Source organism: Myxococcus sp. AB036A, from assembly GCF_006547355.1.
In the GTDB taxonomy this organism is placed as follows: domain Bacteria; phylum Myxococcota; class Myxococcia; order Myxococcales; family Myxococcaceae; genus Myxococcus; species Myxococcus virescens.
This window is the reverse complement of sequence record NZ_VHLC01000004.1, coordinates 1-55,231: the sequence shown is the minus strand read 5'-3', so window position 1 is coordinate 55,231 and position 55,231 is coordinate 1. Positions and strand designations below refer to the sequence as shown.

Genomic DNA, 55,231 nt, shown 5'->3' with positions numbered 1-55,231 from the left:
CCGTCAGCCAGTGGCTGCCGTCGACAGGGACGAAGCGCGAGTCACGTTCGAGCACGCGGTTGTAGAACCCGATGTTCCGAGTCACCTCGCGCACGATGGACCGGACATAGAACTCCTTCACCGTCTGGTAATGCTCGCGCAGCAGCTCCGAGGTCGCGGCTTTCCCTGGGGTGTGGTCCTGGTGATACGCCTCGATGAAGTGCGCGTTTTCGACGAAGTCCTTGGCGCCCACGACGTATTGCGCGTTGCGGAACAGCAAGTGATTGCCGCAGTGGTCGTAGTGGAGGTGCGTGGCGACGACCACGTCCACGTCATCCGGTGTCAGGCCGCGTTCCTTGAGTGCGAGCACCAGGCGTCCCGCGTCGTCGCACAGACCGCTGTCCACCAGAATGTTTCGCTGTTGGGATTGCACGAGGGTGACAGTGGAGCGCAGCCGTGGAAAGCCGCTCCCCTGGAGCAGCACTTTCAAGAACATGGTGATGTGTTTCCTTGGGGCTAGGCGCCCAGCATCAATTCGCCGTCGGCGACCAGCTCTTCACCCACGCGTGCTTCGACCTTCACATGGTGGATGGTGCCGAGGCTCTTGAGGTGCGTGGCCCGGACACGGAGCTGGTCTCCCGGAACGACAGGGCGGCGGAAGCGCATCCGGTGGATGTTGGCCATCACGCCCGGCCGCGCTGGCTTCTGTGTCGCCGGCTCCACGGGCGCGAGGTCCGGGCGGCTCCTCGTGCGGAGCATGACGCCCGCCACCTGGGCCATGGATTCGACGATCAGCACGCCGGGCATGATGGGGTGCTCGGGAAAGTGCCCCTGGAAGAAGGGCTCGTTCGCCGTGACGCACTTGATTCCCTCGGCGAACACGCCGGGTTCCAAGCTGTCAATCCGGTCGACCATGAGCATCGGATAGCGATGCGGCAGGAGCCGGAGGAGCTCCTGGATGCCGAGCCCGGCGGGCGTTGCTGCCTGTTGGCTAGGCACAGGCGGCCTTCTTCCCGCCTTCCGCGATGAGCCGGTTGACCAGCGCGGCGAGCGTGTCGATGGAGTGGAACTCCTTGGCGACGCTGTCATCCGCGATGACGACGCCCCACTTCTCCTCGATGCCGACCACGATCTCCAACGCCTCGACGCTGTCGAGTCCCAGTCCTCCCGCCTCACCTTCCTGCGAGTCACCACCGAACAGCGGTGCCCCGTCCGGAATGCTCGCGGGGTCGATGTCCAGCCGCAGGCGGTCGACGATCATGGCCTTGAGGCCGCTCTTCACTTCCGTGTTGTCGGGGTGCATCCGCTTCTCCTGATGTTGAGAAGTCAACGTATCGGAGCCCTCTGACATCGCCGGATAGGTTGGAAACATGGGCTGACGTGTTTGGTTTCTCAGGAGTCAGGATTGGCTCGGCGGCTGCGTGGTGGGCCCGCTGAGTCCTTTGCTTCGCGGTTCAAACGCGAGACGTCGTGCTAGTCACGCCTCCCGACATGACCCCATTCACCGAGCCGTCCCGTCTCTTCAAGCCGGCTTGTTCGCTGGCGCTGCTGCTCCTGCTCACCGCTTGTGGTGAGGATGAGCCGATCTGGAACCTCACCATGCGCGCACGTCATGGCGAAGCATGGAAGGAGTTCACGGAGTCCCCCGGCTCGCATTTCATCACTGAAGATGGGGCGGGGAGCTCGGGGCTCAGAGAGATGTCCGTGTGCGGCTTCCATGGTGTGACGGATGTCGACGCCGACGGCACCCATCAATCCTGCATGGAGCTGCGATTCGACTCCACGGCCCTGGGCGCCGACCGCTCGGCGCTGACCATCGCGGGCACCGCCATTCCCCTGGCCTACGGTTCCGATGGAACCGCTGAGTTCACCGCGCAGGCGGGCCACGCTCCGGCAATTGTCTCGGCGTGGGCATGGACGGTCTGTGACGAGATGCCGCGCTACATCGAGCAGACGCCTCAGCAGTTGCGTGGAGAGCTGGTGCTCGATGATCCGCCGAAACTCAAGGGCCGTCTCTCGCTCCGGGCCGACGTCGCGAGCGAGGGGCCCTGCCAGGGGGACGTCACCGAGCTCGAGCTGGTGTTCGACCTCGGCCGCTGACGGTTGTCATCGGGACGGTGCGCGACGTGAGGAGCTTCGCCGAAGCAGGACTTCTTCCAGCAGTTTCCGCCCACCGGTGTGGAGGTCGTGAGGTGGCACGTCGTCATGGGCTTCAGGCAGGTGGGGACGCCGAAGGTGCCCGCCGCGAAGCTGCGTGATGTGAATGTCGCGCTGGAGCAGCCGGCCTGGGGCGCCTTCCGCACCGAGTTCCATTCGACATGAGACTTGTACCTCTCCGCCGCGGGGCAGCCCCGGATTCACACCGGGTTCTCTTTTGAGCCCGGGCCCGGGCCCAGGCTGTCGGCCTTCTTGGACTGTCAAGGCGCGCGGACGCGCCGCGAGGAAAGGTCGCTGGCGGTGTTGAGCGAGTTAACCTCTCGTGGGGTTGCGTGTTCTTGCCTGGAGACGGGCGCAACTTCGGAGCTCCAGACGCCATGACCGCACCGCTGACTCGCCGCCATCTGCTGCGCGCCCTGGGAGTGACGGGCGTGGGGCTTGTTTGTGCTCCGGGGTTCCTGGGACGGGCGCTCGCTGCGAGTCCAGTGTCAGCCGCTCGCCGCACGCTGGTGACAGTCTTCCTGCGTGGAGGCGTGGACGGACTCTCGTTGGTGCCGCCCATCGAGGATGCGGCGTACCACCGGGCGCGCCCTTCGCTGGCACTGCGGGCAAGCGGGCCGGATGCCGCGCTGAAGCTGTCAGGGCCGTTCGGTTTGCATCCGAGGCTCGATGCGCTGATGCCGCTGTGGCACGACGGCCGACTGGCGGTGCTGCATGGCGTGGGATTGCCGGAGCCGGTCCGCTCCCACTTCGACGCGCAAGACTTCGTGGAGTCTGGAACGCCAGGGCGCAAATCGACGCCGGATGGCTGGCTCAACCGCGCGCTGGACGAAGAGGAGGGCGCCGCGCTGCGCGCCGTGGCGCTGCAGCCCACGCTGCCCCGAGCGTTGTTCGGAGACGCGGGGGCGGTGGCCATGGGGCGGCTGGAGGAGTTCCGGTTGCGAGGCGGACGCCGGGGGGAGGAAGCCACCCGGGGCTTCAGTGCGCTCTATGCGGGCGCCGTGGACGAGGCGCTGCGGACGACAGGGCAGGGCGCATTCGAGGCGATGTCCCTGCTGGACGGGGACCAGCTGGCGAAGCTGCCTTCGCACGCGGCGGTGGCGTATCCGAAGGGGCCGCTCGGGCAGCGGCTGCGGGACATCGCGCGGCTCATCCACGGAGAAGTGGGGCTGGAGGTGGCGGCGACGGAGTCGGGCGGCTGGGACACGCATGCCGCCCAGGGGGCCGCGACGGGCGCGTTCGCCAACCGCTGCCAGGAGTTGGGGAGCGCGCTGTCTGCCTTCGCCGCGGACCTGGGACCTCGGCTGGAGCATGTGACGGTGGTGGTGTTGACGGAGTTCGGCCGTACCGTGCGGGAGAACGGCAGTCGCGGAACGGACCACGGTGTGGGCAGCGCGATGCTGGTGCTGGGCGGCGGCGTGAAGGGCGGCAAGGTGTACGGACGCTTCGATTCACTGGAGCCGGACCACTTGCAGGACGGGCGCGATGTGCCTGCATGGACGGACGTACGCGCGCCGTTGGCGGAAGTCCTGCGTGCCTGTCGGCCCGGTGTGGAGCTGGCGAGGGTGTTCCCTGGCTTCACGCCGCCTCCGTCACTCGGCCTGTTTGGATAGGCACTGCGCTCAGCTTCTCGGTGGGGCAGACCGGGGAGCGGCATTCCTCCGCCGCTCCCCCGAGCGGTCCACGTCCGTATTCACGTCGAGTCGCCACGGTCCTTCCGCGTCAGCTCACGTCCCTCCGCTCAGCGGCAGCAGGCGATGCGCCCGCAGTTCGTATAGAGACAGGTGAGCTCGTTGGGCGTGGGGGTGGCGGGGCAGGTGGCCTCGGCATCGCCGCCGGTGATGAACGCCAGCGTCGCATCCTCCAGCTCCATGACGGACGCGGGGCTGGCCGGAAGCGCGGCGCGCTCCGCGTCGGAGAGGCTGTCGTAGTAGTCGGCGTCACGCCAGGCGCGGAGGATGTGGTTCTTGTCGCTGTGGCTCATGGTGCTGCTCCTCTTGGGTTGTTGGGGGACTGCCAACGGACCGCCAACCCTCGCGGTGCCGGAGTTCGTCGGGAACGAAGCCGCTTCACGAGATGGGAGGGGCCACGGAGAGCACATCCGCCACCCGCTCAGGCGCCGCGAGCCGCAACAGGCCGTGGGCGATGCCCGCGAGCCCCACCATCAGCCCTGGCGTCTCGATGCTGTCGGGCAGGCCATGCAGATAGCCGTGCGACTCGATGCCCTGGAGGATGCCGCCCGCGAGCTGATAGGTGCGCCGCAGCAGCGTGTCATCGTGCAGTGTGCGCGCGGCCTCCAGCAGGAAGAGCACGTTGCCCAGGTCGCCATGACACAGGCCATGGTTGTAGCCGAGGCCTCCCGCGAGCGTTGCGTGGACCGCCGTGGCGATTTCCTCACGCACCCGGTGGTCATCGAGCAGCGGCAGTCCGGAGATGCGCGCCAACCCGATGCCGGGTGCGCCATTGCACCAGCCACACATGAAGGCGGGCCCATCACCGCCGTGCACCCCGGCGTCGGCGCGGAGGTCGGGCCAGTCGCCGGCCTCGGGCGAGAACCGGCCACGCTCATACGCCAGCGCCTCCAGCGCCGTGGTGTGGAAGCGGGACTCTCCCGTGGCCGAGGCCAGCCGCAGCAGCGCCAGCGCGATGCCCGCTCCTCCATGTGCCAGTCCACACAGCGCCTGTCCGCCGGTCGCGGGTGAAAGCCAGCCCATGCCATGGGATTGAGGCGTGGCCGTCTGGAGCAGCTTCTCCCCACAGACGCGCGCGAGCTGTGACGCTCGCTCGGACGGATGTCGCCCCACGAGCGTCAGCAGGCCGAGCAGGGCGCCCGCGCAGCCACTGCCCAGGTCCAGGTGCTCGTCCTGCTCCACGCGGGGAGCCATGGCGTCCACGAAGGATTCGGCGGTCTCGAACAGCGCGCGTTCCCCCCACAGGGCCCCCAGGTGGGTCAGGGCGTAGAGAATGCCGCCCCAGCCATTGAGGAAGCCCACGCCACGGATCTGCGTTGGCGAGGACTCCAGGCGCCAGGTCAGGTGGCGCAATGCGCCTCGGGCTGCCTGCGTGAAGCGTGCTTCGCCCGTCAGGGCTCCGAGCTGCGCCAGCACCAGCGCGATGCCTGAGAGCCCTTGGTAGAAGTCCACTCCCACCTGGACGAGCCGCCACTCCTTCGTGTCGGCCATCTCGAGCGACAGCCAGTGGGAATGGCCCGCGCCGGAGAACGACAGGGCCACCAAGCGCTCTCCCACGCGTCGTGCAGCCGCCAGCAGCGCGTCTGGGTGCGCGGGCTCGGGCGGCTCGCGGAACGGATAGCGGGGGCGCCCGCCAGGGCTTGCCGCCAAGCGGACCCGGTGGAGCGCGCTTCGCAGCAAGCCGAGCTGCCGCTCGTGGTCATCCGGTGACAGCCCCGTCAATCGCCGCCGCGCCCGCTCCAGGCCGGAGTCGTCGAAGAAGTCGGGCAGGTGGCGGCCCGCCCCTGACCACAGGTCCTTCGAGCCGGGCAGGGCGGTGAAGCGGGGGATGTCGCCGCGCTGCAATTCCTCCTGCTCGAAAGGGATGAGGGCCGCCAGGTACGGGCGTTCCTTCACGGCCAGCCAGAGGTGGTCGAAGAAGCGCTGCCGGTCCAGCGCGTCCCCCATCGCATGGGGATGCATGCTCTCGTGCAGCAGGGCGTCGTAACTGGCTGTGCCGCGAAAGAGCACGCGCACGGGCGCGTGCTCGAAAGCCGCGAGCGGCCCTCCAGGGGCGAGCAGCGCATCCCGGTGCTCGGCGAGCAGCCGGTACAGGGTCGAGAACCCCTGCGCGAGCGCGTCCGCCTGCTCCGCCACTGAGATGTCCTGTCCCTCCATGCGAGGACGGTTCGCCGCGCCAGGAATCTCCATCCGGCGCCGCTCGAAGCGGAGCTGGTCCGTGCCGTGCGCCGTCGCCACCAGGTAGCCCAGTGGTGTGAGCTGTCCCTCGCCGGCGCCCAGAGCGCTGAAGTCCACCTCCGTTCCGTCTTTCGCGCGCCAGGCGGGTTGGGGCAACAGCCCGCTCTTGAGCACCGTACCGTTCAGCACCGCGCCGGGTTGCTTCTCCATGTCCCGGATGGAGGCTGCGAGCGTGTGCGGATGGAAGAGCGTCTCCAAGTCCACCAGGACGGGGTGCTCGCCCACCGCGATGAGGTTCTCGTAATGGATGTCGGTGACGTCCAGCGCGTAGAGCAGCGCGACGAGGGCGCCTTGCCGCAGATGGAAGCGCCGCACCTCCTCGGCTGACTGGCAGGGCGCGGCCTCCACGTACTCCATCCACCCGTAGCCGTCCGATGAGAGGACCTCCACCGTGCGCAGCGGAGGCGTGAGGCCGCGCGCGTTCAGCCAGGAGAGGAGTTGCTGGAAGGCAGCCTCCGCCGTGAGCGGGCGCGGCTTGTACACGAGCCGCAGTCCCGAGGCGAAGCGGAGCAGGAAGACGGTGCGTCCACCTCGGTGCGGGTCTGACAGACCGCCTTGGGCCTCCATCAGCAGGCCGGGAGGAACGCCGCCGTGGAAGCGGTGCCACAGCGCGGTGGCGTCCCGGGCCAGCCGCTGCATCAGCTCCACGCCCGTGGCTTCCCACGCGGTGACGTACTCCACGGCTTGCCGCGCAAGCACCGGGTAACGGGCAAGGATGTCGAGCGCCACGTCGCGTCGCCGGAGGTGCTGGGCGAAGTCCAGGAAGCGCGCTTCGGGCGTGTCGCCCTGGAGTCGTCCTTCGAGCTGAGCGATGCGCAGCTCCACCGCGAGCGTCCGTCCCAGCAAGGGCATCAACATTCGCGGGAGCGGCGCGAGCAACATGCGGGCCGTATGCTCGGGCTCGAACGGCACTTCGGGCGTGTCACGCAGGCAGGTGTCCAGGGCGGAGACGAGCCGCGCGTGTGCCGCGTGGACGAGCGGTTCGACCAGGCCGAGCAGGGCCGCGCCCGGTGGCGTGGGCTCCGGCCAGGAGAAGGGCGGCGATATCTCCGACGCGTAAGCCTGCTCGATGACGCGTTGCCACGGCGGAGGCGCGCCCATGCGTGCATGCAGCGCCTCCGCTGGTTCTCCCAGGAGGGTGTGCAGCTCCGCTTCCGTCAGCCCCGAGGCACGCAGGCGCTCGGCCCAGAGTGAGTCCCGCGTGAGTGGTTCTTGTTTGCGCCAGCGCTCCAGCCTGCGCCGCGCGCGGGCCTCATCCACCGCGTCCGGAGTGCCGCGCATCCGGAGCGAAGGCAGCCGTTCTTCCAGGGCATGGCCCAGCACCCAATGAGACGTCACGCCTTCTCCAATCCAGGCAGCGGCCTGGGGTGTCCGAGTCGTCCTGCGGCGTGTCTGTGAGAGGGCTTCCAATCGCTATCGTTGCATTGCCGCTGGTTCGGATGCCAGGGGAGCTGGCTGGACGGGGTGGGAATGACAGGCTCTTCACACCACGGGCGTGACGCCACTCGCCGTCGCACTGCGTTGCGAACTGCGGCACACTGGGCCGATGCTTCGGCTGCGCCGCATGCTCATCCTCACCCTGGCCACCCTCGGATCGCTCTACCTCGTGTTGTGTGTGGCGGTGTTCGCGCTGCAACGCTCCTTGCTCTACCCGGCTCCCAAGGGCACGCAGCCGCTGGCGGAAAGTGACGGCTTCAGCCGCCTCCCGTTGGAGGGCGGCCTGTATGTGGACCTGTTCCACCTGCCGGCACCTCCGGGCGCGCCCACGGTGGTGCACTTCCACGGCAACGGGGAGGAGGTGCTGACGCAGATGGGCCTGGGCAACTTGATGCAAGCGCGGGGGCTGGGCTTCCTCACCGTCGAGTACCCGGGCTATGGCGCGTCACCGGGGCATCCCACGGAGGAAGGCATCTACGCCGCGGCGGAAGCGGCGCTCGCCTGGCTGCGCGCGAAGGGGGTGAGCGCCGAGCAGACAGTGCTCAGTGGCCGCAGCCTGGGGACGGGCGTGGCAGTGGAGATGGCGCGCCGTGGGCACGGTTCACGGGTCATGCTCGTGAGTCCGTACACGTCCATCCCGGACATCGGGGCCACGGCCTTTCCCTTCCTGCCCGTCCGCCTATTGGCCCGGGACTGGTATGACACCGCGTCCAAGGCCGCCGCCGTGAAGCTCCCCGTGCTCATCATCCACGGCGAGGAGGACACCCTCATCCCCGTGGACATGGGGCGCAGGCTGGGCACGCTCTTCCCCCAGGCCGTCGTGGAGACAGTGGCGGGGGCGGGGCACAACGATGTCCTCGAAGACACCGGAAAGGTCTACAGACATCGGATGGCGTCATTCGCGCTGGGAGAACCCTGAGCAGCGGAGTCGGGTGGATTGGATGCTGAAGGGGACCGGGCGCACGGCCCCATGAGCGCTTGGACAGGACCGCGCTCTGGCTTGCTCGAGGCCGCCGCGACTCCTACGCTCCCTGCCGCCGGCGCAGTCCTTGTGCCGGCGTCCACCGGGAGCCCGCCGCATGTCCAACCCCACCTCGCCCGTCATCGGCATCATTGGTGGCAGTGGCCTGTACCAGATGGATGGCCTGACGGACGTCGAATGGAAGAAGGTGACGTCCCCCTTCGGTGAGCCTTCGGACGAGCTGTGCTTCGGCACGCTCGGAGGGCACCGCGTCGTCTTCCTGCCGCGTCACGGGCGAGGCCACCGGCTGGCGCCGACGGACATCAACTTCCGCGCGAACATCGACGCGCTCAAACGCAGCGGGGTGACGGACCTGCTGTCGTTGTCCGCCGTGGGGGGCCTGCGCGAGGAATACCCACCGGGCACCTTCGTCGTCGTGGACCAGTTCATCGACCGGACCTTCGCCCGGGACAAGAGCTTCTTCGGCACGGGGCTGGTGGCGCACGTCTCCATGGCGAAGCCGGTGTGCTCGCGGCTGGGGGACGCGGTGATTTCCGCGTGCGAGGGCCTGGGCGTCGTCGCGCGCCGGGGCGGCACGTACCTGGCCATGGAGGGGCCGCAGTTCTCCTCCGTCGCGGAGAGCCACATGTACCGGAGCTGGGGCTGCGACGTCATCGGCATGACGAACATGCCGGAGGCCAAGCTCGCGAGGGAGGCGGAGCTCTGTTACGCGACGGTGGCCATGGTCACCGACTTCGACTGCTGGCATCCGGACCATGACGCCGTCACGGTGGACCAGGTTGTCTCCGTGCTGCTGGGCAACGCGGGCAAGGCGAAGGGGCTGGTGAAGAACGTGGTGCCGCTGCTCGGGTCGCATACCGGCCCCTGTGCACAGGGCTGCCACAGGGCGCTGGACCACGCCATCATCACCGCGCCCCCGGCCTGGGACGCCGCCATGGTGGAGAAGCTGTCCGCGGTGGCGGGCCGGGTGCTGCGCCGATGAAGGTCCATGGCAAGCCGATGCGCTCCATCTGGCTGGCGCCGGACGCGCAGGCCGCGGAGGCCATTGACCAGACGCGGCTGCCGCATGCGCTCGTCACCGTGCGGCTGACGACGCTGGATGAAGCCGCTCATGCCATCCGGAGCATGCAGGTGCGTGGCGCGCCCCTCATCGGTGCCACCGCGGCCTATGGCGTCTGGCTGGCTTTGCGCGCGGATGCCTCGGACGGCGCGTTGGAGCACGCGCTCGCGGTGCTGCGGGGTACGCGCCCCACCGCCGTGAATCTGCACTGGGCCCTGGATGACATGCGCCAGCTCCTGGCGCCGCTGCCTCCCGCTGAACGGGTGGCTGCCGCGCTTCGCCGCGCGGAGGCCATCAGCGACGAGGACGTGGCCATCAACCGCGCCATCGGTGCGCACGGCCTGAAGCTCCTGGAGGACGCCTGGGCGCGCAAGGGGCGCCAGGGCCGCCTGGAGGTGCTCACGCACTGCAACGCCGGCTGGTTGGCCACGGTGGACTTCGGCACCGCGCTCTCGCCCATCTACCAGGCGCACGACGCGGGCATCCCCGTGCACGTCTGGGTGGACGAGACGCGCCCGCGCAACCAGGGCGCGCAGCTCACGGCCTGGGAGCTGGGGCAGCACGGCGTCCCGCACACCGTCATCGCGGACAACGTGGGGGGCCACCTGATGCAGCACGGGCAGGTGGACCTGTGCATCGTCGGCACGGACCGCACCACGGCCCAGGGCGACGTGGCGAACAAGATTGGCACCTACCTCAAGGCACTGGCGGCGAAGGACAACGGCGTGCCCTTCTACGTGGCGCTGCCCTCGCCCACCATCGACTGGACGCTGCGGGATGGGGTGCGTGAGATTCCGATTGAACAGCGCGACGGCACGGAGCTGAGCGACGTCACCGGACGTTTGGCGTCGGGCGAGGTGGCCACGGTGCGGATTACGCCGGAGGGGAGCCCCGCGGCGAACTACGCCTTCGACGTGACGCCCGCGAGGCTGGTGACGGCGCTCATCACCGAGCGCGGCGTGTGCCCGGCTTCGCATGACGGGCTGCTGTCGCTCTTTCCGGAGCGGCGCGGGAGGGCGGAATGAGCGGTGCGTGCGAGCACCTCGCCCTGCGCGAGTCGATGATTGCCACCGCGCGGCGGATGAATGCGTCCGCGCTCAACCAGGGCACTTCCGGCAACCTGAGCGTGCGGGTGGAGGCCGGCTTCCTGCTGACGCCCACCGGCATGGACTACGACTCGCTGGTGCCGGAGGACCTGGTCCTCATGCGCTTCGACGGCAGCCACGAGGGTCGCCGGAGTCCGTCCTCGGAGTGGCAGCTCCACCGGGACATCCTGGCCGCCAGGCCGGAGGTGGGCGCGGTGCTGCATGCGCACTCCATGTTCTGCACCACGCTGGCGTGCCTGCACCGGGGCATTCCCGCCTTCCACTACATGGTGTCCGCCGCGGGCGGCACGGACGTGCGCTGCGCGCCCTATGCCACGTTCGGCACGCCGGAGCTCGCGGCCCACGTGCTGGCCGCGCTGGAGGGGCGCAAGGCCTGCCTGATGGCGAACCACGGCATGGTGGCGGTGGGCAGGGACCTGCCGGCGGCCTTCAAGCTGGCCGTCGAAGTGGAGACGCTGGCCGCCATGTACTGGCGGGCGCTCCAGGTGGGTGAACCGGTGCTGCTGGACGGCGCGGAGATGGCGCGCGTCCTGGAGAAGTTCAAGACGTACGGCCAGCAGCCGGCGCTCCCGTCGCGCGAAGCGTGAGGACCGTCACCTCTGTCGGTACGCCGATGCGGAAGGGCAGCCAGTGCCCCGTTCCGCCGGACACGTAGAGCTGGTGGTCGCCGTGGCGGTAGCGGCCCAGCATGTACTTGAAGGCGAACCAGAAGGCCGAGACGCCCAGGAAGGCCACCTGTCCGCCGTGGGTGTGGCCGGCCAGCGTCAGCCGGGCGCCGCGCTCGGCCGCGAGCGGGAAGAAGTCCGGATGGTGCGTCAGGCAGAGCACCACCTCTTCGGGTGCCACGTCGCGGAAGCCGGCTTCCGCGGACTGCTGCATGCGCTCCGCCTTCACGCGGTGACTGCGGCCGGACATGGGGTAGTCCACGCCCACCACGCGCACGCGCTGGCCGGCGTGCTCGAAGGCATGGGACGTGTCCACCAGCAGGCGCACGGGGCCGCCGCGCGCCTCCACGTCGGCGTAGGCCTGGAGGATGGCCTCCAGGCCGCGCCAGTGCTCATGGTTGCCCAGGATGGCGAGCATTCCGTGGCGGGCCTTGCACTCCGACAGCGCCGCCATGGTGCCGTCGAGCTGGTCCAGGTCGTCGATGAGGTCGCCCGTCATCACCTGGAGGTCCACCTTGGCGTCGTTCATCGCCCGCACGGCGTCTTGCAGGTACTGGGTGTCGATGAACGTGCCGACGTGGACGTCCGTAATCTGGCCGATGCGGAACCCGTCCATCGCCGGAGGCAGGCCGGAGAGGTGGATGTCGACCTCGCGGACGGAGAACTGCGTGTAGCCGTTGGCGAGCCCCACCGAGCTCGTCCCGGCCGCCAGCAACGGCACCGCGCGGCCGGCGTTCGTCAGCAGGTTGCGGCGCGCCATGTTCACCGGCGGGGCGGGGGTGGCCTCGGGCGCGGTGAGGGGCGGCTCCTGACGGGCGGGCCGGTCCAGCCACCTGCGCAGCAGGAGGAAGGGCGCGCCGGCGAGGACAATCATGATGATGGCGACGGACCAGCCCACGGAGAAGACGCGCAGGGCCGCATCCCCCACGGGAAGCTGCGCGTGCCGTCCGGCCACCGCGGAGTAGAGCCACGCCACCAGGGACAGGAAGGTCCCCAGCGCGAAGGCACCCAGGCGCCACTTCCGGAGCAGGCCGGGCCACAGCGACCGGAGCACGGCCCAGGCGCCGACGTTGAAGACGAGGAGGAACAGCAGCCTGCCCATTGACGGTGCTCCCGTAGCGTGAAGGGGAACAGTCATAGCCGGGGCGGGCGACACGCGCCGCAGGAAGTGGCTGGGGCTTGGACGGAATGTTCCGTCCCCGGCCCCTCAGCCCCGGCTGGGACTGGCCATCCGCAGGTGGGCGTGGAGCGTCTCCGTGCGCAGGTAGAGGAACTGGGCATCGCCAAAGGCCAGGGCGTCGCCGTCGTTGAGCATCCGGTCCTGGTCCGGCCCCAGCGAGGAGGCGTTGACCCAGGTGCCATTCATGGAACCCTGGTCGCGCACCGAGCAGTCACCGGCCTGGGCGTGCCACCGCAGTGTCGCGTGGTGCTTGGACACGGACGGGTCGGGTACCACCAGGGAGCAGCCTTCGATGCGCCCCACGGAGAACTCCTCTCCCTCCGCCTCCGGCCTGAGGAAGTGGACCTCCAGGGCATCGAACCCGCGCAGCATGACGAACAGCCGGTCCACGAGCCGTGTCCGGTGGGCCATGCCCACGGTGCGTGCCTCGCCGAGCCGCATGGCCACCTGTTGGAAGACGGGCTCGGGAGGCTGTTGGACCAGCACGACGCGGCCGGATGCTTCGAGGAAAGCTTCCAGGGTTGCCAGAGCGAACGGGCGCAGTTGCTTGACGGACGGCATGGTGCTCGCACCATAGACCGCGTTGCGCGAAGTTGGCGCTGGAGCGCGTCCATTCCCCATGGAGTGTCCACCGCCGGTCGGGAGCCGCGCCGTCCTTCCGCGCCATGACGCGCGCGACCTTTCTTGAGGGAAATGCGTCCGCTTTCATCGCGCCGGGGCAGCTGAACCCCTTCCGCGAAGCCCTCCAGGAGCGACGACATGATGATGCGGATGAAGCGGTATGGCGCTGGACTGTTGACGGCGTGGTTGCTGGCGGTGGCTCCCGCCTGCGGCGACTCGGATGAAGGCGCGCCACCGGACGCGGGATTGCCCGACGCGGGCGACAGTGGGAGCCCGGATGCGGGAGACAGCGGCACGCCCGATGCGGGTGAGGAGCTGCCTCCGCTGATGGTGCCCGCGGGCTGCAACCCGTTGGCCTCCGAGCATGACTGCCTCCTGCCATACCCCTCCGACTACTTCCTCGAGGAGGATGCGGCGCTGCCGTCCGGCCACCGGGTGCGCCTCTCCGAAGCGGCGAAGCTGAAGGCACCGGACGGCGCCGCGTTCGACTTCACGGACCTCCACCCGGCGGACGGCTACTCCCACGGCACGCAGGTGCTCGCGCTCTTTCCGGACGGTGTGGATGACGCGCGCCTGCCGTCGGTGACGAGCCCCACCGCAGCGACGAATGGGAACACGGTGTTCCTCGACGCGGAGCGCGGCGAGGGCGTGCTCCACTTCGCGGAGCTGGACCCCAGGGCTCCGGACGACGCGCGCCGCGCCTTGCTGCTGCGGCCCGCAGTGCGGCTGCGCAACACGGCCCGCTACATCATCGCGCTGCGCGGGCTGACGGCGAAGGACGGCACGCCCGTGCCGGTGCCCGAGGGCTTCCGGCGCATCCGGGATGGCCAGACGGCGGGAGACCCGCTGCTGGCGCCCCTGGCCGCCAGATACGAAGCGGACATCTTCCCGGCGCTGGAGGCCGCGGGTGTGCCGCGCGCGGAGCTCCAGCTCGCGTGGGACTTCACCACCGAGTCGCAAGAGGGCGTCACGCAGGACATGCTCCAGGTGCGCCGCCTGGCGATGGAGGCGCTGGAGGCCACGCCCCCCGCCGTCACGGTGACGGAGGTGCGAGATGACGTGGACGCCAACGTCGCCCGGCGCATCACCGGCACCTTGCGCGTCCCACTCTTCCTGGAGAGCGACCAGCCTGGTGCGCTGCTCGCCCGTGACGAGGAAGGCCGTGTGCGGCGCAATGGCGACGCGGAGGTGCCTTTCACGCTCCAGATTCCTCGCAGCGTCTGGGGGCAGTCCGTGGCGCCGGTGCGCTTGCTCCAGTACGGCCACGGCTTCTTCGGCCGGCAGGCGGAGGCGGATGGTTCCTTCGTCCGGCCCTTCATCCAGGCCACGAGGATGGTGGTGCTGACGGTGGACTGGTGGGGCATGTCACAGACGGACGCGCCGGGCGTGCTCCAGGCGATGGCGGGCAACCCTGGCCAGACGCTGCGCTTCACCGACCGCGTCCACCAGGGCATGGTGAATCAGCTCGCCGTGACGTACGCGGCCCGGACGACCTTGGGGGCGCTGACCGAGCTGCAGGACGACGGCGTGCGCGTCTTTGACCCGGAGCAGACGTACTTCTACGGCATCAGCCAGGGCCACATCCTGGGCGGCACGTACGTCGCGCTGTCGCCGCACGTCTCACGGGCCGTGTTCAGCGTGGGCGGGGCGGACTTCTCGCTGATGATGTTCCGCGCCCGGCCCTTCGGCATGTTCCTGGATGCGATTGCCCAGACGGTGCCGGACGCGCTCGACCAGCAGAAGTTCGCGGCGCTGACGCAGACGTCCTTCGACCGCATCGACCCGCTCACCTATGCGCCGCACGTGCTCCAGGAGCTGTATCCCGGAGCGCCCGCGTCGCGTCGGGTGCTGGTGCAGTACGGCCTGGGGGATGCGCAGGTTCCCAACGTGGCCACCGAGCTGCATGCCCGCGCCATGGGATTGACGCAGCAACTGCCCGCCACCTGGCGCGTGCCCATGCTGCCCGCGGCAGAGGGAACGGTGGAGGGCTCGGCGCTGGTGCAGTTCGACTTCGGGCTGCCGCCGCCGCTGCCCGGCACCGTGGCGGACCTGCCGGCTGCCGACAATGCCGTTCACGAAGGCGTGCGCCGGGATGACGACGGACGGGAGCAGGTGGACCGGTTCCTGCGGCCAGACGGGCAGGTGGAGGTCACCTGCGACGGCATCTGCCTGGGTGGCAACTAGCGCAGGGCCAGAAGTGACCTCCGCGCGTCAGAGGTGGACGCGTGGAGGTCACTGCCTCATCGCGGTCTACGTCGCCGCGTCCGCCTTCGGATTCTTCAGCAGGTGGTCGCCGTAGTCCTCGCGCAGCTTCGTCTTGAGGAACTTGCCGGTGGACGTCCGCGGCACCTGCGGGACGAAGACATAGTCATCCGGCAGCCACATCTTCGCGAACTGGCCCGCCAGGTGCGCGGTCAGCTCCTCCTTCGTGACCTGCTGTCCCTCCCTCAGTGCCACCGCGGCCAGCGGGCGCTCATCCCACTTCGGATGTTTCCCAGCGAAGACGGCCGCCTCCAGCACCGCCGGGTGCGCCATCAGCGCGTTCTCCAGCGCCACGGAGGAGATCCACTCACCGCCCGACTTGATGACGTCCTTGCTCCGGTCGCAGATGCGCACGTAACCGTGCGAGTCGATGGTCACCACGTCGCCTGTCTTGAACCAGCCGTCCTTCGTGAAGCGGTCCGCGCCCTCGTCGCTGAAGTAGGACGACGCGACCCAGGGCCCCCGGACCTCCAGTTCGCCCATCGTCTCCCCATCCCAGGGCAGCAGCGTGCCGTCGTCGCTGGCGACGCGCGTCTCCACGAACGGCAGCGCGAACCCCTGGGACGCCCGCGCCGAGGACTTCGTCTCTGGCGCCGCCTGCCGCAGCGGCCCCTTGACCTTCGCCATCGTTCCGACGGGGCTCATCTCCGTCATGCCCCACGCGTGAACCACTTCCAGTCCATGCCGCTGCTGGAAGCCCTCAATCAGAGACGGAGGCGCCGCCGAGCCACCAATCAGCATCGACCGCATGCTGCTCAGGTCCCACTTGTTCGGCGATTGGTCCAGCAGCGCGAGGATGCCAATCCAGATGGTGGGCACGCCGCCCGCCAGGGTGACCTTCTCCGCCGCCATCAAGTCCAGCAGGGAGGGCGGGTCCAGGTGCGGCCCGGGGAGCACCAGCTTCGCGCCGGTGAGGACGGCGTCGAAGGCCAGTCCCCACGCGGCGGCGTGGAACATGGGCACCACCGGCATCACCGCGTCCGCCTCGCGCATGCCCGTCACGTCCGTCATGCAACACGCCAGGGCGTGCAGCACGGTGGAGCGGTGGCTGTAGAGCACGCCCTTCGGATTGCCCGTGGTGCCCGACGTGTAGCAGAGCATCGACGCGGAGTTCTCATCGAGCTGGGGAAAGTCGAAGTCCGGGGACTCGGCCGCCAGCAGTGCTTCGTAGTCGAGCGTCCCCTCCGGCGCGGGGCCCGCGTCCGGCACCACGATGACGTGGCGGATGCTGGGCACCGCGTCCTTGAACTTCTCGAACAGCGGCAGCAGCGAGCGGTCCACCACCACCACGGAGTCTTCCGCGTGCCGCGCGATGTAGCCCAGGTCATTGGGGTGCAGGCGCAGGTTGAGCGTGTGCACCACCGCGCCCATGCACGGCACGCCGTAATACACCTCCAGGTGCCGGTAGTGATTCCAGCTCAGCGTGGCCACCCGGTCCCCCGCCTTCACGCCCAGCCGCGTCAGCGCGTTGGCCAGCTGGCACGTGCGCGCGTAGAAGTCCGCGTACGTGTAGCGGTGCAGCGACTTGTCCGGGTTGCGGCTGACGATTTCCGAGCGTGGGTAGAACGTCCGTGCACGCTCCATCAAGTGGCTCAGCGTGAGCGGGAAATCCATCATGCGGCCTGGCAGCATCGGCACCCTTCCTTGTGACGGCGTGAGGAGGTGCCGATGCTAACGGAGCGCGGACCCGTGCTTCATCCGCGCTCCGCGATGCTGCGTCGCGTCAGCCGAAGAAGACCTGGGCGACTTCGAAGAACTCCTGCGGGACGCGCTTGAGCTCGCGGGTGGCGTCCGACAGGTCCACGCTGATGATGTCGTTGCCTCGCAGCGCGGCCATCTTCCCGAACTCGCCGCGAGCCACCATGTCGCAGGCGTGGACGCCGTAGCGGGTGGCGAGCACGCGGTCATGCGCGGTGGGGGCGCCGCCGCGCTGGATGTGGCCCAGCACGGACACGCGCGTCTCGAAGCCGGTGCGCCGCTCGATTTCGTGCGCCAGGATGGTGCCCACGCCACCGAGCCGGGGCCTGCCTGCCTCGTCCAGCGCTCCGCTGGTGACGAGCTGCTCCTGCTGGTCCGCGGACAGCTTGATGCGCGTGCCCTCCGCCACCACGACGATGGAGAAGGTGCGTCCGCCCGCGTGGCGGCGCTGGATGTGCTCGGCCACCTTCGCCAGGTCGGCGGGAATCTCCGGCACCAGGATGACGTCCGCGCCGCCAGCGATGCCCGCGTAGGTGGCAATCCAGCCTACGTGACGGCCCATCACCTCGCAGACGATGACGCGCTTGTGCGACTCCGCGGTGGAGTGCAGCCGGTCAATGGCCTCGGTGGCGATGGCGACGGCCGTGTCGAAGCCGAAGGTGAAGTCCGTGGCGTTGATGTCGTTATCGATGGTCTTCGGCACACCGACGATGCGCAGCCCTTCCTGCGACATGCGCGTGGCGGCCGACAGCGTGCCTTCACCACCAATGGCGATGACGGCGTGGATGCCGTTGCGTTCGATGGCGCGCTTGACGCGCTCCAGCCCGTTTTCGACCTTGAACGGGTTGACGCGCGAGGTGCCGAGGATGGTGCCGCCCCGGTGGAGGATTCCGGACGTGGTTTCACGCGTGAGGCGGAAGTGGTTGTCCTCCAACAACCCCTTCCAGCCATCTCGGAGGCCCATCATCTCGAAGCCGTGGGCGTTGGCGCGGCGGACGACGGCGCGGATGACGGCGTTCAGGCCGGGGCAGTCGCCCCCGCCGGTGAGCACGGCGACTTTCATGGAGAAACGTTCTATCGCGCCCGGCGCCAGACGCGATGTCCAAGTTCGCCCGAGCGCTCACCCGGGGACCTTCCAACCATCTATCCGAACACCGGTGGACGACGCTGGGCCCAGGGGCGGGCAGCCTCCAACTGGGCGGCGAGCCGGAACAGGGTGGCTTCATCTCCAAAGCGCCCCATGAACTGAACGCCCACGGGCAGGCCGTCCGGGCTCCAGTGGAGCGGCAGGCTCATGGCGGGCAGCCCCGTGGTGTTGGCCATCGGGCAGAGGGAGGCGAAGGCGCCCGCGCGGAGCAGCGGGGCCAGGGGCTCGCCCGGTGGCGAGGAGAACGTGCCCAGTGGCGGCGCGAGCTCGTTGAGGGTGGGCATCAGCCAGACGTCCACGTCGTCGAAGTGATGGAGCGCGGCGCGGCTGTGACGCTGCAATTCCGCGCTGGCGCGCAGATAGGCGGACAGGCCCTGGTCCAGGCCATATTGGTAGAGGGCCCAGGTGAAGGGCTCAAAGTGCGAAGCCTCCGGACTGCGTCCCAGGCGCTCGGCCATCGCGTCGATGCTGAAGACGACGCCCGCGGTCCACACGGTGATGAAGTGCTGGCCCACCGCGTCATCACCGGGCACCTCCAGGCTGCCCTCGTCCACGTGGTGGCCCAGGTCCTCCAGCAGCCGGGCCGCGGAGTGGATGGCGGCCAGGCACTCCGGGTGGAGCGCGGCGCCCATGGGGTTTCGTACGGCCACGCGGATGCGCAGGCGGCCCGGGGGCGTGTTGACCTCCTGGGTATAGGGCCGGGCCTTGGCTGGGGCCTGGTACGGCGTCCCCGCGTCCGCGCCGCAGGTGACGTCGAGCAGCGCCGCGCTGTCTCGCACGGAGCGGGTGAGGGCGTGTTCGGTGACGAGCCAGTGGACGGCGTCCGCGATGTCGCCGCCCATGGGGTTGCGGCCCCGGGTGGGCTTGAGGCCGAAGAGGCCACATGCGGCGGCGGGGATGCGGATGGAGCCGCCGCTGTCCGTCGCGTGGGCGAAGGGCACCATGCCGCTGGCCACCGCCGCCGCCGCGCCGCCGCTGGACCCGCCCGGAGAGCGCGAGGTGTCCCAGGGGTTGCGGCAGGGCCCGTGCAGCTCGCCCTCCGTGGTGGGGAGCAGCCCCATCTCCGGCGTGTTCGACTTGCCCAGCACCACCAGGCCGCTGCGCCGGTGGCGCTTCACCAGCTCGCTGTCCTGGTCTGGAACGTAGTCCTTCCCGAAGCGCGAGCCGTGAGTGAGCGGGTGACCCTCCTGGGCCGTGAGCAGGTCCTGGAGCAGGAAGGGGACGCCGGTGAAGGGGCCCGGAGGCAGCGTTCCCCGGGCTCGCTCGCGCGCCTGGTCGAATTGCGTCTGGACGACTGCGTTGAGCGTCGGGTTGAGGCGCTCGATGCGGGCAATGGCCGCATCCACGAGCTCGAGCGGCGTGGCCTCCCGGCGCCGGACGAGCTCCGCCTGTGCCGTCGCGTCGAGACTGACAAAGGGGTCCATGTCCCTGACTCTGTCATGATTCACGCGGCCTGGAAGCGCACCCGGTGCATGCCTATGTTTCGGACCCATGCGCATCCGCGTCTTCGATTCCGAGCGGGAGGCCGCCGCCACGTGCGCCCAGCGAATCGCCCGAGCGGTGACGGCACGCCCCTCCCTGGTGCTGGGGCTCCCCACGGGGCGCACGCCGCTCAATGTGTACCGGGAGCTGGTGGAATTGTTCACACGCGGCGGTTTGGATTGGGCCCAGGTCCGCACCTTCAACCTGGATGAGTTTCTGGGTGTGTCGGCGGACGACGCGGGCAGCTTCCGCGCCTACATGGAGCGGCACCTCTTCCAGCACGTCAACCTGTCGCCCGCGAACATCCAGTTCCTGGATGGTGCGGTGGAGGACGCGGAGGCGGAGTGCGCGCGCTACGAGGCCCGGCTGGCCGAAGCGGGCGGACTGGACCTGGTGCTGCTGGGGCTCGGTTCGAACGGGCACCTGGCCTTCAACGAGCCGGCGGACGGACTGCGCGCGCGGTGTCACCGGACGCGGCTGAGCCGTCAGACGCGCGAGGCCAACCTCATGCTCTTCGGGGATGACCCGTCGCGCGTGCCGATGGAGGCGCTCACGCTGGGCATGGCCAGCATCCTCCAGGCACGGCAGGCGCTGCTGCTGGCTTTCGGCGAGTCCAAGACGGAGGCGGTGCGCGGCATGGTGAAGGGCCCCGTGTCCCCCCGGTGTCCCGCCTCTTTCCTCCAGCTCCACCCGGACGTCGAGGTGTGGCTGGACCCGGCAGCGGCTCGCGCGCTGTAAGGCGCTGCGCCCGCCTCAGCTCCGGCCATTCTCCGCGGGCGCGGCGGGCTTCTTCGGCTCCTTCGCCGCGGACGCCGGTGCCTTTGAGCGTGCCGGAGCCACCGGCTTCGGCTTCGGCTTCGCCACGGGCTTCACCGCGGGCGGCGCCTTCCGCGGCGGAGGCGGGCGTGTCAGCTCCCACGCCGCGAGCACCTTGGGCACGTAGAACTCCGTCTCGCCATTGCGCGGCACACGGCCATTCACGGAGCCTGGGCCCGCGTTGTATGCGGCCACCGCGAGCCGCACGTCACCGAAGCGCCGCAGCTGCTGGGCCAGATAGCGCGCGCTGCCGTCAATCGCCGGCTCCGGGTCGAACGGGTCCTTCACGCCCAGCATGGCCGCGGTGCCGGGCATCAACTGTCCGGGCCCCATGGCTCCCGCCGGGGAGATGCGGTGCACGCGCGTCTCCGACTCCACCTGCACCAGCGCGCGCAGCAGCCCCGGGGGAAGGCGGTGCCGGCGCTCGGCCGCGTCGATGACGGGCTCCAGGGGCGCGTGTCCCTCCACCAGGCACGACGGCCGGTGCGCCAGATACGCGCGCAGCGCGCCCGCCTTGGCCTCCAGGAACGAGAAGGACAGCGGCGACACGAAGCTGTTGCCGAACCAGGCCACCGCGACGTTGAGCAGCACCACCGGCGCGAGCACACACGGCAACCACCACGCCCACCCGGGCACCGTCATCCCCTCACGCCGTGCCGCCCGCTTGCGTCCCACCCCTCCACCCTTAGGGGCGCTTGGGGCCTCCGTCCAACTTCCGGCGCCCAGGGCGGACCTCCGGGGGAAGGCGCAGCCCGTCCAACACCAGCGTGGTGAGCGCGTCCGGCAGCTCCAGCGGATTGCCGATGTCCTCCTCGCTCAGCACCGCCAGCAGCAGCCGCTCCACGGCGCCCACCACCGCCAGTCCGCTCACCGCCGGACGGATGGGGCGCAGCAGCCCGCTGGTGTGCGCCTTCTGCGTGATGTCCACCGCGTGACGCGCCACCTGCCGCGCCAGCTCCGCCACCTTCGTCCGCGCCCCCACGGCGGGCCCCCGGGACTCCTGGAGGTACAGCCGCACCACGCCCGGGTACTGGAGGAGGGCGCCGGCAATCACCGCCGCCACCGCGCGGTACGCGTCGAACATGGCCTCCACGTTGCGCGCCTCCGCCAGGGAGTGGCCGCACGTCTCCAGCCCGGCCAGCAGCTCGCGGCGCACCGGCTCCAGCAGGCTGTCCACCAGCGCCGCCTTGTCGTCGAAGTACCGGTAGAACGTCCCCTTGGCCACCCCGGCCGCCTGGGTGATGTCGTCGATGGTGACGCCATCCAGGCCCCGCGCCAGGAACAGCTTCAGCGCGGCGTCCTCCAGTGACTGCTCTCGCTCTCGGCGGTGGGCCTCGCGTCGGCCCCCGGGCCGTGCGGGCGGCTTGCCCGTCTCCTGGGCGCCATCCGCCCGCGTGCCATCCCGGCTCGCCATTGCCGTGCGCTCCAGTCCATTGCGCGGTAGAAAAAGAGTGACCAAATAGTCATTTATGGGAAGCGAAGCGCCGGCCGGGCGCTTCGCCGGAGGCGACGATGATCGGCATCCCCCTGGGCTGGGTTTACTCCAATTTCGGTGAATGGGTCCTTCACAGGTCCGTCCTGCACGGCCTGGGGAAGAACCGGAAGAGCTTCTGGAGCTTCCACTGGCACGAGCACCACCAGAAGTCGCGGCGCCACGACATGGTGGATGACCAGTACATGCGCTCGCTGTGGAGCTGGTCGGCGCAGACCAAGGAGCTGATGGGGCTGGCGGTGCTGGCGCTGGCCCACGCGCCGCTGTTGCCGGTGGCGCCCTTCTTCGTGGGGACGGTGTGGGCCTGCGCGGCGAACTACTACTTCGTCCACCGGCGCGCGCACCTGGACCCGAAGTGGGCGCGTGAGCACCTGCCGTGGCACTACGACCACCACATGGGCAAGGACCAGAACGCGAACTGGTGCGTGACGCACCCGTTCTTCGACCTGGTCATGGGCACGCGGCGCGAGTTCCTCAACGTGCAACCTCCCGCATCCAAGCAGCCCGCGCCCGTCGAACAGCCCGTGCCCGCGCCCGTGGAGGCCCGGAAGCGCGCGGCGGCGGCTTCCGGGCTCCGGTAGCGGCGGGCGGCCTAGAACACCAGGTCGAAGTAGTTGGCGTGCGCCTTCACGCCCGCGCAGGCGCGCAGCGAGGCGGTCCAGTCCTCGGAAGGCAGCGTGCCCCGGGCGTCGAAGATGAACTCGAGCTCGGGCTGCCGGGCCAGGTCCATCAGGTCCACCGGGCCGGTGCTGGTGAGCTGGAGGGTGCGCGTGGGCGCGGTGCTGGTGCGCGTGTACTCACCGATGACGTGGGTGTCGTTGGAGCCCGGCAGGCGCACGGAGACGTTGGCGCGCTCCACGCCGCTCAGGTCCGTGTCGGCCGTCACCTCGAAGAGGCGCAGCCGGAGCTCGGTTTCGATGTCCGTGTCCTCGGGCAGCGGGTCGGAGATGTCACCCAGCGGGAAGGTGATGCTCCGCTCCACGTTGACGGTGAGCGGCAGCGCCGCGGGGAAGGACAGGTCGCGCTCCGTCTTGCAGATCTCCTCGGCCTCGGCCTCGATGAAGAAGAGGGATTCACAGCCGGTGGCGAGCATCGCGATGCTGGAGAGGAGCAGGATGCGGAAGGAAGTCGTTCGCATGGTTGAAAAGCTCCTGGCTCAGAAGAAGTAGAGGATGAAGCCCAGCTTCACGGAGGGCATGGTGGCGCGCACGGAGAGGTTCCTCGCGGTGACGTCCGGGTCATCCGTGGCGTCCTGGAGCAGGGCGCTCGCGTCGTCCACGCCCAGGTCCACGTAGCTGAGGCCCAGGTGCAGGAAGAAGTTGAAGCGGCTGGCCGCGCCCACCTCCAGGCCCACGCTGCCGGTGACGTAGTTGTACGTCACGTCGCGAATGGCCGCGCTGGCCCGGCTCGGCGTCGCGCCCAGCCAGTCCACCACGTCGTTGTAGTCCGAGCCGAAGTAGTGCCCCGCCTCCACGTTGAAGGACGGCGCCACGAAGGTCTGCATCGGCAGGACGCTCAATCCGCCGCGCAAGCCGAAGCTGAGCGTGTTGGTGGTGGGGCCCGCTTGCAAGCGCAGCCACGGCAGCGGCCGCAGCACCGCGGACAGGCCCACGCCGTGCGGCGCACCCGCGTCCAGCATGAGGCCAAAGCGGTGAGGGGTATCCGACCCGTCGGCCAGGGCCGGTGTCGCGGCCCCCAGGCCCAGGGCGCACGTGAGCGCCGCGCCGTGCCGTCCCAGCAGGAATGTCCTTTGTCGTTTCGTCGAGGATGTCGCCATCGTCATGTCGTGTTCCAGCGTCTTCCGGCCCGGTGGCCATCATTCGCGCGACCGGGCGGAAAAAGAAGCGACGTCAGGAAAAATGACGGCGGGAAGAGGCCGCTTCGGCGCTGGTATCCGACATTGGCGGTCAGGGCCGCCGGTATTTCAGGGCTCTGTCGTCCGATTGGCGGCGAGCCCGATGACGTTGACCATCAAATCCTTGATGCGGCGCGGTTTCTCTCCGCCGTTGTCGCGGAGGATGAGGTCGATGTCGTCGTCGGCCCGGTGGTACTCGGGGATGAGGTCTCCGCCGCCGTTGGGGTTGGACAGGCCCTCGAACATGAAGAGGACGTCCTCGCCCTTGCGCCCGAAGGACGCACCGTCCTGCCGGTCGCGGAACACGTTGATGTCCCGGTTGATGCGGTCGAACGGGTCATCGAGCTTCGCGTTCGCCTGGTCCAGCACTTCCCGGAAGTAGTTGGGCTGTCCGCGCGAGTTGGTGTCCACCACCGACAGGCGCTGGTCATCCCAGCGGCCCACCATGTCCACGTTGATGACGCCGGCAATCTCCTCCATGCCGAGCCCCGGAATCGGGTGGTCCACGAAGTACTGCGAGCCCACCAGGCCCTTCTCCTCGGCGCCCGTCCACAGCAAGAGCACGGAGCGGTCCAGCTCGCCGCGCTTGGCCGCCTCCGCCAGCTCCGGCACCGCCGCCATCAGCACCGCGCTGCCGGAGGCGTTGTCGTCCGCGCCGTTGAGGACGTTGCCGCGCCGGTCCACGCCGTCGTGGTCCAGGTGGGCCATCACCACGATGACCTCGTCCTTGTTCGGCCCCGAGCCCGGTAGCAGCGCCATGGTGTTCACCGCCTGGCCGGACGCGGAGGCCAGCTGGCGCAGCTCCTCCACGCTTCGCTGCGCCCCCTCGCGCGGCGGCGCCAGGGGCAGGCCGCGTGCGTTCATCGACTTCTCGTACTGCTGGTTGAGCAGCGCGAGCGTCTCCTTGGGCATGTTGTCGTCGAGGTAGAAGCCGCCCTCGAACAGCGCGTGTCCGTAGGTGCTCGGCGTGTGGGCGTGCTCGCCCGACTCGCCGCGCACCCCGGGCCGGCCCGCGAACGAGTACACGTCGAAGCGCTGCTCGAAGGGGTTCTCCGGGTTGTTCGTGTTGGGGCCGACGAGGCCGTACTTCTGCACGTGCTGCTGCACGTACAGCGACGCGGCATCCAGACCGGCTGACGGGCTGTCGCGGCCCTGGAGCTCGTCCGAGGACAGGTACGCGATGTGCGTCATCGGGTCCGAATCCACCGCGACGCTGTCCACCTCCGGCTCCGGCGCGGGGGTCGGCTCCACCGGCGCGGTGGGCGGCGGCGTGGGCACGGTGCACACGAGCGGCCGGGGCGCGCGGGCCGATGACTCGAAGCGGTCCGCGTTCCAACCGGGGGGCGCGCTGGCGGGCTTCGCCGGGGGCTCGGAGGCCCGGGTGTCCTTCGCCACGGCGGCGCGCGACGGAAGTGAGGGGAGAGGACGCGGGCTGTCGCTGACTTTCGTGGCCATGGTGGAGGAATCCCGGTGCGCGTGGGGGTGGCGCGTCTTGGAATTATCCGTCCCAGCCGTCCGAGAGTTGTGTGCCTTCTTTTTCCCTGCGATTGCCGGGGGTTGTTGAAGGCCGGACGTCGCTCCGCCCCGCCGGTCAATACCTGCACCTGGAAGCCGGTGACACGTTGCAAGTCCGGAAAGCACCGGGCTGCGAGTGGCCCGGGTCGACCGGCCCAGGACGGGGGGTCCGGATGATCGACGAAGTCGATCAACGTTTGAAGGCGTGGGTGGGCCGCATTGCCGGTGATGTCCCGGTGTTCCTGGGCGTGCCGGACCGCGAATCGCTCGAGCGAGGCGTCTGCCTGTACCTGCTGGAGCTGGGGCCCGCGCCTCCGGTCCGGGGCGGGGGCGGGGGGCGCGCGTCGCTGCAGATTTCAGTCTGCTACCTCATCACCGCGGGGGCGGAGTCCCCGGAGCGAGCGCACCGGCTGCTGGGTGAGCTCGTCTTCGCGGCCATGGAGGAGGCGGACTTCGAGGTGGAGCTCACGCCGGTGCCCACCACGGTGTGGGCCGGGCTGAGGACCGCGCCGCGTCCCTGCTTCCGCCTGCGCGTCCCGGTGCGGCGGGAGCGCGCGATGCCCGTCATCCACCGGGTGCTCTTTTCCGCCACGCCCCAGGCCACGCCGACACCCGCGGAAGCGCTGCTGGGCTGTGTCGTCGGCCCGGGGGACGTGCCGATTCCGGGCGCGCTCGTCGAGCTGCCCACGTTGAAGCTCACCACGCGCACGGATGCCAAGGGCTGCTTCCGTTTTCCCAGCGTGCCCCCCGTGGCCACGCTGGGACGGCTGGAAGTGCGCGCCAGGGGTGAGCTGCTCGAGCTGGGCTCGGAGGTGCTTGCCGCCGAGCCCCAGCCGCTGCTCATCCGCCTGCCGTTGAAGGAGGAGTGACATGCCGCAAAGCCACCCGCCGTCTGTCACCTCCGAGGAGACGCCACGCGGCGCCGAGCGCGTTCCCGTGTCTCCGGGTGTCACCGCGCCGAACCCTGCTCACGGGACGCTGGAGACGTCCTGGATTGATGAATGGGGCATGGCGCCCGAGGCGTCCTTCCCTGACGCGTGGAGCGCGCGGCTGAAGGCGTCCGTCGCCGGTGCGCCCGATGCGTGGAGCGTGGGCCCCGTGGCTTCCATTTCCGGCGTCTCCGATGCGTGGGGCGCGGGGTTGGAGGAGACTGTCTCTGCCGCGCTCGACGCGTGGGACGCAGGGCGGGTGTCGATTGTCCTTGCCGCGCGGAGCCCGGGGCCGGAGACGGCAGCGCCTGATGCGTGGGGCGTGGGGCCCGAGTTGCTCGCGGTGTATGCGCTGAGTCCGGCGGCGCGGGGCCTTCGGGCGGCCACGTCGGAGGCCTGGGAACGGAGCGAGCCTCCCCCCGTGGCCACCGCGGGGACGCGACGACGAGGCGAATGATGGAACGGACAGCCTTCCGCGACAGGCCGGGCGATGGGGGAACCGCCGGGCTTGAGGCGGGAGCGCTGGCCTGACTCGCTCAATGCCGCACGGTCCTCCAAGAGAGCAGGTCGATGTCTCGCGTCTTCGATGTCTCCGCAGTCACGGACACCCTTCGTCTGTCTCCCAGCGGGACGGGGGAGGCCGTCTTCCACGTCATCAACGCCTCGCGTGCCCCCGTGCGCGCGCGCCTCTCGGTGGTGCCTGACGCAGGCGCCCGGCGTGAGTGGCTCTTCATCGACGGAGATACCCAGCGCGACTTTCCTCCGACGGGCGCGCAGCGAATCCTCATCCGGCTCCGCGTGCCAGCGGGGACGCCACCGGGCCACTTCACCTTCCACCTGCGAGTGGAGGACTGCGAGAGCCCCGACGAGCGGTTCGCGCAGGGGCCCGCCGTCACCGTCGAGGTGGTCTCCTCGACGCCCGCCGCGAGGGCGTTCCCCATGAACTGGGCTGTCATGGCGGTGGCGACGTTCATCCTGCTGGGGACGGTGGCCTCCCTGCTCGCCGCGGGCAGGGCGCGGCAGCCCAGCCCCGGGGCGCCCTGTCCGGATGGGCATTGTGGCAGCGGGCTGACGTGCGCGAAGCAGTTCGATGGGGGCGTGTGCCTGGCCTCGCAAGGCCAGCCCTGTGAGGCGGGCTCCCAGTGCATCACCGGCTACTGTGAGCCCGGCGTGGGGTGCACGGTGCCGCTGGGAAAGGACTGCGCCTCCCCGGACGACTGCCCGGGCGCGCTGGCGTGTGCCGACGTGCTGGGCTCGTCCGTCTGTCTCCTCGAGCCGGGAGAGTCCTGCGAGCACGACCGCGACTGCGCCAGTTTCTTCTGCAACGCGGAGCGCAAGTGCAACCGCGATGACGGACGCTGTGACAGCAACGCCGAATGTCATTCGCCCACGCAGTGTGGCGCGACGAAGCTGTGCCAGCTTCCAGATGGACAGCCGTGCATGCGGCACGAGGCCTGCCTCTCCGGTTACTGCTCGGAGACCTGCCAGATATCGCCGGAGTCCTTCCAGTGCGAGTCACCGTGCCCCGCGTACACCGCATGTGTGTCGGGAAGCTGCACCCCCGTGGACGGCAAGCTCCTCAACCAGAACATGCTGCTGACGGCGCCCCGAATCCTCAAGGGCATCCGGGAGCTGCGCATCCAGCAGGGCACCCAGCCGTAGCCGGTGCGTGTCACTGCAGTTCCGGCCGCACCGTCTTGCCGATGTCCACCAGCCGCCGCACCTGTTCCTCGCTCAAGCCCAGGTGCCGCGCGGCGCCCGGGACGTCCCCCGGAATGAAGGCGCGCATGGCCCGGGGACTGAACCAGTTGAAGAGCGTCACGACGCCGCGGACCAGTGGGGACTCGGTGAACACCGCCGTGGGCGGAATGACGTAGTCCTTGGGCACCTGGTTGAGCGCCTGCTGCCGCTGGGTGGCATTGGGCCCGGGCCCTTCGGCCAGGACGAGCTGCCCGGTGGCCGTGTCCTGGTGACGCGCGATGAGCTCGCAGTAGCGCGCCCAGTCGTCGGGGGCCGGTGGCTGCGCGTTGTGCGCCACCACCAACACCGTGCCGACATATGCCAGCCCCAACGTTCGGCTCCGCACCACATCCTGGATGTCGGGCGCGTCGAGCTGGACGGGAGCTGTCATCGCCGCGTCTCTCCGTTGGATTGCGAGCATGCCGGAGTGTTCCTCCGCATGACTCCATGTGCAACCTGTATTCCTTGGAATACTTGTCGCGCCGGCGCCCGAGGTGAGGCGCCGGCGGAGCGGCTTGGGGCTACCGGGCAGGGACGCGGAGGACCAGGCCCGGCGGAGGCAGTTTCGAGGCAGAGGTGGTGTCTCCCCAGGCCGCGATGGTGCCGTCGTGCCGGAGCGCCAGGCTCTTGTTGAAGGCCTGGCCCGCGACGGCGGCGACATCCGTCAATCCCGCGGGGAGCGTCGTCTGGCCAAAGGCGCCGTTCCCCCAGGCGACGACGGTGCCGTTGGACCGGAGCGCCATGTAGTGGTGTTCGCCTGCCGCGACATCCACGACGTCGCTGAGGTCCGGGGTGAGCGCGAGGTCGTAGTACGCCGCGCCAAATCCCCAGACGGCCGCGGTCCCGTCCGCCCGCAGCGCCAGTGCGCTGCTGCTCGTGTTGGCGATGGCCACGACGTCATCCAGGCCCGCCGGGACGACGAGGAGGTCGAACACGTCCTGCCCCCAGGCGGTGAGGGTGCCGTCCGCTTTGAGCGCCATGCCGTGGTACGCCCCCGCGGACACTGCGACCACGTCCTGAAGCCCTTCAGGGACATGCGTCTGCGGGTCGGTTTCCGCACCGATGGCCACGACCGTCCCATCCCGCTTGAGCGCGAGGACCAGGACTCCGTTCGCGCTGATGTCCACGACGTCCGACAGGCCCGCGGGCACCGGGACGGGGTCGGGGCCTCCCCACTTGACCACGGTTCCATCCGCCTGCAGGGCCACGGCGAAGGTCGTCCCCGCGCCCACGCTGACGACATCGGAAAGCCCCGCTGGCGTCGGAGTGACATCATTCAGGGAGTCGGCCGAGCCCCAGACGGTGACGGTGTTGTTCGGCAGGACGCCGATGCCCCAGTCGGCCGCATACGCGAGGGTCCGCTGTCGGAGCACTCGCAGCGACGCGGTGGCGGCGGGCTTCCAATCCAGGCCAGGCGTGACGACGACCTCCTGCTCGCCGGGCACAACGCTCCCCGGCACGCGCACCACCACCTCCGTGTCCGACCAGGACAGGTACTCCTCGGCGTCCACGCCGCCAATGGAGACGCGGGAGGTGCCACGCGTCTCGCCGAAGCCGGAGCCGGTGAGCTTCAGGTGGCCTCGCTGCACGGTGAGGGCGGGCGCTTCGAGCACCAGGGCTTCCTGGTGGCGGCTCAGCGACAGGTCGACCGACGTCGTCTGACCCGGCTGGACCTCCAGCGTGTCCCCGGCCCGCTGGTAGTGGTCCCGATGGGCCTCCACGGTGTGCGTTCCCGCGGGGACGTTGTCGAACGTGAAGCGGCCTTGCGCGTCCGTGGTCACGCTGTCGCGCACGCCGGAGAGGATGACGGTGGTGCCCTCATGGTGGCTCTCCCCTTCGAGGAGGGCCTGCCCCGTCACGCGGCCGAGCTGTGTCCCTGAGTCGTGTGGCTGCGTGCCGGCGTCGGGCGTGGGGGTGGGACTGTCAGGGGTGCAGGCGGAAAGGACCAGGAGGAGGGCCCAGAGCCATGAGGTTCTTGCGAGACGCATCATCGGAATTTCCAGTGTGTGCGGGGGAGGCGCTCCTCGGGCGGGAGGAGTCCTTCGACGAGGAATAAAGCCTGTGGCAGCCACCTGTCGCCCACTGGGAATTGTTATTCAAAATGCGTCTGGCGTTGCCAGCGTCTGCGTCTAGTCGAGGATGAGCTCCAACATCAGGTCGTCCTCGGGGTCCTCCTGGATGGACGCGTCCGAGTCGTCCACGTCGTATCCCTTGAGGGAGAAGCCCAGGGGCGTCTGTGCGCCGATGCAGGGAATCGTGCGGGGCGAGGTGCCTACGCCGTCGCCATCCATGTCGGGGTAGAGAACAACGTTCCGGTAGAGCGCGGCGTCCGTGTCATCGCAATCGTTACCCGTGGCCTGGGTGAAGTAGGGCTCGGGAAGTGACGCACCGGTGCACACGGTCCCCGCTTCGGGGTGGGTGTGCCCATCCGCGTCCCGGTCCACATGCGCGTAGGCAGCCTGTCGCCAGCGCGCCGCGTCTTCCGCCGCGCAGTCCGTCCCCTGGGCCGACCACGGCGCGGGCACCGTGCCATTCGTGCACAGCGCGACCGCGTCTCCCGCGCCCACGCCGTCCCCGTCCGCATCCGCCCAGGCCTGGACGGTGGTGTGGATGCGCTGGTCCGCGTCGTCGCAATCGTTCCCTCGTGGTGTGGTGGCATGGCCGGGCGGCAGCGCCATGCCCGAGCACACCGTGCCCACCTCCGGCGCGGTGAAGCTGTCACCGTCGGCATCCCGGTGCGAGTAGGCCAGGAGCCTCCAGAGGAGGGGGGCCGTGTCGTCGCAGTCGGTGTTCACCGCCGAGTACCCAGAGGGAATCTGCCGGCCCGCGCAGAAGGTCTGCCGCGTGCCCGTGCCGAAGCCGTCCCCGTCATCGTCGGAATACACGTGCCAGGTCACCATGACGGTGGCATCGCGGTCGTCGCAGTCATGACCGGTGGGCCACGGAGCATGGCCCGGAGGAAGCGCCGCGCCGCTGCAGGTCACGCCCTGTTCGGGCACCGTGTCGCCGTCACCGTCCGAGTCCCGGTAGGCATAGGAGCGCCACTGCCACCGCGAGGCGTCCTCCGGCGCGCAGTCAACGGAGTCCAGCGCGTAGCCGGGAGGCGCCGTGCGGCCCGTGCACCGCATGACGGGGTCACCACTGCCGAAGCCGTCTCCGTCCACATCCGCGTAGACGGTGCGCTCCTGCCACCATGCGGCGTTCGTGTCGTCGCAATCCAGGCCGCGCGCTTCCTGGGCGTAGCCGGCGGGCAATGTCATGCCGGAGCAGACCCGGCCTTCCTCAGGCACGGTGAAGCCGTCGCCGTCCGCGTCCCGGTGGGTGTAGTCGCGCCACGTCGAGCGCGCGCGGTCGTCGGGTGCGCAGTCGCCGTCGACCGCCGCGTAGCCCCGGGGCAGGTCCCTGCCCGCGCAGTGGGAGATGGGCTCGCCGTTGCCGATGCCGTCGAAGTCCGCGTCCGGCCAGAGCTGGATGGATGCGGCGAAGCGGGGGGCGTTGTCGTCGCAGTCCGGCGCGCCGGGTTGCTCGCGGTAGCCCACGAGCGTGTCGCCCACGCAGCCCGTCACCGGGCCTTCCGCGGTCGCTCCGTCTCCGTCCTGGTCAGGATAGAGCCCGGCCCGCTCCCGCCAGCGGGTCGCGTCGCCCGGAGCGCAGTCGCCGCTTTGCTGGCTCCAGCCCTCGGGGAGGCGCTCGCCGGCGCAGACCTCGCGCATCGCGCCTGCGCCCACGCCGTCGCGGTCATCGTCCGCGGAGCCTTCCAGGAGCCGCCACCGGCTCGCATCGCCGGGCGCGCAGTCGGCCGCGTCCGCGACACCGTCCCCGTCCGCGTCCTCTTCCGTGGGGCCTGATTCCGGAGAACACCCCGCGAGGAGTCCCGCCACGGTCAGCGTCAACGCCAGCCACGTCTGTCGATTCGTCCCCATGGGCGCCGTTCGTGCCATCGACGTGCGGTGCTAGGGGACGCGGGTCAGGTTGCAGGCGAATTGGTTGTAACTGATGCTGCCTCCCGACGACGTGGTGAACAGGTAGGCGCCAGGTTTGCTCATGGCGAGCAGGGCCAGTCGGTCGCAGCGGTCGCGGTACGCCACCGCACTGTTCTGGGTGTTGTTTGGCGCCGAGAAGGTCAGCGTTCGGGGAGATGCTTCGCCTTGGAGCACGCCCGTTATCTCGATGGTGCCTTCGAGCCGGACGGTGTAGCTATCCACGGTCGTGAAGACGTATTCCCGGCCGTTTTCAGCCCGTTCCGCCACCGCGGTGGAGGCCGCGAACAGGGCCGCGAGCAGGGGAAGGGCCTGGATGCACCGGGACAGGGACTTCGGCATAAGGGGTTCCTCGCGGAGGGGCTGAAAACGGGCGGATTCCGCCATGGGCCCACGCCCTATACGCCCTCCCTTCGATTCCTTGGCGGATTCGGCGCCAACGCGCCCCGTGCTGCACCTTGTCACAGCCGTCCGGCTGCAATACGCCTAGAGGCATGTCCACCGCCGCGCTCCCCGCCGACTTCCTCCAGGCCATCACCGAGGGCTTCCCCGTAGATTTCCTCACCCGGGAGCCAGGGGAACTCCAGGAGTACGGCCGTGACTGGACGCGCGTCTACACGCCCGCCCCCGCTGCCGTAGCGCTTCCCCGGACGACGGACGAGGTCGCCCGGCTGCTGGCCCTGTGCCACCAGCATCACATCGCCGTGGTGCCCTCCGGCGGCCGCACCGGGCTGGCAGGCGGCGCGGTGGCGGCCCGGGGCGAGCTGGTCCTGTCCCTCCAGCGCATGACGCGCATGGGGCCGGTGGACCTGCTCGGCAACACGGTGCGTGTGCAGGCGGGCGCGGTGACGGAGGCCGTCCACCACCACTGCGCGGAGCACGGCCTCACCTGGCCGGTGGACTTCGCCTCCAAGGGCTCCAGCACGGTGGGCGGCAACATCGCCACCAACGCGGGCGGGGTGAAGGTCATCCGTTACGGCCTCACGCGCCAGTGGGTGCTGGGGCTCCAGGTCGTCACCGCCCAGGGGGAAGTGCTGGAGCTCAATGGCGCGCTGGAGAAGAACAACACCGGCACCGACCTGCGCCAGCTCTTCATCGGCAGCGAGGGCACCCTGGGCGTCATCACCGAGGCCACCCTCAAGCTCACCCAGCTCCCCGGCAAGCAGGACGTGTTCCTCTTCGCGGTGCCGGACGTGGCGGCCGTGCTGCGGCTGTTCCGCGACGCGCGCCGGCAGAACGCCTTCAGCATCTCCGCCTACGAGTTCTTCACCGACCGGTGCATGGCGCGCCTGGGTCGCCACCGCAAGCTGCGCCCGCCCTTCGAGACGCCCAGCGAGTGCTACGTGCTGCTGGAGGCGGAGGCGAAGGACGCCGCGGCGGTGGAGGGCTGGCTGGGCTCGCTCTTCGAGCGCGAGCTGGTGACGGACGGCGTCCAGGCCCAGGGCGCGGCGCAGGCGGCCGAGCTGTGGGCGCTGCGCGAGGGCATCAGCGAGAGCCTCTCCGCCACCGGCCTGCCGCACAAGAACGACATCTCCCTGCCGGTGGCGGGGCTGGAGGCCTTCTGCGCGGAGCTGGAGGCCATCTTCAGCGCGCGCTACCCGGGCTGGGAAATCTGCCTCTTCGGCCACATCGGCGACGGCAACCTGCACGTCAACGTGATGAAGCCGGACGCCATGGACAAGGCGGAGTTCCTGGCCCACACGAAGCAGGCGGACCCCACCATGTTCGCGCTGGTGCAGAAGCACGGCGGAAGCATCTCCGCCGAGCACGGCGTCGGCCTGCTGAAGAAGGACTACCTGGGCTACTCACGCGCGCCGGCGGAGCTGGCCCTGCTGCGCACCCTCAAGCGGGCGCTGGACCCTCGAGGCATCCTCAACCCGGGCAAGGTCGTGGATGCCTGAGGGCGCCGGACATCAGGACAGGATGCGCGTCTTGATGTCCGTCTCCAGCCCGGCGATGGCCTCGCACACCGGGGTGGACACGTCCTGGTCCAGGTCCATCAGCAGGTAGCCGATGTTGGCGTCCGTGCTGAGCACCTGGGCGTGGATGTTGGCGTTGAGGTCGGAGACGATGCGGTTGATGTCGCGCAGCACGCCCGGGATGTTGCGGTGCACGTTGAGGATGCGGTGCGTGCCCGGGATGAGCGGCGCCTCGATGTGCGGGAAGTTGACCGCGCCCGTGCTGGCGCCCGCCTTGAAGTACTTCAGCAGGCTGGTGGCCACCTCCTTGCCGATGGAGGCCTGAGCCTCCTCCGTGGACCCGCCGATGTGCGGCGTGAGGACCACGTTGGGCAGGCCCTGGAGCGCGGTGACGAAGCCGTCCGAGTTGCTCTCCGGCTCCTCCGGGTAGACGTCCACCGCGGCGCCGCCCAGGTGCTTGGACTGGAGCGCCCGCGCCAGCGCGTCGATGTCCACCACCGTGCCGCGGCTGGCGTTGATGAGGCAGGCGCCCTTCTTCATCTGGGCAATCTGCTCGGCGCCCATCATCATGTGCGTGGTGGGCAGCGCGGGCACGTGGAGGGTGACGAAGTCGGAAGCGCCGAGCAGCTCCTCCAGGGTGATGGCCGGCTGCGCGTTGCCCAGCGGCAGCCGGGTCATCACGTCGAAGTAGAGGACGCGCATGCCCAGCGCCTCGGCGATGACGCCCAGCTGCGAGCCGATGTGGCCATAGCCGATGATGCCCAGCGTCTTGCCGCGCACCTCATGGCTGCCGGTGGCCACCTTGCGCCACTGGCCCGCGTGGACCTCCCGGCTGCGGTCGAAGAGCTGCCGCGTCAGGACGATGATTTCCGCAATCACCATCTCCGCCACGCTGCGCGTGTTGCTGAAGGGCGCGTTGAAGACGGGGACGCCGTGCGTGTTGGCGGACGTCAGGTCCACCTGGTTGGTGCCGATGCAGAAGGCACCAATGGCCAGCAGGTTCTCCGCGTGCTCCAGCGCCGCGAGCGGCACCGTCGTCTTGCTGCGGATGCCCAGCAGGTGCACCCCCTTCAGCCGCTCCGCCAGCTCGTCCGGCTTGAGGGCGGACGAGACGCGCTCCACCTGGAAGCCCTCGGCGGCCAGCATCTCCCCCGCGGACGGGTGGATGTTCTCCAGCAGCAGGGCTCGGAAGGGGCCGTCACTGCTGATGGCGCGCGTCGGAGAGGGCGGGAACTGGGGAGTGCTCATGGCGCCTTGCGTTAGACCTGGGACTCGGGACTGTCAAGGGTGGGGTGGGGCTCGCTTGAGGTCCATGCGTCATTGCGTGGTGGGGAAGCGCGGCTCGTAGAACTCCTTGGAGTCCCACTTGACGTCGTGGAACTCCGCCTCGCCCGCCTTGGTCTTCGCGACGCAGCGGAGGATGTTGTCCTTCGTGAACAGGCAGGGCTCGGCGTGGGGGTTGCCCGTCGCCGCGGTCTGGAACGCGCGGTGGATGAATTGCGGCTCGAGCTTGCCCAGGGCCAGGATGCGGTAGAACTCCTGGCTGAAGGGCAGGGCCTGGGAGGTCTGATAGCGGCTGCGGAACGCGATGACATAGGGCGTTCCATGGTTGATGAAGAGCCGGGCGAAGTGATGCTCCCAGCCAATCAGGCACGAGCTGAAGAAGGCGAGCAGCCGGGGCGGCTTCTTGCCGCGCTTGAAGGCCTGCTCGATGGCCTCGTAGGTGAACTCGACGTCGCGGCTGCTGTCGTTGTCGTCCACGGTCCACTGGATGACGCTTCTCAGCGTGTGGTCGGGGCTCAAGAGGCTCCAGCCCAGCTTCGGCGTGATGAGTGACTCCTTCGCCCACTGGGTGAGCGCGACCGGGTCGAAGCCGGTTTCCATGCAGAGCTTCTCCTCCTTGGCCGCCAGGCCATCCACCTTGGACGGGTCATTCCGGCACCACGTCGGGTAGCGGGGGTAGGCCATGTCCATGGACGCGAGGCGCATGGCGTGCTTCGAGCAGCGCACGTTCCCGTGGGTGACGTGGTGGTAGATGTCGCAGTCGCCGAGCTGGTTCACCCAGGTGTCGAAGTTCGCGTCCCGGTCGAAGAAGCGCTCACGGAACGGACCCCGTGATGCAAGGGCGAAGGCGTTGCGCACGTGCCCCAGCTCGACGTTCCACTGCAGCCCGGGGTCCGCGCGGTCGTAATAGAAGAGGGTGCTGAGCTGGTCGACCGGCGCGGGCGGGTCGAGCGCCAGGATGTCGTCGTGGGTGATGTCCCAGCCCCGCAGCTTGAGGTTGCACTTGCCGCAGAAGTGCGGGTCGAAGCGGGCCGGCGCATGATGCGGGTACTGCGGCCGCTTCTGCTCCCAGTCGGGGTAGCTCATCATGCAGTTGTGGTCGAGCGGGTCGTGGTGCTGGGGAACCACGCCCGAGGAGGCCTCGTGGTGGGTCAGCCAGAAGCAGTGGCCCACCTCGTGGGTGAAGACGAAGTCGGGGTTCGCATCCACGCTCTGGTCGATGATGCCCAGCAGGTCGCCGTTGCCGTTGGAGGTCGTGGGTACCTCTCCGGCGTCCGACGTCCTGAGCGCGTCCACGATGTCGTCCGACAGCTTGTATTCGAGCATGACGATGCCGCCGCAGGGCGCATCCCCCGTGCGGAGTCTGTCGGAGATGCGCGAGAGCAGGAATCCGCCGGCGCTGCGGACGTTCGCCGTGCTGACCAACTCGTTGAACATGTCGCTGACGAAAAACCAGATGTTGTTCTTCTGGTTGGCGCTGAGTTCCACGTCAGGGCGGAGCCGCACGACGGGGCTGGCGTCATGTACGTGCGTGGTGTCCAGCAGGCCAACGACGCTGGCGACGGACGGCTTGACGTGCGTCCGGATGTGGGTGAACCAGTCCGAGTAGTCCGTGTCGTTGATGACCTGGGAGATGCGCCGGTACAGCGTGTGGGAGAAGTCGACCTCCAGGTAGGCCTCCGCGTAGCGGTCCCGGCACTTCTGCGGCAGGTTCCCGTGGTTGCGCAGCGGCCAGCCCACGATGCCGAAGACCTCCACCCGGCGCCAGACGACGATGGGCTTCGTTTCGTACTGGCAGACGGGGTTGGCGGCCTCGAGCTGCATGGCATTGCCGCGGCCCGCGTAGCTGAGCCGCGCGCGCACCTGGTATCGGTCGCCGGCAATCAGTGACGGTTGGAGGTAGATGCCCGAGCGGCCCACGCGGTTCGGATGCGCGGCGCCGTCCGTGAATGCGGGGACCCAGAGCTTCTTGGCCCTGGCGTCCTCCGTGGGCGTTGCGTAGGGGGCATAGGACTGGGGCTCCCGCCAGAAGGGGTTGCGGAAGTTGCCGTCCTGGGTGCGGATGCCGCCGTAGGCCACGGGGCAGTTCGTGCCACCGTCGCCCGCGAGGTCGACGAAGTCGCTGCCGAGGACGCGGTTGACGTAGGCCCGGGTTCCCAGGTGCAGGTCGTGATTCAAGGGCAGGTGCGACACGTCTTCGCCCGGCTCGAGCGCGGACCAGTCCACTCGCACCGCGCCCACGGCCTGGGGGGCGGCGACGCGGCTTCCATCATGGCCCTTGAGGTAGATGACCGCTTCGAGCGGCACGAGCGGGCGGTTGAGCTTGTCGGCCTCGCTCCGCGTCTTGTTGTGCAGCGTGCTCCAGTCGATGGCGGCATTGCCCCGGTTGGGAGGAATCTGCCGCATGAACTCGTCGGTCTGGTTGGCGAGGTCCTCGTCGAAGCCCACGGCCTCCACGTAGACGCGCAGCGGCGCTCCATTCCCTCCTGGAATCGCGGTGCCTTCCGGGACGGGGTTGCGCTGGTCGTCGACCAGCGTCGGCCGTGCGCCATGGGCGTGCCCCAGCGCGCCGTCCAGCGCGTTCTCGAAATCGTCGTTCGTGGGCGCGGCGATGATTCGCAGGTCGCCGTGGTTGCGACGGAAGCGCTCCTTGGCCTTGTCCAGCAGGTCCGGGGTGGCCGCCGCGCGTGCTGGAGGGCCGGCGTAGTACCCGAGCTGGTTGAGCTTGTGGCAGATGCTGGCGGCGGTGCCCCGGACGAACACCTCGCCGGTGGCCAGCCAGGGTCCGCGGACGACCTCCACGGAATGGTAGAGGACGTTGACCCGCGCGGTGGTGGGAGGCGGGAGCGGCAGCTCCCTCGCTTCTTCCTCCGGGAGGGATTCGTCACGCCGGGACTCGCAGGGCGCCACGCTGCCCAGCTCGGTGTTGGGCAGGTCCTCGGGCTGGCGCAGGTCCTCGCGCGCATCCGCTTCGATGACGGCTTCGACCCGGAGCGTGTAGGGCGCCCTCAGCGGCGTGGCGAAGGGTTCCTGGACGGCGTCATTGCCCACGTTCAGCGCGCCCGACCAGGTGATGGCCGCCGGGCCGCCGCGGCAATCGAGCGCGTCCGAGCGGTACACGAGGGCATCCGCGTAGTCGCGCACCTCCAACTGGACGGAGACGAGCCGCCCTTCATCCGGCGGGTCGTAGGTGACGGCGAGCGTCTCCTGGGAAGGAGCGAAGTGCGTCCAGTCGCAGCGCAGGGGAAGGTAGGGCATGGGTCAGGGCACGGTGGGGGAGCGCCCGCGGCGGGGCCGCAGGTAGTGGCGCTCAATCCAGTCCATCTTCCGGGAAGGCGTGAGGTACGGCCGCGCGAGCACGGCCTGGGGCCAGGCATGGGCCGGGTCCGTGTCGAAGTGCTCGCCCAGGCAGAGCTGACAGGCGATGAAGCGGGCCACGTCCCAGCGCGCGGTGATGCCATGCCGGGCCGCGGCGTCGATGCCGCGCTCGGCCCGCGCGCGCAGCTCCCGCTCCTTCAGGTCCGCGCTCTCCCGGGGGAGCTGCGTCCTCAGGAAGCGCACCACGCTGCTCACGTAGGCGCCGCGTACCGAGGTGTCGAGGCACGCCATCTGTTCGGGTCGAATCCTCAGGACCACGCACGCTCCGGGACCGAACGGCCGAATGTGTGAATTTTAACGCGCCGCGGAGAGGTCCTTCAACCGCGAGCGGGTGGCCAGATGCGACAGCGGGGCGGCCACTCCGTGAAGAGTGACGCGCCCCGCGGTGCCCACCTCGTCGGTGGAACGTGACTACTGGACGGTCCAGCCCACCGTGCCGCTGCAGCTGGTGTTGCCGTAGCAGCCCGCGCGGATCTGATACGTGCCGCCCGCGCCCGCCGGCACCGTGTAGGTGGCGTGGGACAGCGAGCCGCAACCGGCGCCGTCGTCGTTGAACTTCACCTGCGTGCCGGCGGCGTTGTACAGGCGGATGAACGAGTCACCCGTGCCGGAGGCGCCCGCCACGTTGCAGGTGCCGAAGGAGAGGCTCTGGCCGGCCGTGAGGGTGACGTTCTCGTTGGTGGTGTTCTGCCGCGCGCTGTCGGAGTTGACCGAGCTGTAGTTGAACGTGCCGGAGGTGGCCGGCGGCGTCGCCGTGCCAATGGTCCACGCCACCGTGCCGCTGCAGCTGGTGTTGCTGTAGCAGCCCGCGATGATTTCGTAGTTCCCAGCCGCGCCGGCCGTGAAAGTCACCTTGGAGCCGCGGCCCGCGGCGCAGCCATCATCGTTGGAGGCGACCTCGATGCCGCTGGGGCCATTGACGCGCAGCCACGTGTCACCGGTGGCGCTGGCGCCCGTCAGGCCGCAGGTGCCCACGGTGATGCTCTGGCCGGCGGTGAGCTCCACCGTGTGGCGGGTGGTGTTCACGGTGGCGTTCTGGGTGTTGCTGGCCGTGAAGTCGAAGGACGTCGGCGGCGGCGGCGTGGTGTTGCACAGCCGGACGCTGGTGTGGGCGGCGCAGAACGCCTCGATGGCCGGGCGGACGTAGGTGATGTCCTCGCCGCCGCAGTCCGTGCCGTTCTGGCTGCACTCGTTCACGACGCGGCAGTTGCCCTGAAAGATGTAGTCCGTTTCGCCGCGCACCAGGATGCCGGCGATGGTGTGGCTCGACATGTCGTAGACGGCCGAGCCGGAGTTGCCGCCGAAGGTGTCGGTGGTGGCGGTGAAGTAGTCCAGGGTGCTGGCGCGGCCGTTGCGGACGATGCCGCCCGAGTCAATCTTGAGCGGGATGCCGCTGCCCGAGCCGATGACGGCCACGTTGGCGCCCGTCGTCATGGCGGCGTTGCCCGGGCGGATGGGCGCGGGCGTGAAGCGCGGCGCCGCCGAACGGTCCAGGCGGATGATGGCGTAGTCCAGCGTGCGGCCGCTGGAGGTGTTGTCCCGCCGCACGACAATCTCCTTGCAGCTGAAGATGTCCTGCGTGGTCATGGTCTGCACCGAGTTCGCGTCAGGCCGGTAGAAGTTGAAGGCCCACTTGAAGTCCCTGCAGTCGGCCGCGGTCTCCACGCAGTGGCCGGCGGTCAGCAGGAGGTCATCGTCGATGAGCGTGCCCGAGCAGTAGCCGGGCGACGGGTCGTCGATGAAGCGCTGGCCCGGGCAGAGGTCGGCATACTCGCCCAGCGTGAGGCTGGTGAAGACGACGTTGTTGGGGTCCGAGTCGTCAATCTCGAAGGGGTCGACCATGACGGCGCTGGCCTGCATGGCGTACTGCCGGAGGGTGGCGTCGGGGTGCGCGTACACGTCCATCCGGTCATCGTTGCCATAGACGACGGGCTGCTCGGTGGAGCCGCTGCCAGCGGGCTCGCCCTCCGAAGCCGGTCCACAGGCCGCGACGGAGAAGGTACACAACAGCGCGCCGAGCAGCTTCCTGCGGGCGTCGGTCCGGGGGATACGCATGAGACAACCACTCCTACGGGAGATGTGAGGCCCGGCCCCGTCGGGGGCGGGCTGCCGCAATATATGTGAAAAAAGGCGTTCCTGCTGTCTGCTGGCGGACAGTTCGCGCGCGCCTCAGTCCGCGTCGGGGTCGCGCAGCCACTGGAGGGCTTCCCCCCGCGTCTCGAAGGTGCGGGTGGGGATGCTCAGCATGGCGCGCTTCGTCATCCGCCAGGCCTGGAGCCCAGAGGGGGCGTCACTGACGACCCGGGCGGAGCGCTTCATGCCGTGGAGCTGGGCGAAGGCGTTGAGGCTGGCCATGGCCGTCACCACGTCGCTGGGCATCACCCGGAGCTGGGACTGGTCCACCAGGGCGGACCACTCACCGGCCAGGTCGTTGATGGCCTTCTTCACGTCGGCCAGGTACTCGGCCAGGTCCGCGGTCGTGACTTGCGGGGGATAGACAACCTCGAGGATGCGGTCCTGCGAGTGAACGGTGATCTGGAATGGCATGACGATGACGGGCTCCGGGCGGGCGCGCCATCCTAGCCGCAGGCGGTGACACGTCTAGAGCGGGAGGGCGGATGGGGCGCCCTGGCGGCACCTTCCCGGCCCTGTCCGGAAGGGCAGGGAATGTCAGACCCACCTGGTACTGACGTCCCTGCCGCTGCTCCGGTACCGGCGCGCCGAAGGGGCGCGCCGGCGGCTGCACCCGGCAAGGGGGTTTCATGAACACGAAGTTGTACGTCCTGGGCGCGGTGCTGGGCGCCGCCCCGGGCCTGCTGCCGGTGGTGTCGGCGCCGCCGGTGGCGTCCACGCAGGAGTCGCGTCAGGACTCGCGCGGGACTTCTCGAAAGGGCCGGGGAGGCCCGGCGAAGGGCGCATCCGCTCCCGTCCATCCGGCGGGGGTGACGCCACCTCCAGACGCGAAGGATGCGCTGGAGACCCAGGGAGCGGTCCCTGACGAAGGCCGCACGAGGGGTGGAGGCCAGGGCAAGGCTTCGCGCCATCCGTGCGAGGCCATCACCATCATCCAGGTGCCCTGTGATGCCGAGCAGGAGGCCTGCGAGTACACGTACTGGCACTGCCCCGAGGTCGTGAATCCGCTCCGGGCGTGAGTGACTGAAGCAGCAAGGAGCGCACGGGCGGCCGGTTCCGCCCGTGCGCTCTTTTTTCGCCACGTGTCGGCCGTTCGCTTTTCTCCGGTGGCGCGTGTCCGTCTTGCTTGACACCCCGGAATCTCCGTCGGAAAAGCCCGGACACACGAGGCGGCCCGGCTATTTTCCTCAGAGGCCGCCGGGGAGCCCGGCATTGAAGCTCGCGACGCTCAAGGACGGAACCCGTGACGGCCGCCTCATCGTCGTCAAGCGGGACAACACGGCCTATGCGCTGGCCACCAACGTGGCGCTCACGCTGCAAGCCGCGCTGGACGACTGGGAGACGAAGGAACCCCAGCTGCGCGCGCTGGACGCCCAGCTGGAGGCGGGCACGGTGCAGAGCCGTCCGCTGGACGTCAGCGCCCTGCACGCGCCCCTGCCGCGCGCCTACGAATGGGTGGACGGCAGCGCGTACCTCAACCACGTCATCCTGGTGCGCAAGGCGCGCGGCGCCGAGCCCCCGGAGACGTTGAAGACGGACCCGCTGGTGTACCAGGGCGGCTCCGGGGACTTCCTGGCGCCCACCGCCGACATCCCCCTGGCCGACGAGGCCTGGGGTCTGGATTTCGAAGGCGAGGTCTGCGCCATCCTGGGTGACACGCCCCAGGGCACGAAGGCGGAGAACGCGGCGCCGCACGTCAAGCTGCTGATGCTGGCCAATGACGTGTCCCTGCGCAACCTCATCCCCAACGAGCTGGCCAAGGGCTTCGGCTTCTTCCAGAGCAAGCCGGCCACGGCCTTCAGCCCCTTCGCGGTGACGCCGGACGAGCTGGGCGCGGCCTGGCGCGACGGGCGCATCCACCTGCGGCTGCGCTCGGTGCTCAACGGGCAGCAGGTGGGCGACACGGACGCGGGTCCGGAGATGCACTTCTCCTTCTTCGACCTCATCCAGCACCTGTGCAAGACGCGCAGCTACACGGCGGGCACCATCCTGGGCAGCGGCACCGTGTCCAACGCGGACCGCGAGCGCGGCATCTCCTGCCTCGCCGAGCGCCGGATGATTGAGACGATTGAGCAGGGCGCGCCCAAGACGCCCTTCATGAAGCCGGGCGACACCATCGACATCGAGATGACGGACGCCGAGGGCCGCAGCGTGTTCGGCCGCATCTCCCAGAAGGTGGTGAAGGTTCCATGAAGGGCCTTCGGCTCTACAGCTACTGGCGCTCGTCCGCGTCCTGGCGGGTGCGCATCGGCCTGCACCTGAAGGGGCTGGAGTTCGAGTACGTGCCGGTGCACCTGGTGAAGGACGGCGGCGAGCAGAACAGCGCCGCGTACCGGGCGGTCAATCCCATGCGCACGCTGCCCACGCTGGAGTGGACGGAGGCGGATGGCTCGGTGCGCCGGTTGTCCCAGTCGCTGCCGGTGCTGGAGTACCTGGAGGAGCGCTTCCCAGCGCCCGCGCTGCTGCCCGCTGACGCGTTCCTCCGGGCGAAGGCCCGGATGCTGGCGGAGATGGTGAACTCCGGCATCCAGCCCCTGCAGAACCTGTCCGTGATGCAGCACGTCAAGCAGGTGCTGAGCGCGGACGACAAGGCGTGGTCGGCCTACTGGAACACGCGGGGCCTGGAGGCGCTGGAGGCGGCGGTGCAGTCCACGATGGGGCGCTTCTGCGTCGGGGATGCGGTGTCGCTCGCGGACGTGTGCCTGGTGCCGCAGCTCTACGGTGCGCGCCGCTTCGGCGTGGACCTGTCGCCGTACCCCACGCTGCTGCGCATCGAAGCCGAGTGCCAGGCGCTGCCCGCCTTCCAGGCCGCCCAGGCCGACCGGCAGCCGGACGCGGTTCCCGCCTGAGTCCGGTGTGGCGGCCGCGCCCGTCGTGGGCGCGGTCGCCGGAAGCGCGGCGTGGGACACTCGATTCCCATGAGTCCCTCCTCGTCCCCGCAGGGTGGTCTTCCGTCGTCTCCCGCTTCGCCGGTGGACCGTGCCACCGCGCTGCGGGAGCTGGCGGAGTTGTTCCTCCGGCTGGGGACGTTCGCCTTCGGCGGGCCGGCGGCTCACATCGCGATGATGGAGGACGAGGTGGTGCGCCGCCGCGGCTGGCTGTCGCGCGAGGAGTTCGTGGACCTGCTCGGCGCCACGAACCTGATTCCGGGGCCCAACTCCACGGAGCTGGCCATCCACATCGGCCATCGGCGCGCGGGCTGGCCCGGCCTGCTGGTGGCGGGCGCGTGCTTCATCCTCCCCGCCTTCTTCATGGTCGCGGCCATCGCCTGGGCGTACACGCGCTTCGGCGCGCTGCCGAAGGTGGACGCGGTGTTGCACGGCGTGAAGGCCGTCATCATCGCAGTGGTGGCCCAGGCGCTCTGGGGGCTGCTGCGCACCGTCGTGCGGACACCGCTGGCGGCCAGCGTGGGAGCGGCTGCCGTGGCGGCGGCGTTCATGGGCGTCAATGAGCTGCTCCTGCTGCTCTTGTCGGGGCTCGCCGTGCTCGCGTGGCGCGGCATGGAACGACAACGGCCAGGCGCGCCTCGGGCGGGGATGGCGCCGCTGTGGCCGTTGCTGCCCTTGGGGGCCGCCACCGCCACGGCCGCCGCCCCCTTCACCCTGCACGGCCTCTTCCTCTTCTTCGTCAAGGTGGGTTCGGTGCTGTACGGCAGCGGCTACGTGCTGCTGGCCTTCCTCCGCACCGGGTTGGTGGAGCGCTACGGTTGGCTGACCGAAGCCCAGTTGCTGGACGCGGTGGCGGTGGGGCAGGTGACGCCGGGGCCCGTGTTCACCACGGCCACCTTCATCGGCTACGTGATGGGCGGCCCATCCGGCGCGGTGGTGGCCACGGCGGGCATCTTCCTGCCCGCATTCGTCTTCGTGGCGCTGAGTGGACCGCTGGTGCCACGGCTGCGCCGCTCGTGGGTGGCTGGCGCCTTCCTGGACGGCGTCAATGTGGCGTCGCTCGCGCTGATGGCGGTGGTGACGTGGCAGTTGGGGCGGACCGTGCTGGTGAGCCCGTTGCCGGTGGCCCTGGCGGCCGTGGCCGCCGTGCTGCTCATCCGCTATCGCGTCAATTCCGCGTGGTTGGTGCTGGGCGGCGGCTGCGTGGGAGTGCTGGCCGCCGGGGGCCTCAGCGCGGGGTGAGCACGGCCTCGCAGGCGCTCACCGGCTCGTTGGCGAGGTCCGCCCTGCGCGCGGTGCACTTCAGCCGGAGGACCTCACCTTCGCGCAGGACTTCGCACGCGCGGTTGACCTCGACCGTTGTTCCGCTGCCCGCGTCGCCGGGCAGCGTCCCACCATCCGCGTCCACGGTGATGGCGACGTTCAAGTCCGCCAGGTACCAGTTGTCTCCCTGGCGGAGGTCCACGTTGCCGTCGTAGACGTCCCCCGTCATGGGCAGGCCCGTTCGTTCCTCCGCCTCCACGTCGAGGCGGCAGGTGTCTTGGGGGGTGCTCACCCGGAGGATGCCCGGCGCTCCGCACGTGTTGTGGCCCACGTCGAAGGTGACGCTCTGGGCGGGCTGGTGGCAGCCCTTCTCTCCCGAGTCCGCGACGAGCAGCACCGCCGTGGTGGCGAGCGCGGCCGTGGCCGCGAGGTTCATCAGGATGACTTTCACGTGCTGACTCCAGTGGAGGGTGAGGCGGGGAGGGACGACGGTTCACGGGCGGCGGCGCGGCTGTAACGGACCGCCGCCCAGACAAGCGGCAAGGTGACGAGGTCGGTGGGGTCGGCCCAGGCTCGGAAGCTCCGGATGCCGAGCGGCAAGCCCAAGGGGCGCAGCAGCTCACAGAAGAGGTCCGCCGCGGGCTGGGAGACCTTGAGCGCGGTGTAGAGGCACGCGGTGAAGACCGCGCCCACGGCCACCCTGCGCGCCCTGGGCCAGCGCGTCACCAGCGCCAGCAGCGCGGACACATAGAGCGGCAGGAAGAAGCAGATGGCGACGTCGGACAGCTTGCCGGTGAGGGCGTTGTGGAAGGTGGGCTTGAGCCAGCGGTCATTCACCGCCATCAGCGCCACCGCGAACAGGGGCAGCGGCGCGAGGAACTCCGGCATCGCGGGCAGGCGCTTCATTGGAGGGCCCTCCCGCTCGACAGGGCTCGCAGGAGGATGGCGTCCGTGAGCAGCTCCACCGGGGCCCGGTCGTCCGTCAGCGGCTCGCCCTCGGGCACTGGCTCCAACTCTCCGGCCACGCGCTCCGCCAGCGGGCGCAGCGAGGCGGGAAGCGACGCTGTGCGTTCCGCGAGCCGCTCCGCGAGCCCGGGGGCTCCGGCGAAGAGCAGCGTGTTGCTGTGGTTGCGCGCGTCGGCGGCCCGGACCTCCGGGAAGACGGTGGCCAGCGTGGCGCCCACGGCCTCCACCACCGCGCGCTCCTGCGCGTAGCGCCCCACGTTGAAGCACGCCACGCCACCGGGCTTCAGGCGCGCGGCCACGGCGGCGGCGAACTCGCGCGTCGTCAGGTGGAAGGGGACGTAGGGGAAGCGGAACGCGTCGACCAGGATGACGTCGTACTGGCGGGTGTCGCTCGCGAGGAAGGCGCGCGCGTCTCCGACGTGGACTTCCACCTCGGAGGGCAGGTCGAAGTGCGCACGGCCCAGCCGCACCACCTCCGCGTCCAGCTCCACGCCCACCACCTCCACGCCGGGGTACGTCTCCCGCAGGCCCCTGGCGCTCGTGCCCGCGCCCAGGCCCAGGACCAGCACCCGGGGCGCTCGTGGCGCTGCCTGGGCCATGGCGGGGACCAGCAGGTAGTGCCCGAAGACTTCGCCGCGCACAGGCAGGCCGGGCCGGTGGACGCTCTGCACCGCGTAGCCCTCATCGAAGACGAGCGAGCGGGTGCCATGTTCGTCCTTCACCACCTGGATGAAGGCATAGGGGGACTCGGCCACGTCCACGGCCTTGGGGGCGCGGGGCAGGGCGTGGGCGCCCAGGGCCAGCGCCACCACGGGCACGCCCACGGCGGGCAGCCGCCATCGCCACCCCAGGCGCCAGGAGGCCGTGAGCCCCAGTACCGCCGCGAAGAGCGCCATGGTGCGCGCGGTGCCCAGCAGCGGCAGCACGACGAAGGCCGCCAGCAGCGTTCCGGTGATGCTGCCCACCGTGGATGCGGAGGACAGCCGTCCGGCATGCGCGCCCGCTGACTCCACTCCCGCCAGCCCCACGCGCAGCACGTACGGCCCCACCGCGCCCAGCACCAGCAGGGGCGGCATCGCCACCACCATCAGCAATGCCACGCGGCCCAGCCCCTCCATGGGGCGTCCGCCCAGCACCGCGGCCGTGGCGCCGGGCAGCAGCACTCGCGCGAGGAAGGGCAACATGGCCAGGGCGAGCGCGGAGAGGCAGAGCGCGCTCAGCAGCAGTGTCAGGCGACCCGAGCGGTCCGCCACGCGGCCACCCAGATGCGCGCCCAACGCGAGCCCACCCAGGACCAGGGAGATGAGCGCGGCCCAGACGGGCGTGCTGCTGCCGAAGTAGGGCGCCATCAGGCGTGACGCCGCCATCTCCGACGCCATGACGGTCGCGCCGGTGATGAAGGACAGCCATGTCAGCGAAGACGTGGGTCGCATGCTCGGACGCTTGCTTCAGCAAGGTCCGTTCCAAGGCGAAGTCTTCGAAATGATTGGTGCGGAGGGACAGCGACGGCAGGGGTGCTGTGACAGCCGTGTCAGGGGCGTGTTATCGGACGGCGATGCCCCGCCGCTTCCGGGCGGCGGCGATCGTCAGCAGCAGCACCCCCATGGGCACGCCCAGTACGAGTGGCCACAGCCAGAGCGGCTCGCCGCCGTGGATGACGGCGCGGAACTCGCGGCCCTCGGCGGGGGCGTCCATCAGCTCCGCGAGGTTGAGCTTCCACTCCACGGTGTCTTTCTGCTCGTTCACCGTGCCGTTTGTCTCGCCGATGCCAGGGCCGTGGATGCGGAGGGTGAGGCGGTTGTTGACGAGCATGGCCTTCACCATGCCCTTCGCGAGCTCCTGGGCGGCCTGCTCCGCGGCCGCGTCACCGACGCCGACCGGCGCGGTGAAGGCCTTCTCCGGGTTGAAACGCTGGGTGTAGACGTAGTTCCCGCCCTGGCGCTCGATGCGGAAGTCCCACGCATCCTTCGGCGATGACGGTTGGCCCTGAGTGTGCTGCTCGGCGGCGCGGCGGTAGAGCTCCGGGAGCCGGGTGACGTCCTTCACCGTCACGTCGTAGACGAGATGGACCTGGCCGTCCTTCTCGTAGTCCCGGAGCATCACCTGGGAGACTTCCGGGTCCTGGCGCAGCGTCTTCTCCGCCTCGCGCGCCTGCGCGAGCAGCGCCTCCCGGGCGTCCGCCGTGCCGCCCAGCCGCGCCAGCGCCGTCACGGACCTGGGCATCCCCATGTCGACGACGAGGCGAGCAGAACCTCCCGGCTCAATCCAGAGGTCCTGCTCGACGTTGAAGCAGCCCGTCAGGAAGAGGGACAGCGCCGTGAACAGCAGCGCGGGACGAAGCAGGGTGCTCGGTGAGCCAGGGAACATGGCTCACCAGTATGCTGGGACTGTTTCACGCGGAGAAGGGGAGGGACGCCACCTTCACCGTGGCGGGGCCCTCCGCCAGCGTCAGCTCGGTGCCCGGCTCCAGCGAGTCCCGGTGCACGTAGCCCAGGGCCACCCGCTGCCCCGCGACAGGCGACTGCACCACGCTGGTCAGCCAGCCCACCTTCTTCTCCCCACGCCGCAGCTCGGTGCCGGGAGCCACGTCCGCGTCGCCCAGCAGCAGCCCCGTCAGCTTGCGGTTCATGTGGCCGCGGAAGGTGGCTCGGGCGATGACCTCCTGCCCGATGTAGCAACCCTTGTTGTAGGAGATGGCGTTCGCCAGGTTGGCTTCCAGCGGAATGGTGGTGGCCACCATGTCCTGGCCGTACCGGGGGACGCCGGCCTCCACGCGGAGCAGCTCCAGGGCCTCGAAGCCCAGGGGCTTCAGGCCGTGAGCGGCGCCAGCCTCGGACAGGGCCCGCCAGACGTCCTCCAGGCTGGCGCGCGGCACCCACACGTCGACCCCATGGGGCTCGATGGCGGTGCTCCCCAGCAGCCACACCTCCTGGTCGGCCAGCGTGGCCGTGCGGGCGGCATGGTGCGACAGCGGCGCATGGGGGCTGCCCAGGGCGGCCGACAGGACGTCCGCCGTCCGGGGCCCGAGCAGCCGGAGCAGGGCCAGCTCCCCCGTGGCCTCGTGCAGCTCGGCGTCCTCGGAAATGAGGTATTTATCCAGGAACTCCCGCACCTTGGCGCCGGTGCCGGGCTCCAAATCCAGGAGGAGGTCTGACTCCCGCTTGAGGATGCGGGCATCCGCCACCATGGCCCCCTTGACGGTAACCATGGCGGCATAGGCCGCGGTGCCCACCGGCAGGTTGTTCACCTCCTGGGTGACCATCCCGTGTAGGAAAGAGACCCGGTCTTCCCCAGTGATTCGGAGGGTTTCACGGTAGGAGGCATCATGGAGGGCCACGGACGCCTTCGCCGCCCGGTACTCTCCCTCCGAGTCTCCATACCCGGCCACGGTTTCCCGGCCGCCCACGGCGCCAAAGCGGGCGCCCGCCTTCTCGTGAAGAAAATGCAGAGACAGCGGTTCCATGTCCGTCGCTATATAGAGGCGAAGGAGCGAATGCCACGATGGATGTGAAGCACCTGTCGTCCTTCCAGGACTTCTCACCGGAGAAGCTCCTGAAGCACAATGTCTTCCAGTCCGGCCGTTTCTTCCTGGACGTGTACTGCCTCCAGCCGGGACAGGCCCAGAAGCCCCACCGCCATGCCACGTCGGACAAGGTGTATGTCGTCCTCGACGGGCGCTGCCGCTTTCGCGTGGGCGCCGAAGAGGAAGTCCACGGTCCTGGCGCCGCCATTTTCGCCCCCGCGGGCGCCGAACACGGCGTCGCCAACGACGGCCCCGATGCCGCCCGCCTCCTCGTCCTGATGTCCCCGCCCCCGGAGCATGCATGAGCTCGACGTCTTCCCCTTCGCCCACCCCCGTGGCGACTCGTGGCGCGCTGGCGCTGCTGGTCCTGGGCCTCGCGGAGAGTGGCCTGTCCATCTTCCAGTGGATGCAGTTGCTCACCCTGCGCGGTGGCGGCTCCACCGTGTGCGGCGTCTCCGACACGGTGAACTGCGAGACGGTGTGGAACTCCGCCTTCGCCAGCCGTGTGCATGACCTGGTGGGCCTGCCCGTGGCGGCCCTGGGCCTCGTGTGGGGTCTGGTCGCGGTGGGTCTGTCCGCGCTGTTCCTGGCGTGGGCTCGCTCGGGTCGTCCGGTGCGTCCGGCGGCCAACGGACTGCGGCTGGTGGCCGCCGCGGGCCTGGTGTCCGTGGTGGTCTTCGCCGTGGCGAGCGCGCAGTCGGGCGCGCTGTGCCCCACGTGTCTGGCGACCTATGCGCTGGTGGTGGCCTTCGCGGGTGTGGCCTGGAAGGGCCTGCCCGGGCCGCTGCTGCCCGGCGCGGATGAGTGGGGCGCCACGCTGAAGTGGACGGTGGGTGTCACCGCCGCGGTCTTCCTGGCGACGCTGCTTCCCGGCCGGGCCACGCCCAAGGCGTCGGAGGCGTCCGGTGCCGCGCTGCTGCCGCCCGTGCCGCAGGTGGCCAGCACGCCGATGCCGGGCGTGACGCCGCAGACGCCTCCGCCTCCGCCTGCGTCGCTGGAGGAGTTCCTGCGCTCGTTGCCGCCGCAGCATCAGCAGTTCATTGCGGATGCGCTGGCCGCGTACCGCAGCGAGACGCCGCAGCCCGCCGCGGCGCCCGCGCGTCACCGCTATGGGCCGGTGGATGCGCCGGTGAAGATTGTCGAGTGGACGGACAGCAAGTGCCCCCACTGCAAGATGCTGGTGGAGGAGCTGTCCGCGCTGAAGAAGCGTGTCCCGGAAGGGAAGATGTCGCTGGAGGCCCGCCAGTTCCCGCTGGACGGCGCGTGCAACCCGGCGATTCCGCGCCGTGGGCCGGATGCCCCCAGCGTGCGCTGCGTGGCGGCGCGTGCGCAGATCTGCCTGGAGGGCGCGCCGGACTACTGGGAACTGCGTGAGAAGATGTTCGCCGCGCAGGCCGTGCTGGATACGGAGCGGGCGGTGGAGATTGCGTCGTCGGGCTCGGTGCCGCGCTCGCAGCTGGAGGTGTGCATGAACAGCCCGGCCACGGCGGCGAAGATTCAAGAGGACTCCCGCTACGCCATGCGCCACCACATCCAGGGCACGCCGCTGGTGCTGGTGAACGGCCGCGAGACACCGCCCTCCGCGCCGTTCCTCTACGCGCTGGTGATGGCGGACGGGAACCCGAGCGCCCCTGGCTTCGACGTGCTGCCTCCGCCGCGCCCGCGCCCGGCCGGTGGCCATGGCCACGGCCACGACGACCACGCGGGCCACAACCACTGAGGACGCGGCACCCGCACCATGGGCAAGCGCGACAAGAAGGGTGAGCCGCCGGCGGCACCGGCGGCTCCGTTCAACAACCCGTTCGCCGCGCTCGTGGCGCAGCGGGAGGCCTTGCCTCAGGCTCCCGCCGCGCCCGTGGCTCAGGCGCCTGTGAAGGCCGAACCCAAGGGCCCCGCGCGCGCGGTGGTTCGTATGGAGCGCAAGGGCCGTGGCGGCAAGGAAGTCACGGTGGTGGAGCACCTGGAGCTGCCCGCGGCTCAGCGCGAGGTGTGGCTCAAGGCGCTGAAGAATTCGCTCGGCTGCGGCGGCGTGGTGGAGGACGACACGCTGGTGCTCCAGGGCGACCAGCGTGAGCGGCTGCCCGCGCTGCTCGAGGCGCGGGGCGTGCGGAAGGTCACGGTCGGCTGACTCGCTGGGCGTCGGGCTTTGCTTGTGAAGGGCGAGGCCTGGTGTTCTTCGCCAAGCGCTGGCTCGCCACTCGCCGGTCGTGAGGTGACGACGCGGATACGGCGAAGGTCGAACCGTGTGTCGCTTTCGCTGCGCGTCCTGTGCGTGTTCGCTCTGTGTGTTGAACTGCGTCTATAATTCGTGCCGATGGCTTTCGCTGGCTCCACCAGGCTTGGCGCTTTGCTTTTCCACCTCATGGCGGGATGCGCAGGTTCCACTCCCCCCTCAATGACCGCTTCCGACGCGGAGGTTGCGAGAGGCCCGTGGTCAGAAGTCCCCGCTGTCGAGATGCCCACAGGGGATGCTTCCATCCCAATAAGCCTTCTTCGGGATGTGGCGGAAGCGCTGCTGAATCTCCCTGGGGCGACGGCGTGCGACCCGGGAACACGGCGTCCCGTCGTAGGGCTCTCCACGGAGTATTGCTCGACGGTGTACGTGGCGGGCGGTCGAGACTCGTTGTCCTGGCGGGTGGCAGAGCCCGTTCGGGGGAGTCATGCTTCCTGCCGCCCGTTCTTCGCAGTGAAGGATGAGGACTATCCATCTTCGCAGGTGTGGGTCGTGGGCTTCGTCCACAACCATCCGTGTGCCGCGGCACCTTCGTCGCAGGACTTGAGCGTGTGGCCTACAGACGCGTTCAAGCCCTTCGTGTCCATGGCGGCAGTGCGCTTGATACCTGGCAACCCTGCTCCAGCAGCCTTCATGGGCTCCGTCATCGAGATGGCATCCGCACTGGTGGCGGAGCGCCAGGATGGGACTCGGCTCTTCCTTCGCTACTTCCCCACGGGCGAGGTCCAGCAGTGGAGCGACGCCAGGGGCAGCTGGGTCACGCTGGGCATCTGTGCTCCCACTCCTCCTCGTCCTCCGTTTCGGAACGTGGCCCCCCAATGTCGTAGCGGGGTTTGCAGTTACTCCGTGATTAGGGTCGGGAAAATGAGCAAGGCGCTGACGGTGGCAGGGTTGGTCGCGGTGCTTCAAGGGTGCGCCGCGCCTGCATCCGCTTGGAAGGGTGAAGTCCCGTGGCCGGATGAGCATTCGTCCAGAACCGTCGTAGAGCGCATGGAGGCTGGTGCCGCGTTGGCTGCCGCAGGCGCAATTCGTGAGGTGGTGAGGACCAACCCATTTCCAAACCTCTTCGCGGGGTGTTCGAGTCCGGAGCAGGGCTTGGACGTCTCCGTCTTCGCGGGGCCGACGCCGGGCTTGTACTTCGTGGCGGTGGACCAACGCTTTGACCGCTGTGACGGTCCGAGTGGACGTGTCCTCGACTGGTGGGAGGTCTATGCGGTGACGGCTCAGGGGGAGGTGGTCGCGAAGGCTCCGATTCCGACGAGCGAGGAGCCTCCAGCGTCACCGCCTCAAATGCCGCCGCATCCCGTTGAGCCTGCTCGGGACACAGGCACTGCTTCGCCTGCACGAACGCCCCCAGTTGCCCCGGCTCAGTCACCGAGTCCCGACGCTCCGTCATCTCCTGTGCCGCCGATACAGGATGGCTCGGAGCCAGTGCCCCCTAAGTCAGTGCCTTCCCAAACGGAGTGAGCCTGGCCCGCTTCGGTGGCTCTCCCGCACTTCACGTGGACCTGGATACCGAGAGGTAGGGGTGTCAGGGACCGGCGTGAAGTTCACGAGGGTGTAGCCCGGACACGAAAAAGCCCGGGCCGCCGTGAAGGCGCCCCGGGCTTCTTGCTACGGCCTGCGCCGTGCGAACTACAGCGCGCCGATGATGGCGTCGGTGAACTCGCGGGTGGTGGCCTTGCCGCCGAGGTCGCCGGTGCGGACCTCGCCCGAGCCGTACACCTTCCAGATGGCGTTCTCCATGCGGCGCGCCGCCTCGCCCAGCTCCAGGTGGTCCAGCATCATCACCGCGGACATCATCAGGGCGGTGGGGTTCGCGATGCCCTTGCCCGCGATGTCCGGGGCGGTGCCGTGCACGGCCTCGAAGACGGCGGTGCGCTCGCCGATGTTGGCGCCCGGCACCACGCCCAGGCCGCCGACCAGGCCCGCGCACAGGTCGCTGAGCACGTCGCCGTAGAAGTTCTCCGCCAGCAGCACGTCGAAGCGCGTCGGGTCCTTCACGAGCTGCATGGCGAGGTTGTCGATGATGACTTCCTCGTAGGTGATGTCCGGGAACTCACGGCCCACCTTGCGGCAGCAGTCCAGGAAGAGGCCGTCCGACAGCTTCATGATGTTCGCCTTGTGCACGGCGGTGACCTTCTTGCGGCCGTGCTTGCGGGCGTACTCGAAGGCGAAGCGGGCAATCCGCGTGGAGGCCTTCTCGGTGATGATCTTCAGCGACTCCACCACGCCCGGGACGATGATGTGCTCCAGGCCGGCGTAGAGACTCTCCGTGTTCTCACGCACCACGACGAGGTCCACGCCCTCGTAGCGCGTCTTCACGTTCGGTACGCTCTTCACGGGCCGCAGCGACGAGTACAGGTCCAGCCGCTTGCGCAGGCCCACGTTGGCCGACGGGAGGCCACCGCCCACCACCGTGCCCGTGGGGCCCTTGAGCGCGATGCCGCTGCGCAGCACCGCCTCCACCGTCTCGTGAGGCAGGTTGGTGCCGTACTTGGCCACCACCTCCGTGCCTGCGTCCTTGTACTCGAAATCAAGGGGGACCTTGAGCGCCTCGAGGACGCGAACGGTGGCCGCCATGACTTCGGGGCCAATGCCATCGCCATTGATGATCGTGACAGTTCGTGTGGTCGCCATGGGTGCGGAGTCACAGCACAATTTCCCTGGTGTCGAAAGGACGAAAACGCCCGGGATTCAGCCGGAGGCATGGCGGCCATGAGGTAGGGGCACCCTGGCGGGTCACCCGGCCGGATTCCGGACGGGAGGGCATCCGCTCCGAGTGTCAGTGCTCGGATGTGGAAGACGGCCGCGGGCGGCGGGTGGGTTTGCGCCGGGTGCGGATGGCGTAGGGCCGGTAGAAGGCCTCCCACAGGGCCGCCCGGCGTCCCCGGGGCCGGGTCCGCAGCTCGCCCAGGGGCGCCCGGATGAAGAAGGACGACAGGAACAGGTAGGACGCGGTCAGCGTGAGCAGCAGCAGGATGGCCGTCACGGCCTCGCCGGGAATCCAGGCCACCCCCGCCCGCGCCAGGAACTCGTCGAGGTCCACGGGTGGCTTCGGGTGGCTGTAGACCTTCACGAACCACGTCATCATCAGGACCATCAGGATGGGCCCGTAGGCGCGGTTGAGCCGGGTGGAGATGGCGGAGAAGAGGGAAAGCTGGATTTGGGGCCGTTCCAGCTCCAGGGCCAGTTCGCGCAGGGCGTCCGGGTCCACCGGCTCGTGCCGGAGCATGGGGGCCCACCAGCCGTCCTCCAGCAGGCGCACCCGGCGGTTCCACAAGTCGTAGTAGCGGTAGCGCCGCGCCTCGATGAGGAGGAACGACACCACCATCCAGATTCCCACCAGGAAGGTGACGTGCGAGCTCTGCGTCGACGCGAAGCCGAAGGAGATGACCGCCGCCGTCGTCGTGATTGCCCAGTTGGTGGTGGTGTCCAGGCGCGTGCGCCAGGTATCGGAGCGGCTCAGCTCCCCCCGGAACAGCTGGGCCATGGCCTGCTGGGAGAGCCAGGGCGACTCCAGCACATCGTTTTTGTCACGTTCACGCACGGGCATCCTTTGCCGGAAGGTGGGCTGGGCAGTGGGCGTTTGCAACGCAGGCGGGGTGGGGA

52 protein-coding genes and 1 riboswitch (1 of these 53 cut by a window edge) are annotated in these 55,231 nt (G+C 69.6%); of the genes, 21 read left to right on the top strand and 31 right to left on the bottom strand.

Annotated elements, in window-relative coordinates; genetic code table 11:
* The 3 genes in view from FL344_RS02755 to FL344_RS02745 are tightly spaced (at most 20 nt apart) and all read right to left on the bottom strand, a layout consistent with a single transcriptional unit that may run on beyond the window.
* On the bottom strand, positions 1–475 hold the 5' portion of the coding sequence (locus tag FL344_RS02755) for an MBL fold metallo-hydrolase (protein ID WP_141589289.1). The gene continues 296 nt to the left of window position 1, outside the view; the window shows 475 of its 771 coding nt (coding positions 1–475); the start codon lies at positions 473–475; its stop codon lies off the left edge, out of view.
* Positions 476–495: 20 nt separating this feature from the next.
* A complete protein-coding gene (fabZ, locus tag FL344_RS02750; protein ID WP_011556325.1) occupies positions 496–978 on the bottom strand; it encodes a 3-hydroxyacyl-ACP dehydratase FabZ in 483 nt (160 codons plus the stop codon).
* Positions 971–1,282 (bottom strand): acyl carrier protein, encoded by a 312-nt coding sequence (locus FL344_RS02745; RefSeq protein WP_090488559.1) that lies wholly within the window; start codon positions 1,280–1,282, stop codon positions 971–973. Before FL344_RS02745 ends, fabZ begins: the two co-directional genes overlap by 8 nt.
* Before the next feature lie 188 nt (positions 1,283–1,470).
* On the opposite strand from FL344_RS02745, the gene FL344_RS38910 reads away from it, so the two are divergent.
* From FL344_RS38910 to FL344_RS02735, 3 genes are all read left to right on the top strand, one after another.
* Positions 1,471–2,079 carry a hypothetical protein gene (locus FL344_RS38910; RefSeq protein ID WP_228564724.1) on the top strand — a complete coding sequence of 203 codons (609 nt, stop codon included), beginning with the start codon at positions 1,471–1,473 and terminating at the stop codon, positions 2,077–2,079.
* Between the two features lie 87 nt (positions 2,080–2,166).
* Positions 2,167–2,301 carry a hypothetical protein gene (locus tag FL344_RS39680; protein WP_255508163.1) on the top strand — a complete coding sequence of 45 codons (135 nt, stop codon included), beginning with the start codon at positions 2,167–2,169 and terminating at the stop codon, positions 2,299–2,301.
* Positions 2,288–2,392, bottom strand: a riboswitch (cobalamin riboswitch). (Overlaps the previous gene by 14 nt.)
* 121 nt (positions 2,393–2,513) lie before the next feature.
* On the top strand, positions 2,514–3,749 hold the full coding sequence (locus FL344_RS02735) for a DUF1501 domain-containing protein (RefSeq protein ID WP_141617405.1): 1,236 nt from the start codon (positions 2,514–2,516) through the stop codon (positions 3,747–3,749).
* A gap of 128 nt (positions 3,750–3,877) precedes the next feature.
* On the opposite strand, the gene FL344_RS02730 is transcribed toward FL344_RS02735, so the two are convergent.
* The gene (locus FL344_RS02730) at positions 3,878–4,120 is read right to left on the bottom strand and encodes a mersacidin/lichenicidin family type 2 lantibiotic (RefSeq protein ID WP_174257142.1); all 243 of its coding nucleotides are present in this window, start codon (positions 4,118–4,120) and stop codon (positions 3,878–3,880) included.
* Positions 4,121–4,205: 85 nt separating this feature from the next.
* Positions 4,206–7,403, bottom strand: a complete 3,198-nt coding sequence (locus FL344_RS02725) for a type 2 lanthipeptide synthetase LanM family protein (RefSeq protein ID WP_228564723.1) — start codon at positions 7,401–7,403, stop codon at positions 4,206–4,208.
* A gap of 208 nt (positions 7,404–7,611) precedes the next feature.
* Here FL344_RS02725 and FL344_RS02720 point away from each other — a divergent pair, with 208 nt between their 5' ends.
* The 4 genes from FL344_RS02720 to FL344_RS02705 all read left to right on the top strand — a co-directional run bounded on the left by FL344_RS02720 (position 7,612) and on the right by FL344_RS02705 (position 11,237).
* Positions 7,612–8,421, top strand: a complete 810-nt coding sequence (locus tag FL344_RS02720) for an alpha/beta hydrolase (protein WP_141617403.1) — start codon at positions 7,612–7,614, stop codon at positions 8,419–8,421.
* Between the two features lie 160 nt (positions 8,422–8,581).
* Positions 8,582–9,466 (top strand): S-methyl-5'-thioadenosine phosphorylase, encoded by an 885-nt coding sequence (locus tag FL344_RS02715; RefSeq protein ID WP_141617402.1) that lies wholly within the window; start codon positions 8,582–8,584, stop codon positions 9,464–9,466.
* Positions 9,463–10,569: an S-methyl-5-thioribose-1-phosphate isomerase gene (mtnA, locus tag FL344_RS02710; RefSeq protein WP_141617401.1), complete on the top strand. Its 1,107-nt coding sequence runs from the start codon at positions 9,463–9,465 to the stop codon at positions 10,567–10,569. The genes FL344_RS02715 and mtnA overlap by 4 nt, the downstream gene beginning before the upstream one ends.
* Positions 10,566–11,237, top strand: coding sequence for a class II aldolase/adducin family protein (locus FL344_RS02705; protein ID WP_141617400.1), 672 nt, complete (start codon positions 10,566–10,568; stop codon positions 11,235–11,237). Before mtnA ends, FL344_RS02705 begins: the two co-directional genes overlap by 4 nt.
* Here FL344_RS02705 and FL344_RS02700 read toward each other — a convergent pair.
* On the bottom strand, positions 11,191–12,417 hold the full coding sequence (locus FL344_RS02700; protein WP_194862965.1) for a metallophosphoesterase: 1,227 nt from the start codon (positions 12,415–12,417) through the stop codon (positions 11,191–11,193). The genes FL344_RS02705 and FL344_RS02700 overlap by 47 nt on opposite strands.
* Positions 12,418–12,522: 105 nt before the next feature.
* Positions 12,523–13,056, bottom strand: a complete 534-nt coding sequence (locus tag FL344_RS02695) for an FHA domain-containing protein (RefSeq protein WP_141589280.1) — start codon at positions 13,054–13,056, stop codon at positions 12,523–12,525.
* A gap of 198 nt (positions 13,057–13,254) precedes the next feature.
* On the opposite strand from FL344_RS02695, the gene FL344_RS02690 reads away from it, so the two are divergent.
* A complete protein-coding gene (locus FL344_RS02690; RefSeq protein WP_141617398.1) occupies positions 13,255–15,300 on the top strand; it encodes a hypothetical protein in 2,046 nt (681 codons plus the stop codon).
* Between the two features lie 66 nt (positions 15,301–15,366).
* Here FL344_RS02690 and FL344_RS02685 read toward each other — a convergent pair whose 3' ends face one another.
* From FL344_RS02685 to FL344_RS02675, 3 genes are all read right to left on the bottom strand, one after another.
* Entirely contained in the window at positions 15,367–17,010 is a 1,644-nt protein-coding gene (locus FL344_RS02685) for a long-chain fatty acid--CoA ligase (protein ID WP_141617397.1), read from the bottom strand.
* A 91-nt stretch (positions 17,011–17,101) separates the two neighbouring features.
* On the bottom strand, positions 17,102–18,139 hold the full coding sequence (locus tag FL344_RS02680) for a 6-phosphofructokinase (RefSeq protein ID WP_141589277.1): 1,038 nt from the start codon (positions 18,137–18,139) through the stop codon (positions 17,102–17,104).
* 80 nt (positions 18,140–18,219) lie between these two features.
* Complete coding sequence (locus FL344_RS02675) at positions 18,220–19,647, bottom strand: amidase (protein ID WP_141617396.1); 1,428 nt, start codon at positions 19,645–19,647, stop codon at positions 18,220–18,222.
* A 67-nt stretch (positions 19,648–19,714) separates the two neighbouring features.
* Between FL344_RS02675 and FL344_RS02670 the strand changes: the two genes are divergently transcribed.
* The gene (locus FL344_RS02670; protein ID WP_141617395.1) at positions 19,715–20,443 is read left to right on the top strand and encodes a glucosamine-6-phosphate deaminase; all 729 of its coding nucleotides are present in this window, start codon (positions 19,715–19,717) and stop codon (positions 20,441–20,443) included.
* A 15-nt stretch (positions 20,444–20,458) separates the two neighbouring features.
* Here FL344_RS02670 and FL344_RS02665 read toward each other — a convergent pair whose 3' ends face one another.
* Complete coding sequence (locus FL344_RS02665; protein ID WP_141617394.1) at positions 20,459–21,196, bottom strand: lytic transglycosylase domain-containing protein; 738 nt, start codon at positions 21,194–21,196, stop codon at positions 20,459–20,461.
* A 10-nt stretch (positions 21,197–21,206) separates the two neighbouring features.
* Entirely contained in the window at positions 21,207–21,935 is a 729-nt protein-coding gene (locus FL344_RS02660; RefSeq protein WP_141617393.1) for a TetR/AcrR family transcriptional regulator, read from the bottom strand.
* 98 nt (positions 21,936–22,033) lie between these two features.
* Here FL344_RS02660 and FL344_RS02655 point away from each other — a divergent pair, with 98 nt between their 5' ends.
* A complete protein-coding gene (locus tag FL344_RS02655; protein ID WP_090488593.1) occupies positions 22,034–22,594 on the top strand; it encodes a sterol desaturase family protein in 561 nt (186 codons plus the stop codon).
* Between the two features lie 11 nt (positions 22,595–22,605).
* On the opposite strand, the gene FL344_RS02650 is transcribed toward FL344_RS02655, so the two are convergent.
* The 3 genes from FL344_RS02650 to FL344_RS02640 all read right to left on the bottom strand — a co-directional run bounded on the left by FL344_RS02650 (position 22,606) and on the right by FL344_RS02640 (position 25,323).
* Positions 22,606–23,151, bottom strand: a complete 546-nt coding sequence (locus tag FL344_RS02650) for a hypothetical protein (RefSeq protein ID WP_141617392.1) — start codon at positions 23,149–23,151, stop codon at positions 22,606–22,608.
* 18 nt (positions 23,152–23,169) lie between these two features.
* The gene (locus FL344_RS02645; protein WP_141617391.1) at positions 23,170–23,796 is read right to left on the bottom strand and encodes a hypothetical protein; all 627 of its coding nucleotides are present in this window, start codon (positions 23,794–23,796) and stop codon (positions 23,170–23,172) included.
* A 141-nt stretch (positions 23,797–23,937) separates the two neighbouring features.
* Complete coding sequence (locus tag FL344_RS02640) at positions 23,938–25,323, bottom strand: M28 family metallopeptidase (protein WP_141617390.1); 1,386 nt, start codon at positions 25,321–25,323, stop codon at positions 23,938–23,940.
* A 233-nt stretch (positions 25,324–25,556) separates the two neighbouring features.
* Here FL344_RS02640 and FL344_RS02635 point away from each other — a divergent pair, with 233 nt between their 5' ends.
* The 3 genes from FL344_RS02635 to FL344_RS02625 all read left to right on the top strand — a co-directional run bounded on the left by FL344_RS02635 (position 25,557) and on the right by FL344_RS02625 (position 27,974).
* Positions 25,557–26,252, top strand: coding sequence for a carboxypeptidase-like regulatory domain-containing protein (locus tag FL344_RS02635; protein WP_228564722.1), 696 nt, complete (start codon positions 25,557–25,559; stop codon positions 26,250–26,252).
* Position 26,253: 1 nt separating this feature from the next.
* The gene (locus FL344_RS02630) at positions 26,254–26,769 is read left to right on the top strand and encodes a hypothetical protein (RefSeq protein WP_228564721.1); all 516 of its coding nucleotides are present in this window, start codon (positions 26,254–26,256) and stop codon (positions 26,767–26,769) included.
* 113 nt (positions 26,770–26,882) lie between these two features.
* Positions 26,883–27,974 carry a hypothetical protein gene (locus tag FL344_RS02625; protein WP_141617389.1) on the top strand — a complete coding sequence of 364 codons (1,092 nt, stop codon included), beginning with the start codon at positions 26,883–26,885 and terminating at the stop codon, positions 27,972–27,974.
* A 10-nt stretch (positions 27,975–27,984) separates the two neighbouring features.
* Here FL344_RS02625 and FL344_RS02620 read toward each other — a convergent pair whose 3' ends face one another.
* From FL344_RS02620 to FL344_RS02605, 4 genes are all read right to left on the bottom strand, one after another.
* Positions 27,985–28,443: an STAS/SEC14 domain-containing protein gene (locus FL344_RS02620; RefSeq protein WP_186817749.1), complete on the bottom strand. Its 459-nt coding sequence runs from the start codon at positions 28,441–28,443 to the stop codon at positions 27,985–27,987.
* 130 nt (positions 28,444–28,573) lie between these two features.
* On the bottom strand, positions 28,574–29,911 hold the full coding sequence (locus FL344_RS02615) for a carboxypeptidase regulatory-like domain-containing protein (RefSeq protein ID WP_141617388.1): 1,338 nt from the start codon (positions 29,909–29,911) through the stop codon (positions 28,574–28,576).
* A 270-nt stretch (positions 29,912–30,181) separates the two neighbouring features.
* Entirely contained in the window at positions 30,182–31,975 is a 1,794-nt protein-coding gene (locus tag FL344_RS02610) for a hypothetical protein (RefSeq protein ID WP_228564720.1), read from the bottom strand.
* A 30-nt stretch (positions 31,976–32,005) separates the two neighbouring features.
* Positions 32,006–32,374, bottom strand: a complete 369-nt coding sequence (locus FL344_RS02605; protein WP_228564719.1) for a hypothetical protein — start codon at positions 32,372–32,374, stop codon at positions 32,006–32,008.
* Positions 32,375–32,526: 152 nt separating this feature from the next.
* Between FL344_RS02605 and FL344_RS02600 the strand changes: the two genes are divergently transcribed.
* Positions 32,527–33,933 (top strand): FAD-binding oxidoreductase, encoded by a 1,407-nt coding sequence (locus tag FL344_RS02600; RefSeq protein WP_141617385.1) that lies wholly within the window; start codon positions 32,527–32,529, stop codon positions 33,931–33,933.
* Positions 33,934–33,945: 12 nt separating this feature from the next.
* On the opposite strand, the gene serA is transcribed toward FL344_RS02600, so the two are convergent.
* The 5 genes from serA to FL344_RS02575 form a co-directional block, all read right to left on the bottom strand.
* The gene (gene serA, locus FL344_RS02595; protein WP_141252669.1) at positions 33,946–35,199 is read right to left on the bottom strand and encodes a phosphoglycerate dehydrogenase; all 1,254 of its coding nucleotides are present in this window, start codon (positions 35,197–35,199) and stop codon (positions 33,946–33,948) included.
* A gap of 69 nt (positions 35,200–35,268) precedes the next feature.
* A complete protein-coding gene (locus FL344_RS02590; protein ID WP_141617384.1) occupies positions 35,269–38,493 on the bottom strand; it encodes a hypothetical protein in 3,225 nt (1,074 codons plus the stop codon).
* A 3-nt stretch (positions 38,494–38,496) separates the two neighbouring features.
* Positions 38,497–38,844, bottom strand: coding sequence for a hypothetical protein (locus tag FL344_RS02585; protein WP_228557752.1), 348 nt, complete (start codon positions 38,842–38,844; stop codon positions 38,497–38,499).
* 180 nt (positions 38,845–39,024) lie between these two features.
* On the bottom strand, positions 39,025–40,668 hold the full coding sequence (locus tag FL344_RS02580; protein ID WP_141617383.1) for a serine protease: 1,644 nt from the start codon (positions 40,666–40,668) through the stop codon (positions 39,025–39,027).
* A gap of 114 nt (positions 40,669–40,782) precedes the next feature.
* A complete protein-coding gene (locus FL344_RS02575; protein WP_011556283.1) occupies positions 40,783–41,160 on the bottom strand; it encodes an STAS/SEC14 domain-containing protein in 378 nt (125 codons plus the stop codon).
* Between the two features lie 215 nt (positions 41,161–41,375).
* Between FL344_RS02575 and FL344_RS02570 the strand changes: the two genes are divergently transcribed.
* The 4 genes from FL344_RS02570 to chrA all read left to right on the top strand — a co-directional run bounded on the left by FL344_RS02570 (position 41,376) and on the right by chrA (position 44,876).
* On the top strand, positions 41,376–41,765 hold the full coding sequence (locus tag FL344_RS02570) for a hypothetical protein (protein WP_141617382.1): 390 nt from the start codon (positions 41,376–41,378) through the stop codon (positions 41,763–41,765).
* A gap of 193 nt (positions 41,766–41,958) precedes the next feature.
* Positions 41,959–42,939: a fumarylacetoacetate hydrolase family protein gene (locus tag FL344_RS02565; protein WP_090488623.1), complete on the top strand. Its 981-nt coding sequence runs from the start codon at positions 41,959–41,961 to the stop codon at positions 42,937–42,939.
* Positions 42,936–43,595 carry a maleylacetoacetate isomerase gene (gene maiA, locus FL344_RS02560; RefSeq protein ID WP_141617381.1) on the top strand — a complete coding sequence of 220 codons (660 nt, stop codon included), beginning with the start codon at positions 42,936–42,938 and terminating at the stop codon, positions 43,593–43,595. The genes FL344_RS02565 and maiA overlap by 4 nt, the downstream gene beginning before the upstream one ends.
* Before the next feature lie 69 nt (positions 43,596–43,664).
* On the top strand, positions 43,665–44,876 hold the full coding sequence (gene chrA, locus FL344_RS02555; protein WP_141617380.1) for a chromate efflux transporter: 1,212 nt from the start codon (positions 43,665–43,667) through the stop codon (positions 44,874–44,876).
* On the opposite strand, the gene FL344_RS02550 is transcribed toward chrA, so the two are convergent.
* The 5 genes from FL344_RS02550 to FL344_RS02530 form a co-directional block, all read right to left on the bottom strand.
* A complete protein-coding gene (locus FL344_RS02550) occupies positions 44,863–45,348 on the bottom strand; it encodes a hypothetical protein (RefSeq protein WP_141617379.1) in 486 nt (161 codons plus the stop codon). The two genes, chrA and FL344_RS02550, sit on opposite strands and share 14 nt — an antisense overlap.
* Entirely contained in the window at positions 45,345–45,803 is a 459-nt protein-coding gene (locus tag FL344_RS02545; protein WP_141617378.1) for a hypothetical protein, read from the bottom strand. Before FL344_RS02545 ends, FL344_RS02550 begins: the two co-directional genes overlap by 4 nt.
* Positions 45,800–47,296 (bottom strand): fused MFS/spermidine synthase, encoded by a 1,497-nt coding sequence (locus tag FL344_RS02540; RefSeq protein ID WP_141617377.1) that lies wholly within the window; start codon positions 47,294–47,296, stop codon positions 45,800–45,802. The genes FL344_RS02545 and FL344_RS02540 overlap by 4 nt, the downstream gene beginning before the upstream one ends.
* Positions 47,297–47,405: 109 nt before the next feature.
* The gene (locus FL344_RS02535) at positions 47,406–48,230 is read right to left on the bottom strand and encodes a hypothetical protein (protein ID WP_141617376.1); all 825 of its coding nucleotides are present in this window, start codon (positions 48,228–48,230) and stop codon (positions 47,406–47,408) included.
* Positions 48,231–48,255: 25 nt separating this feature from the next.
* Positions 48,256–49,326 (bottom strand): aminomethyltransferase family protein, encoded by a 1,071-nt coding sequence (locus FL344_RS02530; protein ID WP_141617375.1) that lies wholly within the window; start codon positions 49,324–49,326, stop codon positions 48,256–48,258.
* A gap of 38 nt (positions 49,327–49,364) precedes the next feature.
* Between FL344_RS02530 and FL344_RS02525 the strand changes: the two genes are divergently transcribed.
* Genes FL344_RS02525 through FL344_RS02515 form a run of 3 tightly spaced genes read left to right on the top strand, consistent with a single transcriptional unit; the run spans position 49,365 to position 51,514 of the window.
* Positions 49,365–49,691, top strand: coding sequence for a cupin domain-containing protein (locus FL344_RS02525; RefSeq protein ID WP_011556273.1), 327 nt, complete (start codon positions 49,365–49,367; stop codon positions 49,689–49,691).
* Positions 49,688–51,106 (top strand): thioredoxin domain-containing protein, encoded by a 1,419-nt coding sequence (locus tag FL344_RS02520; RefSeq protein WP_194862964.1) that lies wholly within the window; start codon positions 49,688–49,690, stop codon positions 51,104–51,106. Before FL344_RS02525 ends, FL344_RS02520 begins: the two co-directional genes overlap by 4 nt.
* 18 nt (positions 51,107–51,124) lie before the next feature.
* Positions 51,125–51,514: a translation initiation factor gene (locus tag FL344_RS02515; protein WP_020478031.1), complete on the top strand. Its 390-nt coding sequence runs from the start codon at positions 51,125–51,127 to the stop codon at positions 51,512–51,514.
* 1,740 nt (positions 51,515–53,254) lie between these two features.
* Here the strand turns inward: FL344_RS02515 and FL344_RS02505 are convergent.
* Together FL344_RS02505 and FL344_RS02500 are read right to left on the bottom strand one after the other, a co-directional pair.
* A complete protein-coding gene (locus tag FL344_RS02505) occupies positions 53,255–54,259 on the bottom strand; it encodes an isocitrate/isopropylmalate dehydrogenase family protein (RefSeq protein ID WP_141589254.1) in 1,005 nt (334 codons plus the stop codon).
* Positions 54,260–54,404: 145 nt separating this feature from the next.
* A complete protein-coding gene (locus tag FL344_RS02500; RefSeq protein WP_090488647.1) occupies positions 54,405–55,175 on the bottom strand; it encodes a DUF2270 domain-containing protein in 771 nt (256 codons plus the stop codon).
* Positions 55,176–55,231: the final 56 nt, after the last annotated feature.

What these genes read in the sequence shown, in the direction of transcription:
- FL344_RS02605 (WP_228564719.1), bottom strand. Translation starts at nt 32,374, where the DNA reads ATGCCGAAGTCCCTGTCCCGGTGCATCCAGGCCCTTCCCCTGCTCGCG.
- FL344_RS02640 (WP_141617390.1), bottom strand. Translation starts at nt 25,323, where the DNA reads ATGGCCACGAAAGTCAGCGACAGCCCGCGTCCTCTCCCCTCACTTCCG.
- FL344_RS02545 (WP_141617378.1), bottom strand. Translation starts at nt 45,803, where the DNA reads ATGAAGCGCCTGCCCGCGATGCCGGAGTTCCTCGCGCCGCTGCCCCTG.
- FL344_RS02540 (WP_141617377.1), bottom strand. Translation starts at nt 47,296, where the DNA reads ATGCGACCCACGTCTTCGCTGACATGGCTGTCCTTCATCACCGGCGCG.
- chrA (WP_141617380.1), top strand. Translation starts at nt 43,665, where the DNA reads ATGAGTCCCTCCTCGTCCCCGCAGGGTGGTCTTCCGTCGTCTCCCGCT.
- FL344_RS02500 (WP_090488647.1), bottom strand. Translation starts at nt 55,175, where the DNA reads ATGCCCGTGCGTGAACGTGACAAAAACGATGTGCTGGAGTCGCCCTGG.
- mtnA (WP_141617401.1), top strand. Translation starts at nt 9,463, where the DNA reads ATGAAGGTCCATGGCAAGCCGATGCGCTCCATCTGGCTGGCGCCGGAC.
- FL344_RS02720 (WP_141617403.1), top strand. Translation starts at nt 7,612, where the DNA reads ATGCTTCGGCTGCGCCGCATGCTCATCCTCACCCTGGCCACCCTCGGA.
- FL344_RS02570 (WP_141617382.1), top strand. Translation starts at nt 41,376, where the DNA reads ATGAACACGAAGTTGTACGTCCTGGGCGCGGTGCTGGGCGCCGCCCCG.
- FL344_RS02745 (WP_090488559.1), bottom strand. Translation starts at nt 1,282, where the DNA reads ATGCACCCCGACAACACGGAAGTGAAGAGCGGCCTCAAGGCCATGATC.
- FL344_RS02645 (WP_141617391.1), bottom strand. Translation starts at nt 23,796, where the DNA reads ATGACGATGGCGACATCCTCGACGAAACGACAAAGGACATTCCTGCTG.
- FL344_RS02670 (WP_141617395.1), top strand. Translation starts at nt 19,715, where the DNA reads ATGCGCATCCGCGTCTTCGATTCCGAGCGGGAGGCCGCCGCCACGTGC.
- FL344_RS02635 (WP_228564722.1), top strand. Translation starts at nt 25,557, where the DNA reads ATGATCGACGAAGTCGATCAACGTTTGAAGGCGTGGGTGGGCCGCATT.
- FL344_RS02705 (WP_141617400.1), top strand. Translation starts at nt 10,566, where the DNA reads ATGAGCGGTGCGTGCGAGCACCTCGCCCTGCGCGAGTCGATGATTGCC.
- FL344_RS02660 (WP_141617393.1), bottom strand. Translation starts at nt 21,935, where the DNA reads ATGGCGAGCCGGGATGGCACGCGGGCGGATGGCGCCCAGGAGACGGGC.
- FL344_RS02580 (WP_141617383.1), bottom strand. Translation starts at nt 40,668, where the DNA reads ATGCGTATCCCCCGGACCGACGCCCGCAGGAAGCTGCTCGGCGCGCTG.
- FL344_RS02625 (WP_141617389.1), top strand. Translation starts at nt 26,883, where the DNA reads ATGTCTCGCGTCTTCGATGTCTCCGCAGTCACGGACACCCTTCGTCTG.
- FL344_RS02535 (WP_141617376.1), bottom strand. Translation starts at nt 48,230, where the DNA reads ATGTTCCCTGGCTCACCGAGCACCCTGCTTCGTCCCGCGCTGCTGTTC.
- FL344_RS02695 (WP_141589280.1), bottom strand. Translation starts at nt 13,056, where the DNA reads ATGCCGTCCGTCAAGCAACTGCGCCCGTTCGCTCTGGCAACCCTGGAA.
- FL344_RS02520 (WP_194862964.1), top strand. Translation starts at nt 49,688, where the DNA reads ATGAGCTCGACGTCTTCCCCTTCGCCCACCCCCGTGGCGACTCGTGGC.
- FL344_RS02700 (WP_194862965.1), bottom strand. Translation starts at nt 12,417, where the DNA reads ATGGGCAGGCTGCTGTTCCTCCTCGTCTTCAACGTCGGCGCCTGGGCC.
- FL344_RS02650 (WP_141617392.1), bottom strand. Translation starts at nt 23,151, where the DNA reads ATGCGAACGACTTCCTTCCGCATCCTGCTCCTCTCCAGCATCGCGATG.
- FL344_RS38910 (WP_228564724.1), top strand. Translation starts at nt 1,471, where the DNA reads ATGACCCCATTCACCGAGCCGTCCCGTCTCTTCAAGCCGGCTTGTTCG.
- FL344_RS02630 (WP_228564721.1), top strand. Translation starts at nt 26,254, where the DNA reads ATGCCGCAAAGCCACCCGCCGTCTGTCACCTCCGAGGAGACGCCACGC.
- FL344_RS02685 (WP_141617397.1), bottom strand. Translation starts at nt 17,010, where the DNA reads ATGCTGCCAGGCCGCATGATGGATTTCCCGCTCACGCTGAGCCACTTG.
- maiA (WP_141617381.1), top strand. Translation starts at nt 42,936, where the DNA reads ATGAAGGGCCTTCGGCTCTACAGCTACTGGCGCTCGTCCGCGTCCTGG.
- FL344_RS02690 (WP_141617398.1), top strand. Translation starts at nt 13,255, where the DNA reads ATGATGATGCGGATGAAGCGGTATGGCGCTGGACTGTTGACGGCGTGG.
- FL344_RS02655 (WP_090488593.1), top strand. Translation starts at nt 22,034, where the DNA reads ATGATCGGCATCCCCCTGGGCTGGGTTTACTCCAATTTCGGTGAATGG.
- FL344_RS02525 (WP_011556273.1), top strand. Translation starts at nt 49,365, where the DNA reads ATGGATGTGAAGCACCTGTCGTCCTTCCAGGACTTCTCACCGGAGAAG.
- FL344_RS02680 (WP_141589277.1), bottom strand. Translation starts at nt 18,139, where the DNA reads ATGAAAGTCGCCGTGCTCACCGGCGGGGGCGACTGCCCCGGCCTGAAC.
- FL344_RS02675 (WP_141617396.1), bottom strand. Translation starts at nt 19,647, where the DNA reads ATGGACCCCTTTGTCAGTCTCGACGCGACGGCACAGGCGGAGCTCGTC.
- FL344_RS02575 (WP_011556283.1), bottom strand. Translation starts at nt 41,160, where the DNA reads ATGCCATTCCAGATCACCGTTCACTCGCAGGACCGCATCCTCGAGGTT.
- FL344_RS02610 (WP_228564720.1), bottom strand. Translation starts at nt 31,975, where the DNA reads ATGGGGACGAATCGACAGACGTGGCTGGCGTTGACGCTGACCGTGGCG.
- FL344_RS02600 (WP_141617385.1), top strand. Translation starts at nt 32,527, where the DNA reads ATGTCCACCGCCGCGCTCCCCGCCGACTTCCTCCAGGCCATCACCGAG.
- serA (WP_141252669.1), bottom strand. Translation starts at nt 35,199, where the DNA reads ATGAGCACTCCCCAGTTCCCGCCCTCTCCGACGCGCGCCATCAGCAGT.
- FL344_RS02590 (WP_141617384.1), bottom strand. Translation starts at nt 38,493, where the DNA reads ATGCCCTACCTTCCCCTGCGCTGCGACTGGACGCACTTCGCTCCTTCC.
- FL344_RS02730 (WP_174257142.1), bottom strand. Translation starts at nt 4,120, where the DNA reads ATGAGCCACAGCGACAAGAACCACATCCTCCGCGCCTGGCGTGACGCC.
- FL344_RS02735 (WP_141617405.1), top strand. Translation starts at nt 2,514, where the DNA reads ATGACCGCACCGCTGACTCGCCGCCATCTGCTGCGCGCCCTGGGAGTG.
- FL344_RS02715 (WP_141617402.1), top strand. Translation starts at nt 8,582, where the DNA reads ATGTCCAACCCCACCTCGCCCGTCATCGGCATCATTGGTGGCAGTGGC.
- FL344_RS02585 (WP_228557752.1), bottom strand. Translation starts at nt 38,844, where the DNA reads ATGGCGTGCCTCGACACCTCGGTACGCGGCGCCTACGTGAGCAGCGTG.
- FL344_RS02620 (WP_186817749.1), bottom strand. Translation starts at nt 28,443, where the DNA reads ATGACAGCTCCCGTCCAGCTCGACGCGCCCGACATCCAGGATGTGGTG.
- FL344_RS02530 (WP_141617375.1), bottom strand. Translation starts at nt 49,326, where the DNA reads ATGGAACCGCTGTCTCTGCATTTTCTTCACGAGAAGGCGGGCGCCCGC.
- FL344_RS02505 (WP_141589254.1), bottom strand. Translation starts at nt 54,259, where the DNA reads ATGGCGACCACACGAACTGTCACGATCATCAATGGCGATGGCATTGGC.
- FL344_RS02515 (WP_020478031.1), top strand. Translation starts at nt 51,125, where the DNA reads ATGGGCAAGCGCGACAAGAAGGGTGAGCCGCCGGCGGCACCGGCGGCT.